The sequence below is a fragment of the Corynebacterium sp. KPL2838 genome (assembly GCF_040225455.1).
Lineage (GTDB): Bacteria > Actinomycetota > Actinomycetes > Mycobacteriales > Mycobacteriaceae > Corynebacterium > Corynebacterium rhinophilum.
This window is the reverse complement of record NZ_JBEHFT010000015.1, coordinates 1-54,850: the sequence shown is the minus strand read 5'-3', so window position 1 is coordinate 54,850 and position 54,850 is coordinate 1. Positions and strand designations below refer to the sequence as shown.

The window sequence follows — 54,850 nt, the reverse complement described above, 5'->3', positions numbered from 1 at the left end:
GCGGATGTAGCGCAGTTGGTAGCGCATCACCTTGCCAAGGTGAGGGTCGCGAGTTCGAGTCTCGTCATCCGCTCCACTCAAGCCGCCTTGTCACCAAGGCGGCTTTTTTGTATCCGCCACACCCCACACTTTTGAAGTGATGGAGATCGCAGACTTTTTCGCTTCGATGCGGAACTATGAAGATACGGTTACCGACTATTGATAGAGATACCTTGATGACCACGAATGTCACCAAGACGTTCGTTGGGATTAGGATGTCTTTGCATGCACACGCAAAATTCAGAACTGAAGGAGCTGAAAATGAGCCATCGCGTACCTTGGTTGCGTCGCACGGCAGTGGCGGTAGGAGCTACCGCACTTATCGCGGGCGGATCCGCACCTGTAGCACTGGCGCACGATTCCGTCGTAGGCGGAACCGTAAAGGAGGGCGACCAGCTCGAGGAGTTTCCTGAGGAAATCACCCTGGAGTTTTCCGGCATCCCAAAGGATCAGTTCAACACCTTTGCGGTGACCAATAAGGACACTGGCGAACAGATCTTTAGCCAGGAGCCGGAGCTAGATGACCGCGATCTCACGATCACGACTCCAGATGATGTCGATCCCGGGCCAGGAAACTACCAGGTGGGCTACAACATCACCTCCTCGGATGGACACGCCACGCGCGGTGGGGTCTCATTTACGGTGAAAGGTGAGGATAGCGATGATGCTTCTTCCACCGACGCTGCAGATGCAGATGGAGCTGCAGATTCTTCGAGCGATATGCCCACCTCGGTGAAAATCATCCTGGGCGTGGGCGGTGTGCTGGCCATAGCGGCCGTTCTGGCTTTGTTGATCGCTAAAACTCGTCGAAACGACTCGAAAGGTCACAAATAATGACTAAGAAAATTTCCCGCCTGATTGCCAGCGTTTCCCTCAGCGCCCTGGTTCTTGCTGGTTGCTCTCCGGATAATGAGAGCGATTCCAATAACTCAGAGTCGACTTCGGCTGCTTCTTCCACTGCAAAAACCAGCGAATCCACCGCGGCAGCGGATAAGGACCTGACCTTCGAGGATGCTGTTGTACGCGCGAGCGAAGACAAGGATATGACCGCCATCTTCGGCACCTTGGTCAACCACTCGGATGAAGACATCGAGATAACTGGGTTCTCCACGAACCTGGACGCAGAGATGAACCAGATTCACGAGACCGTCGATGGCCAGATGCGCGAAAAGTCCAGTCCCTTGGTCATCAAGGCTGGCGATAGCCACGAGCTTGCGCCAGGTGGCGATCACTTCATGTTGATGGGCATGAAGGAAGGAATCATGCCTGGCGATTCCCTCGAGCTCACGGTGACCTTGTCTGGCGGCGATGAGCTTGACCTGGGCACCATCCAGGCCCGCACCATGGGCGCTGGCGACGAGGACTACGGCGACATGGAAGGCATGGATCACGACCACGCGGGCCACGATCACTCCGATCATGCAGGCCACGAGCACTCCGGCAAGGACGACGAGAAAGAAAATCACAAGCACTAGTCATGACGGGATTCAGCAGAAGGGGATTTCTCACTGGCGCTGCAGTGTCTACCAGTGCCTTTGCGCTGGTGGGGTGCAACTCGGATAGATCAACACCAAACGCTGAAGCGGAGGAGAACACTCCGCTTGCCGATGCCACCGTAGCTTTCGACGGCCCACACCAGGCCGGCATTGACACGCCGGAGCAAGCACACCTGAACTTGGTGGGCTTTGATCTCAAAGGGGACATCGGCAAGCAGGGCTTTGCCCGCCTGATGAAGTTGTGGACCGAGGATGCGCGGGCGCTGTGTACGGGCCAGCCCCCGTTGGGGACTTTGGAGCCGGAAATGGTGCGCCAGCCGGCGAACCTCACCATCACGTGTGGGCTGGGTGAGAGCATTTTCTCGCTGCTGGGCGTGGATAAACCGGAGTGGCTTGGCGATGTCCGCGCCTATTCCCGCGACCAATTAGAAGAAAAGTGGGGCCAGACTGACATCGTCCTGCAAATCTGCAGCGATGACCCGCTGATGAATACCTACGCCCTGCGGCACATGGTGCGCTCAGGCGAGCATTATGCCGAAGTTAGCTGGCTGCAGCAGGGCTTTATCAACGCCTACGGCAGCCACGAAAAGGGCGAAACCGCGCGCAATATGTTTGGCCAAAAAGATGGCACCGTTAACCCGCACGGCGATGAAGAATTCGCCGACCAGGTCTGGATCGAGGACGGACCAAAGTGGCAGCAGGGTGGTACGGCCATGGTGGTGCGCCGCATCCGCATGAACCTCGACACCTGGGAAAAGCTGGATCGGCCTTCCCGCGAAAATGCGGTGGGCCGCAAACTGGAAAATGGGGCACCGCTTACGGGTGATACGGAATTCGATGAGGCGGACTTTAAGGCCACGGATGAGTATGGCTTGCCCGTCATTGATAAAAATTCCCACATGGCGCGCGCCACCGCGCCGAAGGACCACCCAGAGCAAAAGATTTTGCGCCGCCCCTATAACTACGAGCTGCCGCCGGATGGCAAAGATGGCCAACTATCCAATATTGGTCAAATCTTTATTTGCTACCAACAGGATCCCACCAAGCAATTCGAGCCCATCCAGGCGCGCCTTGATGAGGCGGACCTGCTGAATGAGTGGCTGACCCACATTGGTTCGGCGATGTATTTCTGCCCGCCGGGAACCAAAGGCGGCGATGGTAAAGAAACGTGGTGGGCGGAATCGCTTTGCACGCATGCAGGCCTGTAGAATGACTATCCGTAAATTTAACTAGTGGATGCGGCCAGGTATGCCGTATCTGCGCGAGCGCAAAAAGGAGCGCGAATATGGCGGAACTTATTCCCGCGGCACCGGTAAATTACGAATCCTTCACCGTGCCGGCCGGACAAGCGGTTGGCGCGGTCCTCCGCGAGCTGGACCTGCCCAATAAGGGCCCAGAGGCAGTCGTGGTAGTCCGCGGCGTGGACGGTACTCTTTTTGACCTCTCGCACACCCCGGATGAGGAATCGACGTTTGTTCCGGTAGCCGCCTGTGAGGAAGATGGCCGCGCCGTCATTCGCCACTCCTGCGCCCACGTCATGGCCCAGGCCGTGCAAGCCGAGTTCCCCGGCACCAAGCTGGGCATTGGCCCATCCATTGAAAACGGCTTCTACTTCGATTTCCAGACCGCTGAGCCCTTCACCCCGGAGGATCTCAAGGCCCTGGAAAAGCGGATGAAGAAGATCATCAAGGGTGGCCAGCGCTTCGAGCGCCACACCTACGTGTCCACGGCTGAGGCAGAGCAGGCCTTGCAGGATGAGCCCTTCAAGCTGAAACTTATCCAGGACAAGGGCAATGTGGACCCAGACTCCGATGAGGCCGCCGAGGTCGGTGCCGGTGACTTGACGCACTATGACAACGTGAACCCGCGCACCAATGAGGTGGAATGGTTCGACCTGTGCCGCGGCCCGCACGTTCCCACCACAAAATATATCCCAGCCTTTGCCCTGACTCGTTCGTCCGCCGCCTACTGGCGCGGCGACCAGGCTAACGCTGGCCTGCAGCGCATCTACGGCACCGCCTTTGAGTCCAAGGACGCATTGGCCGCCTACCAGACCATGGTGGAAGAGGCAGAAAAGCGCGATCATCGCCGCTTGGGCCAAGAACTAGACCTGTTTTCCTTCCCGGATGAAATCGGTTCCGGTTTCCCGGTATTCCACCCCAATGGCGCGACCGTGCGCATGGAGATGGAAAACCACTCCCGCAGCCGCCACGTGCAGGCGGGTTACTCCTTTGTCAATACCCCGCACATCACCAAGGGCGACCTCTTCCGTAAATCAGGCCACCTTGATTTCTACTCAGATGGTATGTTCCCGCCGATGCAGCTCGATGGCGAGTATGACGCCGAGGGAAATACGGTCAAGGAGCCGCAGGACTACTACGCCAAGCCGATGAACTGCCCGATGCACAACCTGATCTTTGCATCCCGCGGCCGTTCCTATCGTGAGCTTCCACTGCGCCTTTTTGAATTCGGTACGGTCTACCGCTACGAAAAGTCCGGCGTGGTGCATGGCCTGACCCGTGCGCGCGGCTTTACCCAGGACGATGCCCACATTTACTGCACCGAAGAGCAGCTGGAAGAAGAGCTTACCCAGGTTCTGGACTTCATCATTTCGCTGCTTGAGGATTACGGCCTTTCCGATTTCTACTTGGAGCTTTCCACCAAGGACCCCAATAAGTTTGTCGGCTCCGATGAGATTTGGGAGCGCTCGACCACGATCTTGCAGTCTGTGGCGGAAAAATCCGGCCTCGAGCTCGTTCCTGACCCTGAGGGCGCCGCGTTCTACGGGCCGAAGATCTCCGTCCAAGCCCGCGATGCCATTGGACGTACCTGGCAGATGTCCACGGTGCAGCTGGACTTCAACCTGCCCGAGCGTTTTGAGCTGGAGTACACCGCCTCCGATGGCACGAAGAAGCGCCCGATCATGATTCACCGGGCCCTCTTCGGCTCCATCGAGCGCTTCTTCGGTGTGCTCCTTGAGCACTACGCGGGCGCCTTCCCGACGTGGTTGGCACCGCACCAGGTCATGGGCATTCCCGTTGCGGATGACTTCGTCCCGCATCTGGAAGACGTCGCCGCCAAGCTGCGCGTCAAGGGCATTCGCGCGGACGTGGATACCTCCGATGACCGGATGCAGAAAAAGATCCGCAACCACACGACAGGTAAGGTGCCCTTCATGCTGGTCGCCGGTGCCCGCGATGTGGAAGCCGGTGCGGTGTCCTTCCGCTTCTTGGATGGCACGCAGGTCAATGGAGTGCCCGTCGAGGAAGCCGTTGAGCTCATCTCCACGTGGGTGGCAGAGCGCACCAACGAGCAGCCGACAGAAGAGCTCATTCGTGCCCGGCGCTAACCCGCAGAAGGGACATAGCGAGGAGACAATCGTCGATACCGGTGCCGGTGAGCCGGACCGGTTGGAGCGACTGTGGGCGCCGTACCGGATGGCCTATATCGCGCAGCGGTCCGAGGATCCCTTCGTGGAAGCACCCAAGGGCAGTGATGAGGATGGACTCATCATTGCGCGCGGTAAGTCGGTATATGCGCTGCTCAATCTGTTCCCCTATAACGCCGGCCACCTCATGGTGGTGCCGTACCGCAAGGAATCCGAGCTGGAAAACCTCACCGAGGAGGAATCCCACGAGCTTATGGCCTTTGCCCAAAAGGCTGTGCGGGTGCTCAAGCGCGTATCACAGCCAGAGGCCATTAATGTGGGCTTTAACCTGGGGCGCGCGTCCGGCGGCTCAGTGGGAGACCACCTGCATTTGCATGTGGTGCCAAGGTGGCCCGGGGATAGTAACTTTATGACTGTCCTCGATGGGACTAAGGTATTACCGCAACTACTGCAAGACACCCGTCGTGTCCTGGCAGAGGGTTGGCGTGACATGGAAGAGGAGGACTCGCGTGCTTAGCGTGCATGGGCGAAAGCCCGCCGCCGTGGTGGTGGAACCTATAGCCAAGACCTTTTTAAAGTTGGGATTGACACCCAACGTGGTCACGGTTGTAGGCACTATTGTGACTATCGCTATTTCGGTGATCCTCATTCCTACCGGCCACCTCTTTATCGCTGCAGTACTATCCGGCCTCTTTGCCGCCTTTGACATGCTCGATGGCACCATGGCCCGCCTGACCGGTAAATCGAGCGCTTTCGGCGCCACGCTGGATGCGAGCTGTGACCGCATTACCGATGGCGCATTATTCTGCGCTATCGCTTGGTGGCTGGTGTATACCGCAGACGCGTCCAAATGGACCGTGGCGGCCTGCCTCATTACCTTGGTATGCTCCCAGGTCATTTCCTATATCAAGGCTAGGGGAGAGGCCTCCGGTTTCACCATGGTGGGCGGACTGATTGAGCGCCCCGAGCGCCTCATCCTGGCTTTAGGCGGCATTGGCCTAGAGGGCTTGGGCGTAGAGTACGCCGCGGCGGTATCGTTGTGGATCTTGGCAGTAGGCTCTATATTTACCGTGTACCAGCGCATTGCCATTGCAGCGCGCCAAGACGCCTCGATGTAAATCAAGCGAACATGGGCGCAGCGGGGGCTATCGTTCCGGCTAGTTCGTGGTTTGCGCACAAACTTTTCTGGAGGATCCGGCACCATGTGGGATAAAGAAGATGTAGCAGCGGCCGGGTATTTGGCGGGCTGGAAGGTAGTTCGCCGGCTGCCCGAACCGGTAGCGCGCACCATCTTCCGGTGGGTGGCGGATTTCGCGAGTAACCACGGGCGCGGCATGGACGGCCTGCGACGTAACCTCACCCGCGTAGTGGGGGCAGAAAACGTCACCCGCCAGCTGGTGCGTGATTCCATGCGTTCATATATGCGCTATTGGATGGAGGCGTTCCGCCTGCCCGCGATTCACGCGGATCCCCAACTCCATGAGCGCCTCATGAGCGGCTTGGAAGGCCTCGAGCACTTTGATGCCTCCGCGCAGTCTGGCCGCGGCGTCATCTTGGCGCTGCCGCACTCCGGTAATTGGGATATGGCTGGGGTCTTCTTGGTGGGCCACTACGGGCAATTTACCACCGTGGCGGAGCGCTTAAAGCCGGAGGTGTTATTTGATGCCTTCGTGGATTACCGCGAGGAACTGGGTTTTGAGGTCCTGCCGCTTACCGGTGGCGCGGCCCCTCCCTTTGCACGCCTGAAGGATGCCCTGCAGGAAGGCGGGGTAGTGTGCCTATTGGCAGAACGCGATATTACCCGCCGCGGTATCACGGTAGATTTCATGGGTGAGGAAGCCAATATGGCGGCCGGTCCCGCGCAGCTAGCCATTGAAACCGGTGCGGCGCTCCACGTGGTGCACTCGTGGTTTGAAGGCGATGGCTGGGGCTTGTCGGTGTCGCCAGAAGTTGAGGTTACCGATGTCCAAGAGACCACCCAGCGGATGGCGGATGGGTTTGCGGCTAATATCCAACGCCACCCCGCGGACTGGCACATGCTGCAGCCGCAATGGAATGAGGACGTGGAGCGGCGCCGGCAAGCGCGAAAGGAACGTTCCAGTTAATGCGCATCGGTATTATTTGCCCGTATTCTTTTGACGAACCTGGTGGCGTGCAGGCCCATATCCTTGATCTGGCCACCGTTTTTATAGAACAAGGCCACTTTGTCCAGGTCCTTGGTCCCGCCGCGGAAACCACACCACTGCCGGATTTTGTGGTCAAGGGTGGACCTGCCTTCCCGATTGCGTATAACGGCTCGGTCGCGCGCTTGTCGGTGGGGCCGAAGGTAACGCGCAAGGTCAAGCGCTTCATCCAGGACGGCGATTTTGATGTCCTGCATATCCACGAGCCCAATTCCCCGAGTTTTTCCATGACCGCCTTGGCCGTGGCGCACGGCCCCATGGTGGCGACGTACCACGCCTCGGCGGCCAATTCACTCATCCTCACCTTGGCAAAGCCGCTGCTCGTGCCCTTTTTGGAAAAGATTCGCGGCGGCATTGCGGTATCGGACATGGCGCGGCGCTGGCAGGTGGAGCAACTGGGCGGCGATCCCGTCCTGATCCCCAACGGCGTCGATACCTCCGTCTACGCGCTTGCGCGCAAGAAAAGCGAGCCCGCGCTTGCCGATGCTCCACTCGAGGTCGTCTTCCTCGGCCGCCTCGACGAGCCACGCAAGGGCCTGGACATCCTGTTAGCCGCATTGCGTCAGGTCAATAAGAATATTCGCGTCACCATTATGGGCGGCGGCCGCGCCCGCGAGGTCGAGGGCGTGGATTTTGTCGGGCGCGTTAGCGATGCAGAAAAGGCACAGATCTTAGGCCGGGCCGATGTTTACGTGGCGCCCAATACGGGCGGGGAAAGCTTTGGCATCGTGCTGGTAGAAGCAATGGCCGCCGGTGCGGCCGTCGTGGCTTCTGATTTAGAGGCCTTTCGTGCGGTCTGCAACGCAGAATCGGAAGAGCCTGCGGGAGCACTATTCCGCACTGGCGATGCCACCGATTTGGCACGCGTGCTCAACCAGGTCTTGGATGATGGTGACTACCGGCGGCGATTGGTGCGCAATGGCGTGCAACGCGCCCAGATGTATGACTGGGACCATGTTGCCGCGGCGGTCATGCAAGTTTATGAAACGGTGCAAGATGGCACGAAGGTGAGGGTGAAGCGATGATGGCGATAGAAATAACCATCGCGCTGCTTATGCTCATTCTTGTGGGATCGTGGGCCATTTTCACAGCGCAGCGACTAAATTTCCTGCACATCCGCACCGATGCTGCGCTGGCGCAGCTGCAGGCTGCGCTGGACCGGCGAGCGGCGGTAACGGCGGCGGTTGCCCCGGATCTTGCGGCCTTGGCACAAAAGGCCGAATCCACGGAGCTTTCGCAAGGGCATTTTCAAGCCCGCACCATGGTTGAACGCGAGCTTTCGGCCGCCATTGTGCGCGATTTTCCGGTAGGCCAGCGCCCGGCCGCCTTGGCGGATGCAGAAGGCCGCATCCAGTTAGCGCATCGCTTTTATAACGAGGCAGTCAGCGATACGCGTGCACTGCGCCTGCGCCCAGCAGTGCGTTTCTTCCGCCTCGGCGGAACCGCTAAATTACCTGAGTACTTCGACTACATGCTGGCGGATTAAAAACTTAGCCGCGCGTTACCTCCTTAGCGGCATCGGTGCTCGCTTCAGACGCGGCAGGGGTGTCAGAACCGGGCACATTAATTCGCCCCGTATTTGGCGAGGACGCGTTCTCTGCGCCGGCTTCCGGGCTTGTTTCCAAGCCGCCTGCTGCCACGATGGCTTTTTCTATGCGTCGCGACAAGCTCACCTCAAGGATGAACCATATAAGCGCAAAGAGCACCGCTACGAGGATGAGGACGTTGCGGGCGACGAGCACGTAGACCGGAGTCAGATTTTCGCCCACATACTTCCACACGTAGTCATAGTGGAAAGGGTAGATGTAGGTGCCAAGCGCGGCGGCTGCAACTGCGCATACAGCGAGGAGGCCCTGACAGATTTTGATGGGTACAAACCCGGCGGGGAGCTGTTGGCGTACGACCACAGCGAATAGGGGGCCTAGCCAAATGATGTACTGGGGCGAAAATACCTTATTGGTGGCTATGAGTAGTAGCACCATGAGGGTGAAGAAGGCGATGGTCGTTCGCGAGGTCCACCCTCCGGCGAAGAAACGGTATAGCGCCCAGCTCAGGGCAAATCCCAGCATCCCGGCCGTCGCGATAGTGCTCCACATGATGGCGGTATCGACTCCCGGGCCAGAAATCTCAAAGCTCTTGGAGGGCGCATAACCTAATCGCCATTTACCCGGGTTGAGATGTGCCTGCAATAGCAAGTATGTCGCCGGAACGGATTCGAGTTGGAGCCCGCGCACCCCCTGATAATTCAGTGGGGAAAGGAGTCGGTCCATACCGGAGGTAAAAACTGTGAACGCAGAAAGAGCAGCAACGGACCCAAAAAAGGACGTCAATCGCAGCCAGGAATTAGAGTTATTAAAACGCCCTACCAGTCCGGCCGCGAGGACGCCTGGCCAGAGCTTCATGGTGGTAGCGAAGCCCAATAGGACGGCGCCTGTCTTGGGATGAGAAATAAGAAGCGCTGCGGCACCGGCGACGGCGACGGCAGGAAAAATATCGAGGCGCCACACAAAGACGTGTCCTGCAGCCGTGCCAAAAAATACCCAGAACCAGCCGGCGAGAAAAACCCGCTTATTGCGTTCGTGGTGGCGCAGCAGGAGGGCGAGGAAGGTGGCATCGACAAGCAGCGTCATGATGGTAAAGCCGATATAGAATACGCCGCGGTCTCCACCGGTGAACCAGCTTAAGATGATGGTGGGCCACGTGCCCGCGTGGGGGTATTCGGTCATCTTCGTAGGATCGGTGCCAAAAAGGCCGGCGAAATAATAGGCAACATCGCCGCGTGCGCTTTGGTCGAGCTTCAAAAAATAGACCAAAACCAAGCGGGCGAGCACCCAGCCCACCCATACCGCAGGAACTGTCGCAAATCTTTTCACCCAAAAGATTCTAGGGAATAATTTGGTCGTTGAGTAGCTCGAATCAGATTTCTCGTCACCGGGGTTGGGCTGCCCCGGGGAGTAGGGTGGCAAGGCAGACGAAGACTTACGTGATGTAGCGCATAGTAGGCGCGCAAGAAAGGATGACTGTGGGCACCATTTCTGAGGTTTTGGCATTAGAAGGCACCCAAGACGCGGATGTCTTTTCTGGCCCGGCGATCCCCTCGCAGATTGAACGCACCTTTGGCGGGCAAGTTGCCGCGCAGGCCCTTGCCGCGGCGCAAAGGACGGTGGAGGGCAAGCAGGTGCATTCCCTCCATGGTTATTTCGTTGGCCCAGGTGATACGAAAAAGCCGCTGGAGTTGCAGGTAGAAAGGCTGCGTGATGGCCGTTCCTTTGCCAGCCGGCAGGTTCGGGTCATCCAAGGTGGCCGCCTCGTCTTTATTATGCTGGCTAGTTTCCACCGCGATGGTGATGCAGGTCCCGAACATCAGGATGTGGCACCGCAGGTATTAAGCCCCGATGAAGCCACTCGTCGTGGCGGCGGGGCGCCCTATTCCACCCGAATTATCTTGAAGGAGTGGACCGATTGGGATATCCGTTTAGTGCCCGATGAGGGCCGCGATGATGCCGCCGCGGAGGTGACAGGTGCCGGATATCGCCATATTTGGTTCCGCAATACCGGTGAGCTTGGGAGTGACCCCGCTTTCCACCGCGCTGCCCTGACGTATATGTCCGATATGACCCTAATTCGGGCGGCGCTCATTCCGCACCAAGGGGAAAAAGTGCAATTGGCAAGCCTTGACCATGCGGTGTGGTTTCTTCGCCCCTTTCGCGTGGATGAGTGGTTGCTCTATGAGCAGGTATCGCCCACAGCGGCTCAAGGAACGGCGATCGCGCGCGGTAAATTATTCAATGAGCAGGGCGAACTCGTTGCATTAGTCAACCAAGAAGGCTTAACTCGGTTCCTTGATGAGAACTTAGGTAGCGGTTCTGCGCACGGTAATTGGCATAACGTCTAGAAAAGCGTCTGTATCAAGGGGGCGCTTTTCCCAGTTCGTGCAGGGCACGTATAATTGTCAACAGATTTAGAACCCAATTAGAAAGGGACTTAATGTCAGGCCACTCAAAATGGGCAACTACCAAGCACAAGAAGGCTGCCAATGACGCCAAGCGCGGCAAGGAATTTGCCAAGCTCATTAAGAATATTGAAGTGGCGGCGCGAACCGGCGGTGGTGATCCTGCGGCCAACCCAACGCTCGATGACATGATTAAGAAGGCCAAAAAGGCCTCTGTCCCCAATGACAACATCGAGCGCGCCCGCAAGCGCGGCTCTGGTGAAGAAGCTGGTGGTGCCGACTGGGAGACCATCATGTACGAGGGCTATGGCCCCAATGGCGTCGCAATGCTGATTGAATGCTTGACCGATAACCGCAATCGCGCGGCTACCGATGTCCGCACAGCGATGAGCAAAAATGGCGGCAACCTGGGTGAATCCGGCTCGGTTGCTTATATGTTCTCCCGCACTGGTTATGTCTTGGTGGAAAAGGGTGAACTGAGTGAGGACGATGTCTTGATGGCAGTGCTCGATGCCGGCGCTGAAGAGGTCAAAGACCAGGGCGAGAAATTTGAGATCATCTGCGCTCCCACGGATGTGCAGGCTGTCAGGGAAGCCCTTAAGGAAGCAGATATCGAAGTCGATGACTCCGATAACGATTTCCGTGCCTCAGTTGAGGTTCCCCTCGAGGCCAATGACGCCAAGAAGATCTTCCGCCTCATCGATGTTTTGGAAGAATCCGACGACGTCCAGAACGTATATACCAATATGGATCTATCGGAAGAGGTTCTAGCGGAACTCAACGCAGAATAGGGTTCCTGCACTTATTGGGGCACTAGCTCGGTGGCGGGTCTTCGCGCATGCGGAGATTCCGGCGCCGAGCTTTGTTGTGTTTTTATTGGGGCAGTCTAAAATTCACGCCGTGTTGTAGAACATGTGTGTGTAAGACATAATGGGGAATTGAGACTAGAAACGACGAGGCCGCGGAACGGGGAGTGGGCGGGTGTGAATATCGAAGGCATGCGCGTGATGGGCATCGACCCTGGGCTTACTCGCTGTGGCCTGTCCGTGGTCCAAGCAGGCCGCGGGCGCGCAATTCTTCCCGTCTCCGTTGGCGTGGTGCGGACCCCGAGCGATAAAGATTTAACCGAGCGGCTCCTGCGGCTGTCCGTTGCGGCTAAGGAGTGGATGGACGATTATTCGCCGGATGTGGTTGCTATAGAGCGCGTCTTCGAACGCGGCCAGGTTTCGACCGTCATGCAGACTGCACACGTCGTAGGAGTCCTCGTGCTCGCGGCAGCCGAGCGGGATATTCCGGTGTATATGTACACCCCGTCCGAGGTAAAAAAGGCTATTTCTGGCAACGGGCGCGCCGATAAGAAACAAATGACGGCGATGATTACTCGTATCCTCGGGCTTACGGAGCCGCCCAAGCCGGCGGATGCAGCGGACGCATTGGCGCTGGCTGTCTGCCATTGCTGGCGGGCGCCAGCGATCGTCAGGATGGATAGTACCGGTTTAGGCCTTGGTGCAAAGACCAGTGGTGTCCGCGGGCGGGGGAAGAGCATCAAGCCCTAGTACACTGCTCACCCACTAAGTTTTATTAAATACAAGGTCATGGCGAACGCGCACACAGGTAGGAAGGCACGGTAGAAAATGATTGCGGCATTGCGGGGAGAAGTCCTCCACATTGGTTTAGATCACGGCGTTATTGATTGCGGAGGGGTGGGCTATAAGTTTTTGGCCACCGCAAAGACGTTGGGAACCCTGCGCCGTGGGGAAACTGCCTTTGTGCTCACTACCTTGGTGGTCAAGGAAGATGCATTGACCCTGTACGGTTTTACCAGCGATGACGATCGCGAAATGTTCCAGGTGCTGCAATCCGTGTCCGGCTTGGGCCCTAAACTCGCCTTGGCTGCATTATCCGTCATGGGAGCAGAAGAGCTGGCTGCAGCCATTGGCGGGGAGGATGTTAAGGCGCTGCAGTCTATTCCGGGCGTCGGCAAGCGGATGGCCCAACGCCTTACCTTGGAGCTTAAAGATAAGGTAAAGCGCTTTGCTGGAACTCCAACGGCTGATGCGGCGCCGGCGGCAACAAGCGGCGGTGGCCCAGTTGTCGATAGCGTTACTGAAGCCCTCTTGGGCCTAGGATTTACTGAGAAGGCGGCTCGTCCCGTGGTGGAGGCGGCATATGCCGAAGCCCCCGCGGCGGATACGTCGACCTTGCTGCGCGCGGCCCTAGCCCAGTTGGGTAAGCAGGGTTAAAAGAACACGACGTCAAGAAGACACGAAGGCTACAGCATGTCCGATATTGAGCGTACCGAGTTCAACCTCCCGGAGGGAATGAATGAGGCGCACGATTCACAGCACAATAGTGATGTGGAAGCCACCGCTCACGCCGAAGAACACGATATCGAGCGCTCCCTGCGCCCGAAATCCCTGACGGAATTTATTGGGCAGCCAAAGGTGAGGGAACAGCTGTCCCTCGTGCTGACTGGCGCGAAGAACCGCGGGGTCACCCCAGACCACGTCCTGCTATCGGGTCCGCCCGGCCTGGGTAAGACCACGATGGCCATGATCATTTCGCAGGAACTTGGGACGTCGCTGCGCATGACTTCGGGTCCAGCGCTGGAGCGGGCGGGAGATCTCGCGGCCATGCTTTCGAACCTCATGGAAGGCGACGTGCTCTTCATCGATGAGATCCACCGCATAGCCCGCCCCGCCGAAGAAATGCTCTATATGGCCATGGAGGATTTCCGCATCGATGTGATTGTGGGCAAGGGGCCGGGAGCTACCTCGATCCCCTTGGAGATCCCGCCGTTTACGTTGGTCGGAGCCACAACGCGAGCGGGAATGCTCACTGGTCCGCTGCGGGATCGCTTCGGCTTTACCGCCCAAATGGAGTACTACAGCACCGAGGATCTCACCCATGTGATAAAGCGTGCGGCACATATCTTGGACGTCGCCATCGACGATGATGCCGCCGTTGAAATCGGCTCGCGTTCGCGCGGCACTCCGCGCATCGCCAACCGCCTACTGCGCCGCGTGCGCGACTATGCGGAGGTCAATGGCACCGGGCGCATCGATCTTTCCGCCGCGCAGGGGGCGTTGGAGGTATTCGATGTTGATGAAATGGGGTTGGACCGGCTAGACCGCGCCGTTCTTAATGCCCTGATCAATGGTCATGGTGGTGGGCCGGTGGGTGTTAATACCTTGGCCATCGCCGTTGGTGAGGAACCCTCCACTGTGGAGGAGGTGTGCGAGCCGTACTTGGTTCGCGCGGGCATGATTTCGCGCACCGGGCGGGGCAGAGTAGCCACCGCAGCCGCCTGGCAGCACCTGGGCCTGACGCCTCCGGATGGGGCAATTGGGCTGTTTTAAGGGAGCATGAACACCTCGCTGATGGTGTCAGTGAGGCGGAACTAGCCCATGGTTTTTGTGAACCAAACAGTCTGGCATACTGGAAAGTTATGGAAATCATCTTTCTCATAATCATTGTCATTTTGTTCATCATTCCTTCCTTTATGGCGATGCGTAAGCAACGCCAGCGCCAAAACGACATGCAATCGCTGCAGAACTCCCTGCAGAATGGAGATCGCATCGTGACCGCTGGCGGTGTCCACGGCGTGGTGCGCGGAACCACCGATACCAGTGTGGACCTCGAGGTTTCCCCGGGGGTTACCCTTACCTTTGACAAGATGGCGGTGGTTCGCACCGAAAGCGAAGCTCAGAACCTCGCCCGCGGTGGTGCAGACAATGCTGGAGAGCCACAGCGCGACAACGGTGAGAACAATAATGATGACGGATTCAATGGTGGGGAAGGCGAGCAGCCCTCTAACCGCTAATTCCTCGTTATCGCCCGTGCTCTCAACGAAGGCAGACGCGGGCGCACCCTGTGCACACGGCTAGTGTTCTCTGAACCTGCAATTGGCTTAAGGGAAACGTAGAACCTGACACATTTTCGCTGAATCGCGGACCCCGTTAAGGAAAATGTTGTTCCATGACGTACGATTGTGCGTTGTTAACGTGCCCGTGCCGAATTGGGCGGGCCGTATTTAATGTTTAATCACCCTGGTTTGCAGTGCACAGGAGAATATCGTTGTCCGCATCATCTCGAGGCGCTATGAAAAATAGCAACCGCCAATGGCCTAAACGCGCCCTCGCGCTTTTTGGGCTTATCGTGGTCGTTATCTATGCGCTGGTCTTTTTCACCGGAAACCGCCAAGCCACCCCAAAGCTAGGCATTGACCTGCAGGGCGGCACGCGCGTTACCTTGGCACCACAAGGTGAAGACCCCACCCAGGACCAGCTACGGCAGGCGCGCAATATTTTGGAACAGCGCGTGAACGGTATGGGCGTTTCTGGTTCCGAGGTCGTCATCAACGGCAATACCCTCGTCATCACAGTACCGGGCGAGGACGCCTCGCAGGCCCAAGCAGTGGGGCAGACCTCTCAGTTGTACTTCCGCCCGGTGGCGCAACCCTCGGCGCCGGATTTGGACAAGCTCGACAAAGAGCTGGAGGATATGGCCAACCGCTGGGTCAAATACGGCGTCCTAGATAAGGACGAAGCTAACAAGAAGTTGGAAGACGTCACCAACGCCGTGGCCCAGCAAGAAGCGCAGGCTGAGGGCAAGGAAGCGAAGGACGTCAAGGCCCCGAAGGTTTCCGCTAAGCCTTTGGATGAGCCGTCCAACTCAATTGAGCAGACCGAGCGTCGCGATGAAATCACCGAGATGTTGTTGAAGGACCGTCAATCGGAGGATCCGACTACGCAGGCAGCGGCCTCTTCCCTTTTGACGTGCCAGGGAGCCGCTGACCCGCTGGCTGGCGCAGACGATCCGTCCAAGCCTTTTGTTACCTGTGATTACGACAGCGGCACTCCTTATGTCTTGGAGCCGGCCCCGTTGCTCAGCGGCATCGAGGATGAAGACGGTACCCGCTTGACGGGTAATGAGATTGATACCAATTCCCCGATCAACGGTGGCCTCAACCCGCAGTCCGGCCAGATGGAGATCAGCTTCTCCTTCAAGACCGGTAATGGCCCGAACGGTTCCCAGACCTGGGCGGACCTCACGCGGGAGCACCTGAACGATCAGATTGCCATCACCCTTGACTCGGCCGTGATTTCGGCGCCGGTTATCCAGGGAGCTACCCCGTACGGTTCCGCTACCTCCATTAACGGCGACTTCAGTCAAGAAGAGGCCAATAACCTAGCCAATAACCTGCGTTACGGCGCATTGCCGCTGTCCTTTGCCGGCGAAAACGGCGAGCCCGGTGGCACGGTGGAGTCCATTCCTCCGACACTGGGTAAGGCAGCGCTAGAAGCTGGTCTTTGGGCTGGCTTGGCAGGCTTGATTTTGGTCATCCTTTACTCGCTGTACTACTTCCGCGCGCTCAGTGGTGTGTCCGTTATCTTCTTGCTCGGCTCTGCCCTGCTGACCTACGGCGCTATTGTGCTGCTGGGGCGCTGGATTGGTTACTCGCTCGACCTTTCCGGTATCGCCGGTTTGGTCATCGGTGTCGGTGCGACAGCGGACTCGTTCGTGGTCTACTACGAGCGCATCAAGGATGAACTCTTAGAAGGTAGAACCTTTAGGTCAGCAACGCAGAAGGCCTGGGAGCGCTCGCGCAGCACCATCGTGACCGGTAATGCGGTGACACTCATCGGTTCTGTCATTGTCTACTTCCTCGCCATCGGTGAAGTGAAGGGCTTCGCGTTTACTTTGGGCCTGACCACGGTCTTCGACCTCGTCGTGTCCTTCTTGGTCATGGCACCGTTGATGCAGATTATTGGCCGCCGCCCTGCGGCAGCCAAGCCATCGATGAATGGTTTGGGTGGAATTTATGCGCTAATTGAAGAGCGGCGCGAGCGCGGCTACTACGGAGATTCCCGTTCTGCCGCTACTACGCCGCAGGAGCGCTCCACTGAAAATTCGGCATCCGTTGGCGCCGATTCGTCTGAGAGTTCTTCGCCCTCAGCAGCTGCGGAAGATGAGGAGAAATAATCATGGCCGTATCGACTAAAAATAAGATTTCGCGTTTAGATCGCCTCTATGAAGACGAGCGTGGCTATGACTTCATTGGCCATACCAAACGGTGGTACGGGATTACCGCCGCGCTCCTCGTCGGTGCCATCGTCGCTATCTTGATTCGTGGATTTACGCTTTCCCTCGACTTTGAGGGTGGCACCACCTTGTCCATGCCTGCTGGGGACTTGAAAGAAGACGAGGTAGCTACCGTCTTCGAGGACTCCACTGGCGTTGAACCGGAGCAAGTGCGCATCGTTGGTGCCGGTGATTCTGAGACGCTCGAAATCACCTCTGAGCGCTTGAGCCAAGAAGAGGTAGACAGCGCTCGGTCTGCCATCTACGAGGAATTCCAACCCAAGGATGAAAACGGGGAGGCCACCCCGGACGCCATCGGTTCTTCCACCGTGTCCGAATCGTGGGGCTCCTCGATTACGCAGCGCATGATCCTCGCCATGATCGTATTCCTCGTTGCAGCGACAATCTATGTGGCGGTACGCCTGCAAAAGATTATGGCTTTTGCCGCCATTTTGGCGCTAATTATTGATGGCATCGTCATCGCCGGTATCTACGCCCTCTTCGGGTTTGAAGTTTCTCCCGCCGTCATCATCGGTTTGCTCACCGTCCTGACCTTCTCCATCTATGACTCCGTCATCGTCTTTGACAAGGTCAATGAGAATACGGCCGGGCTGGAAGGCCAACGATCTAAGACCTATGGGGAACTCGCCAACTTGGCGATTAACCAGACGGTCATGCGTTCCATTTCCACCTCTATCATTTCCGCGCTGCCTATTATCGCGCTGTTCGTCATTGCCGTATGGCTTATGGGCATCGGTACGCTGCGCGATTTGGCGCTGATCCAGCTCATTGGCGTTATCGAGGGTATTTTCTCCTCGATTTTCTTGGCCACTCCGTTGGTGGTGACGTTTGCTAACTGGACTAAGCGCGTCAAGCAGCACACGCAGCGTGTGCTAGATTACCGCGCAGGTAAATCTGAGGAAGGTGAACCAGCGGATGCGGGTTCTGCAAAGCGCAAGGTGGTTACGCCTTCCGATGTCGGGGCCAAGACGCACAAGGAAGTGGCAGAAGAACAAACTGATCACGGCAGCAGTGCCTCCGGCCATACCGGTGCTACGTGGCGCCCGGGCCGCTAAGTGCCCTTGAACACGGCATAATCAGGCAGACTAAAGCTTGGTCTTTTTAGGAGAAAAGGGGTTGTGCGTACCGTGGAACGCAGATTAGGCACCACACGGTGGTGGGGGCGCCGTCCCAAAATCACGGCGGTTGCAGCGGGGCTTTCCGCCCTTGCGCTGGTAGCGGCCTCGTGCAGCAGTGAGGAATCCGAGAGCGGTGACCAGGCTACGCCCAGCGATCCGGAGTCCTACAACTACGCCGGATATATGGTTAACTCTCAGCTGACCACGACGAATGCCGGCACCGCCTTCGGCAGCACCACCTCAGCGGCCCAACTTTCGACGCGGCTTTATCCCGGCCTTTTTGTCCCGGGGCCCTCCGGGCAGCTTATTCCCAATGCGGATTTGGTAGAGACCGAAGAGCTTCCGCCGGCAGCTGATAGTGATCAGGAAAGCGTGCGTGTGACGCTTGCCGATGACGCCACATTCTCCGATGGTGCCCCCGTCACCTGCGATGATTACCTGCTTGCCTATACGGCTGGCACGCACCCGGTTGAATTTGCCTCGCATATGCCGCTGATGAATGACATCGCGGATATCGAGTGCGCACCGCAGAGCAAGGCCTTTACACTGACTTTTCAGAAAGACCAGGGACATCGGTGGCGCCAAATGTTTGGCCCTGGCACCGTCATGCCTGCGCACGCGCTTGCGCAGAAGACGGATTTGACCGTAGAGGAACTCAACGCGGCCTTGCACGCAGAAGACATGGCGACGTTGCAGCCAGTAGCGGAATTGTGGCGCTATGGGTTTTCTACAGCCAAGGATGACTTTGACCCAGAGCTACAGGTGTCCTACGGCCCATTTACCGCGGATAAGGTGGGCGATTCCGGCGAGGTTTTCTTAAAAGCCAATGAGCAGTATCGCGGCGACAAACCTGCCTTGGATCGCCTCGTTATTTGGCCAAGTACGGCGAACGCACAGGAACTTGCGGATAAGGGCGTTCTCAAGGTGGCAGACTCCGCCATCGCGGCGCCCGACTGGCTCTCAGGGAACGCGGGCAAGGACGCAGAATCCGAGGAAGGTAACGACGCCCCAGAATCCACAAATGGATCTGACTCGAATAAAGAACACGGCTCCGATGGGGAGGACTCCGCGGGCGCTGACAATACCGAGTTTGAAACAACCACCAAGGTGGGCCTGCAAACCGATACGTTGACGCTGTCGCAGGCTGGGATTTTTGCAGCGCCTTCTGCTAGGAAGGCATTTGCTGCCTGCGTCGACCAAGCGGCGTTAGCACAAAAGAGCTCCGAAATATCTGGTGTCGATGTTCCACCGGCTTATGTGCGTACCGTCTCTGTCCAAGATCCGGTAGCCCAAACGCTAGGCTCGGTGGCGAAGGACCACGAGGGAACGGACATGGCTGCGGCCGGCCAGTTGAATGGATCCACCATCAAGGTGGGCTACGTTGGCCCGGATAAGCGCTATCAGGCGATGGTCGATGCGCTGCGCGCCTCCTGCGAACCGGCGGGGATTACCATCGAGGATGCTGCGGAGGAGAACCTATCGCAGTTTTATCTCAACCCTGATCCGGAAACGGGGCAGCCAACCATCGATGCCTTCTTGGGCCCAGTCGATCCGCTGACCGAGTACTCCGCCGCTGATTCCAGCATCAAAAACTCCGTTCAGCTCAAGGAGCAGGAAGAGCAGCTGTGGGAGAGTGTTCCCTCCATTCCGGTCGCTGCGCAGCCGCGCGTGTTCATCGTTCATCGCGACGTGGAGGGTGTCCTGCCGTACACTGGCATCTCGGGCATCGGCTGGAATATGGACCGTTGGCACGTGTCGACACAAGAACCTGTGGAAAAGGCCTAGGCCTTGTTCGCTCCTAAATTAATTCTCGCTATTTAGTTCTCAAGGAAGATGATGACCTCTCACTACGAATCAGCAGCACAAGCATTGCGCGATAACGTGCGCCTTGTGCAGGACTTTCCAGAAGAAGGGATTCTTTTTGAAGACCTCACACCGGTATTAGCCGATCCTGAGGCATTTCAGGCCGTTGTTGATGGACTCGCGGCCGCGTGCGAGGAGCTGGGTGCGGATCTCATTGGCGGCTTGGATGCCCGCGGGTTCCTGCTTGGCTCTGCCGTGGCGTACAAACTGGGTTTGGGCATTTTGGCCATTCGTAAGAAGGGCAAGCTTCCGCCGCCGGTATATACCGAGGAATACGAACTGGAATATGGTTCGGCCGCGTTGGAGATCCCCGCCAGCGGCGTTGATGTGAAGGGCAAGCGCGTGGTGCTTGTCGATGACGTCCTAGCCACCGGTGGCACCCTCCACGGAGCCAAACTGTTGCTGGAGTCTGCAGGTGCCGAGGTCGCGGGCAATGTAGTGGTGCTAGAAGTTAAGGGTCTTAATGGTCGTGAACGCTTATCGGGCCCGCCGCTCATTGTGCTGGATGACGCTGACTAAGATGGTGTGTCTAAGCTAGATCACACGATCTGGAAAGGCGCTGCAGCCAGCAATAAAGGCTGCGGCATTGTGAAGGGCGGTAGAGATGGCCACGGATAAGTCAGCAAAACGCCAGGCTAATAACGGGATGCGGAGCATGTCTGCTCGGCTTGCCCGGTCACTGACCGGCGGGCGGGTCAAGATTAACCCCGTGCTCGATCCCCTCATGTCTATCCACCGGAAATTCCATCCCAAGGCGGATGCGGAACTACTCAACGCTGCCTATAACACCGCGGAAAGGTTGCATGAGGGAGTATTCCGCAAGTCGGGTGAGCCGTATATTACCCACCCTCTGGCCGTAGCTACGATTGCCGCGGAAATCGGTATGGATACCACCACCATTGTTGCAGCGCTCCTGCACGATACGGTGGAGGATACCGATTACACGCTGGAGGATCTGACCCGAGACTTCGGGCCCGAAGTTGCCCGGCTCGTTGATGGCGTGACCAAGCTGGACAAGGTGGCCTTGGGTGCTGCGGCCGAGGCTGAGACGATCCGCAAGATGATCGTCGCCATGGCCAACGATCCGCGCGTCCTTGTCATCAAGGTCAGCGACCGGCTGCACAATATGCGCACCATGCGCTTTTTGCCTCCAGAAAAGCAGGCCAAAAAGGCGCGCCAAACGCTAGAAGTCATTGCCCCCTTGGCCCACCGGTTGGGCATGGCGAGCGTGAAATGGGAACTAGAGGATTTGTCTTTTGCCATCCTCTATCCCAAAAAGTACGACGAAATCGTGCGCATGGTGGCAGAGCGCGCGCCCTCGCGCGACCGCGCCCTGAAGGAAATCATCAACCAAGTGAGTGCCGCCTTAAAGGAAAATGGCATCGAGGCCGAAGTAATGGGCCGGCCGAAGCATTACTGGTCTATCTATCAAAAGATGGTCGTCCGCGGCCGCGAGTTCGCGGAGATCTTCGACTTGGTGGGCATTCGCGTGCTGGTGGATGACAGCAATAGCTGTTACGCCGCCATTGGCGTCGTGCACTCCATCTACCAGGCTCTGCCGGGGCGTTTTAAGGATTATATTTCCTCCCCGCGCTTCGGCGTCTACCAGTCTTTGCATACGACGGTGCTCGCGGACGGCGGAGCGACCCTGGAAGTGCAGGTTCGCACGCACGAGATGCACTACAACGCCGAATTCGGCGTCGCCGCGCACTGGCGCTATAAGGAAACGAAGGGAAAGAATTCTGGGCACCAAGAAGAGGTGGACCAGATGGCTTGGATGCGCCAGCTGCTGGACTGGCAGAAAGAAGCGGCTGACCCCAATGAGTTTCTCGATTCCCTGCGCTATGACCTGACGGCGCGCCAGATCTTCGCCTTTACCCCGAAGGGCGATGTGGTGGATCTGCCGGCGGGTTCCACTCCGGTGGATTTTGCCTATGCCGTGCATACGGAGGTCGGGCACCGCTGCATTGGTGCCAAGGTCAACGGCAAATTGGTGGCGCTAGAATCGCCGCTGAAATCTGGCGACAAGGTAGAAATCTTTACCTCCAAGGATCCTAACGCCGGCCCGTCGCGCGATTGGCAGGAATTCTTGGTCTCCCCGCGTGCCAAGGCAAAGGTCCGCCAGTGGTTTGCCAAGGAAAGGCGGGAGGAGCACCTTGAAGCCGGGCGCGATGCCTTGGCCACTGAGGTGCAGCGCGGCGGCTTGCCGATGCACCGCCTGTTTACCGCCAGCTCCATGAAGCAGGTGGCAGAACAGCTGCACTATTCTGATGTCGATGCCCTGTATACTGCCATCGGCGCAGGACATGTTTCCGCACAACACGTGGCCAACCAATTGGTCGCCATGTTCGGCGATCGCGATGATGCCGTGGATGCGCTGGCTTCTCGAACCCCGCTGTCGGAGCTCGAGCATTCTCGCGCGCAGCATACTAAGGACTCCGCCTCCGGCACGGGCATCTTGGTGGAGGGAAGCCCCGATGTCATGGCCAAGCTTGCGAAGTGCTGCCAGCCGGTGCCCGGGGACGCTATTTTCGGTTTCGTCACCCGCGGTGGGGGAGTATCCGTGCACCGTGCGGACTGCGCCAACGCGGAAAAGCTCAAATCCGAACCGGAACGCATGTTGAAGGTCGAATGGTCCTCTGGTACCTCTTCTACCGGCGCCTTTTCTGCCACGCTGCAGCTTGAGGCATTGGACCGTCAGGGCTTGCTGTCTGAGCTAACGCGGGTACTCAGTGACCAGAACATTAATGTGTTGACCATGAATTCGAACCGCGGCGAGGACCAAATTGCCACGATGCGATTCACCTTTTCAGTCTCGGATACCAAACAGCTGGGTTCGTTGATGACGACGCTGCGCAATACCGAGGGCGTCTTTGACGTCTACCGCGTGACCGCGTAACCGTTTGACTGCCTGGCTACCTCCCTGCGCGGTTGCTTGGTAGAGCAACGCGCGGGCTACGGGCAGGTGACGATTGTGTGAATTCTGGGCGGAGGAGAGGTAAAAGACCAGTTCACGGGTGGTGTGCTTTCTGCGAGTTGGTTAAGAAAGCGATATAAATTATCTGAATACTTTCTACGACACAGGAGTAATTATGCAGTTCCGCCGCATCGGCCAGTTGGTGGCCGCCACCACCGTCACCGCCGTCGCTCTCTTCGGCACGCAGGCCCTAGCGCAGGAGAACATGACCACCATCTCGGTTACCAATATCACTGACTTGCACGGTCACCTGGAAGATGGTCTGAGCGACCCTGCTAAGGCGGGCGATGAGATTGGCGTGGCTCGCCTGCAATCGCTTATCAAGCAGGTCAACGAAGGCCAGGAGTTCAACCTCACCTCTTCGGGCGATAACGTGGGCGGTTCTGCATTCGTCTCGGCCATCTCGGATGACAAGTACACCTTAGAGGCCCTCAATGCCATGGGTATGAAGGTCACCGCGGTGGGCAACCACGAATTCGACAAGGGCACCGAGGACCTAACGGATCGTATCCAGCCCGCTTCTGACTATCCCATCCTCGGCGCCAATGTATTAAAAGACGGCAAGCCGCTTTTGGATGCCTCTCATGTGGAAGAAATCGATGGCGTGAAGGTCGGCTACGTCGGCACCGTCACCCAAAACACCAAGTTCAAGGTATCCGCGGCAAAGATTCCGGGCGTTACCTTTACCGATCCTGTCGAGGCAACGAACAAAGAAGCCACTCGCTTGAAGGAAAGCGGCGAGGCAGATGTCGTGGTTTCCCTTTTCCACGAGGATGCGGAAGAATACGCAAAGGGCTTTAATAAGGACGTCGATATCCTCTTTGGCGGCGATACCCACCAGACCACCCAGGGAACGGTTGAACGCGACGGCGCGCTGCCACTGCAGTGGGCGCAAGGCTACGAGTATGGCAAGCTGCTTAACGATGCCGATATTACCTACGACAAGGCCGCGGGCAAGGTAAAAAGCATTGAGCTCAAGCAGTACGACGCGACTGCTGCGGCGCAGGTAGAGCCGGATGCTGAGATTGCGGGCATCGTTAAGAAGGCAAAGGATGAAGCCGAGGTAGAAGGCTCGAAGAGCGCTGGCACAGTCGAAACCGACTTGTTCCGCGGTTCCGATGAGGGGCAAAAGCCAGGCTCCAACCGCGGTGTCGAGTCCACCCTGAATAACTTCATCGCGGAAGGGCAGCGTTATGCCATGAGCAAGCAGGTGGGTGAGGACATCGACCTTGGCGTAATGAATGCCGGTGGAGTGCGCGCCGATTTGCAGGGTGGCGATGTAACGTACAAGGACATCTTTGAGGTCCAGCCGTTTGGTAACTCTGTTATTACCGCGAAGGTCTCCGGCAAGGACTTCATCACCGCACTAGAAAACCAGTGGCAGGAGGGTAGTAGGCCGCGTCTAGCCATGGGGCTGTCCAATAATGTCCAGGTGGTCTATGACCAAAAAGCATCTCACGGCCAGCGCGTCAAGGCGGTGACTGTTAATGGCGAGCCCCTCGATCCGAATAAGGACTATTCCATCGCGCTTTCTTCCTTCCTTGCTTCCAGCGACAGCGAAAAGGGCGGCGATGGTTACTTTGAAGCAGGCTCCATCAAGGACAAGAACGATGTGGGATACATGGACGCCCAAGCCATGATCGACTACATTGCGTCCGGTGAGTCCGAGGTCCGCAAGGGACAGGGCCAAATTGGCGCCCACATCGATGGCGCTATTGTCCCGGGCAAAGAAATCACCGTCGAACTGTCCAGCTTGAATTACACCAGTGAGGGCGAGCCAATGGCTAAGACCGTCACGGTGAAGTTGGGGGATGAGGAAGTATCTGCCGATATCGACAACTCCAAGCAGGAAGGCGATGACCAATTTGGCGAGCGCGGACGTGCGCAAGTGACGCTTACCGTTCCAGAAGGCCTAACTGGCTCTCAGAACCTAGAAATCACCACCGATGCTGGCACGCAAGCAATCCTGCCCGTGGAATTGGGTGACGCCAATGGTGCCCCGAAGATACCGCAAGGCTCTTCCTTTGGCGGCGCAGCCCTTGCCATCGTGGCGGCACTAGCGGCAGGAATCGCCTTTATTGGTTTAAATCCCCAGGTGCTGCCGGCACCACTGCGGGCCATCTTTGATGACCTGCGCAAGACTTTTCACATCTAATTAGGGATCCAATTCCTGCGGATACGCGAAAAGCGCTTTTCCTCGCTTAAAGGGGGAAAAGCGCTTATTTTTCTGTGCTGTGTCTTGCATCCTAGTAACCTCAAAAGCCGTGGATATCTTTGAACGGTTTTTACGCGAGGCTACTTTTCAACTAGGAATCGAGCTACATCGAGTTCCTGTTGTCATGTTGTCTACATTAGGCATCTATCTTGCCTTTATGGTCTTGGTAAAGCTTTTTGGTTCTCGCGTGTTGACCTCTATGACGGCCTCTGACGCGATCATCATCATTATGTTCGGTGCCGTTGCCGGGCGAGTGATCATTGGTGTTCCACCCACATTAGCGGCGGGTGTTATCGGGCTGACCACGCTGATGGCCCTGGAAGCTGCATTCGGCACCATCCGCAAGGTGGTGAAGTGGACGCGATTTTTGGATCGCCGCCCTGTTCTCATCGTCTTTCAGGGCGAGATGATTGACGATAATCTCACCGTGTCTCACATCACTCGCTCTGACGTGTATTCCGCTGTGCGAAAGGCTGGTTTAGCCCGCATGGAAGACGTTCAGATTATGGTTTTAGAGCCCACCGGGCACATATCTGTCATCAAGAATGGTCAGGACATAGACCCAGATATCTTTAATGACCTCGTTGGCTCTGGGTATATCAAACAGGCCAAAGAGTCTTAAAGATTTGATAGAGGGGGGAGAACTTCAGAACTACCTTTCGTAGAACCGCCGTGCAGTTCAATAAGAGCACGGCGGTTAAGCACTTTCAAGGCGCGTTAGCGTTTAGAAAGGAAGTTTGAAGTTCTTTAGAAGGTCATCGATGTTGATGTACTTATTGGCGAAAGCGAAGAGAGTACCCAGTGCACTGACAGCAGCAGTAATAACTTCGATCCAGGCCTTGACGGACTCAGGATTCGCGTCCTTGGAAGACAAGTCTTGCGTTTTCTTGGCGTCGTTTTGCTTGTTTGCATCCGAATCAATCTTCTGGCTAGGAGTGCCGGTGGAGGTGGCAGATGAGACCTGAGCGGCGGTATCCGCATTCTCTGCGGCAGTGGCCACGGTGGTGCCAGCGAGAGTAACGGATAGGGCGGTTGCGCCGGCGAGGAAGGCCTCGCGGGAGATAAGCTTCATTGTGTTTCCTATCAAGCTTGTGGTGTTCAAATGTTTAGATATTAGACGGCTTCGTAGCTGTCCGAATTACCCCAAGCTGATTTTAATAAAAAACATTATCAATAAGGAATGGGGGTGTTTTGAGGGGGTGATTAATGCAGATGGTGTGAATGGGAAGGATGTGCTTTCTGGAGTTACGTGCAGGTAGGAGGTTGGTCAAGGCAAAGCATCGGATATGAAAATGCCCCAGCGCCACGCCACGATTTAGTTCGTGCATTGCGCTGGGGTGAGGCAAATGTAGGGGGAATGGGGGAGGCGTCGGCAAGCGCCGGTGCCGCAGACTAGGCCTTTACCGTAGCCTTTTTGATCTTTACCTCTTCTGCAGGCTTGCCGTCTTCTTGGCCGCCTGGGAGACCGCCCTGCTCGCCGGTGTCTACGCCGGCCTCGGCAATCTTGTCTAGGGTCTTGAGGCCATCTTCGGTGATGGTGCCAAAGTAGGTGTAGTTAGGAGGCAACTCCGAGTCATCGTAGTTAAGGAAGAACTGGGAGCCGTTGGTGTCCGGGCCGCTATTGGCCATAGCGACGGAACCGCGGGGGTAGACAACTGGGTTCTGCAAGTCCTCGTCATCAGTTTCATCGGTGGGGTACTCATTCGCAAAGCTGAAGCCTGGGCCGCCGGTACCGGAACCGGTGGGATCGCCGCACTGGAGCACATTCAAGCCACCAGAGGTCATGCGGTGGCAGACGGTGTCATCGTAGAAGCCGGAGTCAGCCAGTTCCGAAATGGCGTGGGTGGTACAAGGCGCGGTGGCACGGTCTAGGTTCATCTCGATCGGGCCCTGGGTGGTATCGAAGGACACGGTGACAGTGCCCTCGGTGGAAATATCCTTGCCGTCGGGCTTCTTGGCACCGTGGCCATCCTGCCCATTGTCCTTGTACTCGCACTGGACGGTTGCCGGCAGGGCTTCCGCGCGCTTGCCGCTCAAGGGCTCTGCCTTGGGGGCTTCCTGCGTGGTCTGTGCTTCCGAGGTATCTTCCGCCTGGATTTCGCCCTCAGAGCCATCGCGGGTGGAGAGGAAGTAAATTCCTCCGGCAATGCCGAGGATGACGACGAGCGAGGCTACGGCGACACCAAAAGGACGAGTCTTTTGTTTGCGGTCACGGGACTTTAGCTCGCGGTCGAGCTTGTGCATCGCGTCTTCTCCGCGCTTTTTATTATCTGGCACCGTGGGACAACCTTTCTAGCGATTATCGGTGACGTATCTCAACTAGGACGATTTTAGCGGCTTTGCGGACGTGGGGCTGACTTGGCTCGGGGATTGGCATCAGCAAAAAGCGGTGAGCTATAGCGGGGAAGCAAAAGTATCAGTACGCTCGGGGCCATGGCTGAAGTTAAATTTTCTGACGAACCTACCCAAACCGCTGGTGAACTTCCCGCAGTAGGGGAGTCCATCCCAGAGTTCACCCTCGTTGGCACCGACCTTTCTGAGGTCACCAATAAGGATTTCGAGGGCAAGCGCCTCGTTATCTCGATTTTCCCTTCCATCGATACCGGCGTGTGCCAGCAGCAGCTGCGCACCTTTAACGAGAAGGCCGCGGGCCTAGACAACACCGTTGTCTTGTCTGTCTCCCGCGACCTTCCCTTCGCGCTGGATCGTTTCTGCGCCGCAGAGGGCATTGAAAATGTGGACACCGCTTCCGATTTCCGCTCCGATTTTGGCGAGAAGTTCGGCGTGACCTTGCAAGGCTCCCCACTCAAGGGCCTATTGGCACGCTCCGTTGTAGTCACCGACGCTGACCACAAGGTCATTTACAACGAGTTGGTGCCGGAGGTAACCACTGAGCCGGACTACGACAAGGCTCTTGCAGCCCTGCAATAAAGCTTTAAGCTGGCAGGATCTTTAAATCCAGCACCCAGCCTTTCCCCATAACCCACCGTGGTTGAGGGCACGAAGGCTGGGTGCTTTTTGCATGCTTGCGCGGCCTTGGATCAAGAAGGCTGATGCGTGCGGGGTGCTCAAGGGTCGGTTCTCGTTAGACTTGAGCCATGGACGTTCAAGGATTTACTGCAGGCACATTTCGCACAAATACCTATATCGTGGCGGAGGGAAAGCGCGCTTTCATCGTGGATCCGGGCATGGATTCCATGTCACAGGTTCTATCTTACGACTATGACTATGAAGCCATCGTGCTCACGCACGGGCACATTGACCACACCCGCGAGGCTGGGGACTTGGCACAAAAGCTCGATATCCCCGTTTATATTCATCCCGCAGATAGGTTCATGTTGGATTCTGGGGAGGGCGTCTCTGCCCAGGTGCAGGAGCTATTCCAAGCCTCGAGCATGGTACCCATTGCCGATCTCCGCGAACTCCACGGTGGGGAAGAACTGGAGCTAATCGGGAATACATTTACCCTCCAACACGCCCCTGGGCATTCGCCGGGGTGCGTATTGATCATTTCGGATACTTTTGCCCTTACCGGTGATGTACTTTTTGCCGGGGGAATGGGGCGCGTCGATCTTCCGGATTCTAATCCACAGGCCATGCTTGATTCATTGGCGGGCCCGGTGTGGGATTTAGACGATGAGCTGGACATTCTTCCCGGCCACGGCCCAACCTCGACCATGCGTCAGGAGAGGGCGACCAACCCATTCCTGCGAAAATCCCATGGGGTACTCTAGTGACCATGAGTGAAGAGAAGCGGTTCCAGGCACTGTCCGCACCGAAGGGTGTGCCAGATTATTACCCACCAGAGTCTGCGACTTTTTATAAGGTCCGCCAGACCATGGTGGAACAGGCGCATCTTTCCGGCTTTCAGCACATTGAATTGCCCATTTTTGAAGATACCGCGCTTTTTGCCCGCGGCGTGGGCGAATCTACCGACGTGGTCTCCAAAGAGATGTACACCTTTGCAGATCGCGGCGATCGCTCTGTGACCTTGCGCCCGGAGGGAACTGCGGGCGTTATGCGCTCGGTCATCCAACATAATTTGGATCGCGGTCAGCTGCCGGTAAAGCTGAACTACAGTGGGCCGTTCTTCCGCTATGAGCGCCCGCAGGCGGGGCGCTACCGCCAGCTTCAGCAGGTTGGCGTGGAAGCCATTGGCGTTGACGATCCAGCACTTGATGCTGAGGTCATCGCCCTGGCGGATCGTTCCTACAGGGCCTTAGGGCTTAGCGGCTTCCGCTTGGAATTGACCAGCTTGGGTGACCGGAATTGTCGGCCCGCCTACCGCGAAAAGCTGCAGGAATTCCTGTTCAAGCTGGACCTTGATGAGGAGACCCGCCGCCGCGCGGAGATCAATCCTTTGCGCGTTTTGGACGATAAGCGCCCGGATATGCAGGAGCAGCTTGCCGATGCCCCCTTGATGCTCGATTACCTCGATGCCGAGTGCCGCGAGCACTTTGAGACCGTAACCGGCATGCTGGAGGATATGGGCGTGGCATACGAAATCAACCCCCGTATGGTGCGCGGCTTGGACTACTACACCAAGACTTGCTTTGAATTCGTCCACGATGGCCTGGGTGCGCAATCCGGTATTGGCGGCGGCGGCCGCTACGACGGCCTGATGGCGCAGCTTGGCGGGCAAGATCTCTCGGGCATCGGCTATGGCCTCGGCGTTGACCGCGCCATCCTCGCCCTAGAAGCGGAGGGAATCACCTTAGAAGGCAGTGATTCCCGCGTGGATGTCTATGGCATTGCCTTGGGTACAGCGGCCAAGCGCCGCATGACTGGCATCATCAATGACCTGCGCAAGGCGAGAATCGCGGCGGATATGTCCTTTGGTGATCGCGGCCTCAAGGGCGCGATGAAGGGCGCTGACCGCGCGGGCGCGCGCTTTGCTCTGGTCCTGGGAGATCAAGAACTAGAAAACGGTACCGTTGCGGTGAAGGACTTGGCGGCCCACGAGCAACGCGATGTTGAGCTATCGCAGCTGGTTGCCATTTTAGGACGGGATCTAGAAAGCTAAACGCAGGAGTAAAAAAGGGGGGCACCGAGTAAATTCGGTGCCCCCCTTTTGTGTGTTTTTAACTGATTAGCACTCCACCTGGGAAACGCTAAAGCCCATCGTCTTAGCCAAGCCGCCGAGGGAGGTCTCCTTGTACTTGGAGAGCATATCGCGGCCCGTATCTGCCATGGTTTGCACGGCGTTATCCAGGGTGACGTGGTGGGTGCCTTCGCCCATCATAGCCATGCGGGCGGCGTTAATGGATTTCACTGCGCCGATGGCATTGCGCTCAATACAGGGGATTTGCACTAAGCCGCCGACCGGGTCACAGGTAAGGCCGAGGTTGTGCTCAAGGGCGATCTCTGCCGCATTTTCTACCTGGGCTGGGGTCGCGCCGAGGAGCGCTGCCATTCCCGCAGCGGACATGGATGAGGCGGAGCCGACTTCGCCCTGGCATCCCACTTCGGCGCCGGAAATGGAGGCGTTCTGTTTGATGATCATGCCGATTGCGCCTGCGGTGAGCAGGTAACGGCGTGCGGATTCGCGGCAGAAGCCACCATGGAAGTCGCGCGCATAGTGCAAGACTGCGGGAATGATGCCGCAGGCGCCGTTGGTGGGCGCGGTAATAACGCGGCCGCCCGCGGCGTTTTGCTCGTTGACCGCTAAGGCGAAGAGATTGACCCATTCCATGGCGGAAAAGCCAGAGTGTGGGTCATTTTTCTGCTCGAGCAGCTGCGCATACATCTTGGGGGCGCGCCGCGGTACCCGGAGGCCACCGGGCAAGATGCCCTTGGTGGAAATACCATCGGTCACGCATTCGCGCATGATGTCCCATACGAGGTCCAAATGGCGCAGGACAAAATCCGCGCCGCCTTCGTCCTTGTGAAGTACTTCCTCATTGGCGAGGACAATTTCCCAAATATCTTTGTCGTTGGCCTCGCAGAGGTTGAGCAGTTCTTCGCCGGTGGTGAACTCATATGGCACGGTGTCTTCTACGGTTGCTGCGGCAACGCCGGCGGGCACTTCGTGGCTATCGGCGACCTCTGCATCGAGCTCTTTGCGGGAGAGGATGAAGCCGCCGCCGACGGAGAAGTACTGTTCATCTTCAGCAAGGATATTGCCATCTGCATCCCAGGCCTGGAAGATCATGCCATTGGGGTGCTGGGGCAGTGGCTCGTTGTCAAAGGTGATTTCGTAGTCGACGCTGCCAGAAGGGCCAGAAATGGTGCCTTCGCTGGGGATTGTGCCGCCGGCTTGCGGCTCGGCATCGATAGGAACGGTCAGCGGCTCCCAGCCGGCGAGTCCTAGGATGACGGCGCGGTCAGAGGCGTGGCCGCGTCCGGTGGCGGACAGCGAACCGCGCAGTTCCGCAGATACGCGGGCGGGGTGGGTATCGAGGGATTCTAGAAATTGCTTCGCGGCGCGCATCGGTCCAACCGTGTGCGAAGAGGATGGACCGATGCCGATGGCGAAAATGTCAGTAACGCTAATAGTCATGGTGAAAGCCTTAAGAAACCTTTCTTCGTTGCAAGAGAGTTAACAGTCCAAGAGCATGAAAAAGAGATTTTCTCAGGCGCGGGGATCCGAGTCGAACATTCTAAAATTCAAGCGTAGAGAAATATGTGACATGTATCAATTTTAGAATATGCGATAGGTATTGCGGCGCTAGTGCTTTCCGTCGTATTGGGACAAAATCTGTTCAAACGGCAGGAATTCCTCGTCCGCTCCGATTCCAGTAGGGCGGGAATGGGGACCAGGTTTGGGGGCATCGGCAAGCCCGGCAACCCGATCCGTGGGCCGGATCATCTGATCCGCAAGCTGCGTGGCGGCGCGCTCGATGCGGCTGCGAATGCGCGCGCCCTCGGCGGTGCCCAGATCTTCTGTTGCCTGGAAAATTCCGGTTGGAACGACGTGGGCGTGCAGGTAATTCAATAGGGGGCGCAGCGCATAGTCCAAGATGAGCGCGTGGCGCGGTGAACCGCCCGTAGCGGCCACGATAGTGGGCAGCTCCTCCAAGGCGTGCGCATCCAAGACATCAAAAAACATCTTGAACAGCCCGGAGTAGCTGCCTTGGAAGGCAGGCGTGACGGCAATAAAGCCATCGGCCGTAGAAAGCATCTCTTTTGCTTCATCTAATTGGGGCGTCGGGGCCGCCCAATTGGTCATGGCCGTGGCCAACTCAGAAGCAAGGGTGCGCACCTCAATGATGTGGGTGGTCACGCCTTCACCGCGTGCGGAAATCTTCGCTTCGGTGGCTTCTGCAATAGTCTCAGCTAATTGCCGGGTAGACGAAGGCTCCGAGAGCCCGGCCGTGAGGACAACCAAAGATCGCATTGTTTAGTCCTCCTTTCCAGGGCTTACGCGAAAGTGTGGGGAATCTGGGTGCTGCTTGAGCGTGGCATGCGTCGGTGGATCTGAGGGTACATGGTCTGGTCGTCGCTGCTCAAAGCGCCGACGGAGTTCCGGGACGACTTGCGTGCCAAGAATTTCTATCTGCTTGAGCACCACTTCTTGCGGCAGCCCCGCGTGATCAACGAGGAAAAGCTGGCGTTGGTAATCGCCTACATAGTCCGCAAATTTCAGGGTGCGCTCAATAACCTGTTCCGCAGTGCCCACAGTCAGCGGAGTGTAGTCAGTAAATTCTTCTAGGCTCGGACCGTGCCCGTACACGGGTGCGTTATCGAAGTACGGGCGGAAAAACTTCTTTGCTTCCTCTTCAGTATCACCAATGAATACCTGGCCGCCGAGCCCCACGATGGCTTGGTCGGCCTGGCCGTGGCCATAAGAGGCAAAGCGGCGCCGATACATGCTGACCATCTTGGCCGTGTGTTCTTGATTCCAGAAAATATTATTGTGGAAGAATCCGTCGCCGTAATAGGCGGCTTGTTCTGCAATCTGCGTCGAGCGAATGGAGCCGTGCCATACAAACGGCGGGACGCCATCAAGGGGAGCCGGGGTAGAGGTAAACGCCTGCAATGGGGTGCGGAATTTGCCCTCCCAGTTGACGCTATTCTCCCGCCACAGGCGGCGCAGCAAGTGGTAATTTTCCACGGCCAACGGGATGCCTTGGCGGATATCTTTGCCAAACCACGGGTAGACGGGGCCAGTGTTGCCGCGTCCCATCATCAGGTCCACGCGGCCGCCAGAGAGGTGCTGCAAAAAGGCGTAATCTTCCGCGATCTTTACCGGGTCATTGGTGGTAATTAGCGTCGTGGAGGTAGAAAGCTGCAAGCGCTCGGTCTGCGCTGCGATGTAGGCTAGGTGGGTCGTCGGAGAAGACGGAACGAAGGGCGGATTGTGGTGCTCGCCGGTGGCGAAGACATCGAGACCCACTTCTTCTGCCTTGAGCGCGATTTGCGTAATATTGCGGATTCGCTCCGCCTCAGACGGGGTTTCGCCCGTCGTTGGATCGGTGGTTACGTCTCCGACCGTAAAGATGCCGAATTGCATGATATCCCTTTCTACCCTTAATTCCTGCTTATAATCATTGTACGTGACATGTCAACAACGCAGGAGGGGAGATTGTTCCCAATTGGGTAAAGCGGAAAAGGGGAATTAGCGGTAGACCCCGCGCCCCAAGGTGTCACACTCAGCCATCCGGCCAGAATTATAACCAGCAAGGAACGCCTGCTGGCGTTGCTCAGAAGACCCGTGCGTCCACGCATCGGGCTGGACCTGCCCGGTGGAACGGCGCTGGATATTATCGTCACCCACAGCCTGCGCCGCAGTGACCGCATCCGCAACTTGCTGTTGGGAAATCGGCTCAAGCAGAGCATCCTCGCCCTTATCCGCGTGAGAAGCCCAAATACCTGCGTAGCAATCTGCCTGGAGCTCGATCTTTACCGCATTGGAATCCGCGCCGGGGTCGTTATAGTCAGAAAGCTGCAGCGTGCCCTCAAGCTGCTGAATGTGGTGGCCAAACTCGTGGGCGACAATGTACATTTGCGCGAACGGGGCATTGTGTGCACCGTAGTTGCTCAGCGAATCAAAAAACGTGGTGTCGAAGTATGCCGATTGATCGGCGGGGCAATAAAACGGCCCGGTGGCTGAAGATGCGGTGCCGCAACCGGAATTGGTGGAGCCATTAAAAATCACCCGGCCAGGGTTGGTGTATTCAATGCCGGCTTGCTCTGGCAGCTCGGCGGTCCACACGTTATCCACGCTCATGGCGGTAAACATCACCCGGCAGTCATCGTATTTATTGCCGTCCTCTGCCGTTTGGCAGTGATCGAAGGCAGAATCATCGGTGCCAGATTGGGTGCTGGATTGTGACTGTTCATTGCCCAGGAGCGCGCCAATATCGGAGGGATTTCCTCCCAATAAGAGGTAGAGCCCTACCAGTACGACGGAGCCGACGCCGCCGCTTATTGCGAGGCCACCGCCACCGCCGGAGGTTGCGCGCTGGCCATCAAAATCGGCACCAGATTTAAATGTCATGACTAAATAGTGCCACACCTTTTCAGCGTCGTCAGTGCGCAGCGGGCACTCCCTTTCCGGGGGCGGGCAGTGGCACTGGGCTCGTGACCGTGTGCTGTGGATTAATTGGGCTTAATAGGAGCGGAAGTAGCGGTGGGATGTAGAATTGGCCAAGTTCCTAGTCTTGTGCTTGGTTGGGCGCGCGCTGTTTACGCGTGGCTGGACCCGCAAGTAACTCCATTTTAGAAGGGATTGAATTATAGTGCTGCGTACCCATTTGGCCGGTGAGCTCCGCAAAGAACTGGCAAAAGAGACCGTAACCCTAACCGGTTGGGTGTCTCGTCGCCGTGACCACGGCGGCGTCATCTTCATTGACCTGCGCGATCGTTCCGGTATTGCCCAGGTAGTCTTCCGCGAATCCGATGTCGCAGAGCGCGCCCACGACCTGCGTTCGGAATACTGTGTCAAGGTAACCGGCGTGGTGGAGCCGCGCCCAGAAGGCTCCGAAAACCCGAACCTGCCTTCCGGAGAGATCGAGGTCAACGTGACCGACCTGGAGGTGCTCAACAAATCCGCAGCGCTGCCCTTCCAGGTAGATGATCCCTCCGCCTCTGGCGAGGTAGGCGAGGAGACCCGCCTGAAGTACCGCTACTTGGATCTGCGCCGCGAGCGCCAGGCAAAGGCATTGCGCCTGCGCTCTGCTGCCAACCGCGCGGCCCGGAACGTGCTGGATAAGCACGACTTCGCTGAAATCGAAACCCCTACCTTGACCCGCTCCACCCCAGAGGGTGCGCGCGACTTTTTGGTCCCTGCCCGCCTGAAGCCGGGTTCTTGGTACGCGCTGCCGCAGTCGCCGCAGCTATTCAAGCAGCTGCTGATGGTGGCCGGCATGGAGCGCTACTACCAGATTGCACGGTGCTACCGCGATGAGGACTTCCGCGCAGACCGCCAGCCGGAATTTACCCAGCTGGACGTGGAGATGTCCTTCGTGGATCAAGACGATGTCATCGCGCTTGGTGAGGAGATCGTCAAAGAGCTGTGGAAGCTCATCGGCTACGACATTCCGACCCCAATCCCGCGCATGACCTATGCCGATGCCATGAAGTACTACGGCTCCGATAAACCGGACCTGCGCTTTGATATCAAGATCGTCGAGTGCACGGAGTTCTTCAAGGACACCACCTTCCGCGTCTTCCAGAACGAATACGTCGGTGCCGTAGTCATGGACGGCGGTGCTTCGCAGCCGCGCCGCCAGTTCGATGCATGGCAGGATTGGGCTAAGCAGCGCGGCGCCAAGGGTCTCGCCTACATCACCGTCGCAGAGGACGGCACCCTGGGTGGGCCAGTGGCCAAGAACATTACCGACGCGGAGCGCGAGGGCATCGCCGAGCACGTGGGCGCAAAGCCCGGTGACGCTATTTTCTTCGCCGCCGGCGACACCAAGTCTTCCCGCGCGCTGTTGGGTGCAGCCCGCGGTGAAATTGCCAAGAAGCTCGACCTCATCAAGGAAGGCGACTGGGCCTTTACTTGGGTCGTTGACGCCCCGCTTTTCGAGCCTTCTGCCGATGCCACCGCTTCCGGCGACGTGGCTTTGGGCCACTCCAAGTGGACCGCGGTGCACCACGCCTTCACCTCGCCGAAGCCGGAGTGGATCGATTCCTTCGATGAGAACCCGGGCGAGGCCACGGCGTACGCCTACGACATCGTCTGCAACGGCAACGAGATCGGCGGCGGTTCCATCCGTATCCACCAAGAAGATGTGCAAAAGCGCGTCTTCGAGGTCATGGGCATTGGAGATGAGGAAGCACAAGAGAAGTTCGGCTTCTTGCTCGATGCCTTCTCCTACGGCGCACCGCCACACGGCGGCATCGCCTTTGGCTGGGACCGCATCGTATCCCTCTTGGGCGGCTTTGACTCCATCCGTGACGTCATTGCCTTCCCGAAGTCCGGTGGCGGCGTGGATCCGCTTACCGATGCCCCCGCACCCATCCCTGCCGCACAGCGCAAGGAAACCGGCGTGGACTTCAAGCCGGAGAAGAAAAAGAACGGCGAAGAGGCTAAGGCCGCGAAATCAGAGCAGGAGAACTAGTTCTTAGGCTCGCTTTCACGACACCATTTTTAGGTCAAGCGGGGCGCGCGCCCTCGCCGCATGAGAGATTTGTGCGGTGAGGGTGTGGCCCCCGCTTTGTGGTGGAGGGCATACTGGATAGAACTATGGTTGATACACAGACAGTGCTTTCGGCCGATGAGGTCATCAGTGCCGCATCGGAAATGTTGTCGCGCCGCTTTGGTGGCACGCCAGAAATGTCGGATATTGAGGATTTAGGCGGATCCGGCAATGCCTTAGTGCTGCGCGCGAAAGTTGCCCCTAGCGCCTTTTTGCCGCATCGCTCTGTGGTTATCAAATACAATCCAGTAACCGGCTATGGTGTTGATGACGCAGCGATGCTGCGCGAGGTCGTGGCCTACCAATTTACCACCGCTTTAGCAGAAGACGTGCGCCCAGGGCCGGTGCTGCTCGCGCACGATTTAGACCGTCGCATCATCGTATTGACGGATTTGGGCGAGGCCGAAACGCTCGCGGACGTGCTTTTGGAATCTTCCGATGAGGATCGCATTCGGATCCTGCGTTCATTGGGCACAGCATTGGGGCATATTCACGTAGGAACCGCAGATCATGAGCAGGATTTTGAAACCTTGCTGAATCGCACCTTGCGGCATAACCCGGAATACGCCGATCACCAATCCGTGCGCGATCAGTCCTTGTATCGCTCCATTGGTATCGGGCTGAACCTGCTTGATGAGGCAGGGCTCAAGGCCCCAGAGAGTTTTCGCAGCTTGGCCGATCAAGCCGCCGAATCCCTCGCCTCCGGCAAGGATAGGGCCTTTACTCCCTTCGATCTCTCGCCGGATAACATCATCGTTTCTAAGCGCCTGCACTTCTTGGACTATGAATGGGCGGGGTTTAGGAACGTGGGCTTTGACGTCGCCTGCGTTATCGCGGGCTTCCCACAGTTCCTATTCTCTAAACCAATCACGGATAAGGAAGCGGATACATTCCTCGCGGCATGGTCGCGCGAAGTATCTGAGGTATGGCCGCGCTTTGCCGATGAAGAAGAGCTACACGGCCTTATCGTCGCCTCCCTCATTGGTTGGGCCCTGTCTAGCGTGACTACCATGCACGCTGGGGGAATTGAGGGATTGGTTGCCCTTGCTAGCGGGGACGCAGAGATTGTTCACGACCCGCAGCGCTCGATCTTGCGCCCGCCAGATAGCGGACCTTTTAACGAGGACGAGCTATTGGTACGCCAAGACCTCTATGAAACCTTTGACGCGCTCGCGCGCTACGCCGCCCAGTGCGGAACCGCACCGTGTACGGCTATCGCGGAGTTTGGCAACCTTGTTGCCCGCCGCGTCCACGACGAATAATCACTACACCTTTCTGGGGAGCTAAAACCACATGAGCCAGGATTCTCTCTTCGGCGCCTCTCCCAATGCCGGTGGCAGTATGGGAGGCGATGGCTCGTCATCGTCTTTTCCCACGGCCAATCTCTTTGCCACGCATTCCGGCTCGCCCTTGGCCGCCCGCATGCGCCCACAGACCCTAGAAGAGGTTGTGGGGCAAGCCCACCTCCTTGCCCCGGGCAAGCCGCTGCGCCGCCTAGTTGAAGGCTCCGGTGAGGCCTCGGTCATTTTGTATGGTCCGCCCGGGACCGGCAAGACGACGATTGCTTCGCTCATCGCGAGCCAGATGGGCCAAAACTTTGTTGGTCTCTCCGCCCTTGATTCAGGGGTGAAGCAGGTGCGCGAAGTCATTACCCATGCCCGGCAGGAACTCATTCACGGCCGGAGGACGGTGCTTTTTATCGATGAGGTTCACCGCTTCTCCAAAACTCAGCAGGACGCCTTGCTGGCAGCGGTGGAAAACCGGACGGTCCTGCTCGTTGCAGCGACGACCGAAAACCCATCCTTCTCGGTCGTCTCGCCGTTGCTGTCCCGCTCGCTCCTCCTGCAGCTGCACTCGCTGAGCGAGGAGGATCTCAAGGGCGTAGCGCGCCGCGCGCTAGACAGCGACCGGGGGCTAGGGGAGCGCGACTTGACCATTACTGATGAGGCCTTAAACCAGCTCGTCGTGCTCTCTGGGGGCGACGCTCGGCGCAGTCTGACCTACCTCGAAGCGGCCGCGGAAGCGGTTGATGATGGCGGCGAGATCACCGCGGCCACGATTACGGATAACGTGAATCGGGCGGTGGTGCGCTATGACCGCGACGGCGATCAGCACTACGACGTGACATCCGCTTTCATCAAGTCCATCCGCGGCTCTGATGTCGATGCCGCGCTGCACTATTTAGCGCGCATGGTTGAGGCTGGCGAGGATCCGCGGTTTATTGCCCGCCGTCTGATGGTTCACGCCTCAGAGGATATTGGCATGGCTGATCCCACGGCCTTGCAAGTCGCAGTCGCGGCCGCAGAGGCGGCACAACTAATCGGCTTGCCTGAAGCGCGCATCCCGCTGGCGCAGGCAACGATTCACTTGGCGACGGCGCCGAAATCGCCGTCCGTAATCGCTGCCATTACTAAGGCACAAGCCGATGTCGCCGCCGGCAAGGTCGGCCACGTGCCGCCGCACCTGCGCGATGGGCACTATGAGGGCGCAAAACGGCTGGGAAATGCGACGGGGTATTCCTATCCCCACGATGATCCGCGCGGGGTAGTGGAGCAACAATACCTGCCCGATGAGCTCGAGGGCACCGTATATTATGAGCCCACCGAGCACGGCGCTGAAAAACGAATCTTTGACTATATTGGCCGTTTGCGCAGGATACTTCGCGGCAAGCGCCGCTGAGTGCGAGCCTGCTCGGCTGGTTTTGGCCCCACCGATGGGCAAGGCCTGCCCACCAGTAGGTAAAGTTGGATGGGTTAGAAAGCTTCTTGATGGAAGATAAAAGCTTAGACAGTTAGGATTATTGCTCGTGAAGACTCATGAGATCCGGGAACGGTTTACCCAGCACTTCGTCAATTCTGGTCACGAGGTTGTCCCCAGCGCCTCTTTGATCCTGGATGACCCTAACCTGCTTTTCGTTAACGCGGGCATGGTGCCCTTCAAGCCTTATTTCTTGGGCCAGCAGACCCCACCATTTTCTCAAGGGCTTGCCACCTCTATCCAAAAGTGCGTGCGCACCTTGGATATTGAGGAAGTTGGCATTACCACCCGCCACAACACCTTCTTCCAAATGGCGGGTAACTTCTCCTTTGGCCAGTACTTCAAGGAAGGCGCCATTTCCAATGCATGGAACCTGTTGACCAAAGACGTAGCCGACGGCGGGTTTGGCCTTGACCCGGAGCGCCTGTGGGTCACCGTGTACCTCGATGACGATGAGGCAGCGGAAATCTGGCGCGATAAGATCGGCGTGCCAGAAGAGCGCATCCAGCGCCTTGGCATGGAAGATAACTACTGGTCCATGGGCGTGCCGGGTCCGTGTGGGCCCTGCTCGGAAATCTATTACGATCGCGGGCCCGAATACGGCAAGGACGGCGGCCCGATTGCGGACGATAACCGCTATATGGAGATCTGGAACCTCGTGTTCATGCAAAATGAGCGCGGCGAGGGAACCGGAAAGGGCGATTTTGAGATCGTCGGCGAACTGCCGAAGAAAAACATCGATACCGGCTTGGGCATCGAGCGCGTCGCTTGCCTGTTGCAGGGAGTAGACAACGTCTACGAAACCGACCTTCTCCGCCCGGTTATTGACGTTGCTGAGGAGCTTACCGGCGCCACCTACGGCGAGAAGGCAACGCAGCAGGATAATATCCGCTTCCGCGTGGTGGCTGACCACTCGCGCACCGGCATGATGCTCATCTTGGATGGCGTTACCCCAGGTAATGAGGGCAGGGGCTATATCTTGCGCCGCCTGTTGCGCCGCATCATTCGCTCCGCAAAGCTGCTCGGCGCCGAGGGCGCCACCATGGAGCGCTTCATGAATACGGTCATGGATACCATGACCCCGTCTTATCCTGAGATTGCGGATAACCGCGAGCGCATCCTCCGCGTGGCCATCAATGAGGAAAAGGCGTTTTTGAAGACGCTGGAATCTGGCACCAAGCTTTTCGATGAAGCCGTGGATGACCTGCGCACTACCCACCGCGCGAAGACCCAAAAGGTGCTTTCCGGTGATAAGGCTTTTGAGCTGCACGATACCTATGGGTTCCCCATTGACCTCACCCTGGAAATGGCGCAGGAAGCCGGCCTTGACGTGGACATGGAAGGCTTTAATGCCGCCATGGGCGAGCAGCGCCGCCGCGCCAAGGCCGATAACCAAGCCAAGAAGCACGGCCACACCGACCTCTCCTTGTACCGCGACTGGGTGGATAATAATCCCACCGTATTCACCGGTTATGAGGAACTGGTCTCGGGGGCGAACGTCATCGGCCTGGTCAAAGATGGCCAGAAGGTCAACGAGGTGCACGAGGGCGATGAGGTTGAGGTTATTTTGGACCACTCGCCGCTCTACGCTGAGTCCGGCGGACAGATGGCTGACCGCGGCCGCATTTCTGCGGGCGAATCCCTTCTGGAGGTCAATGACGTCCAGAAGATTGGCAAGAAGCTGTGGGTACACAAGGCTTCCGTTACCGCCGGTGGGCTCGATCTTGGCATGTCTGTTGAGGCTTCCGTAGATGAGAAGTGGCGCCACGGTGCGACCCAGGCGCACTCGGCCACCCACCTCATTCACGCAGCCCTGCGGCAGGTGCTGGGACCCACTGCCGTGCAGGCAGGCTCCCTTAACCGTCCGGGCTACCTGCGCTTCGACTTTAACTACACCGAGCAGTTGAGCAAAGAGCAAATGGAAGAAATCGCCCTGATTACTAACCAGGCGATCGACTCCAATATGGCCGTCAACACCATCGAGACCTCACTGGAAGAAGCTAAGGCGATGGGTGCTATGGCCCTGTTCGGTGAAAACTACGGAAACCAGGTTCGCGTGGTGGAAATCGGCGGACCATTTTCCATCGAGCTCTGCGGCGGCACCCACGTTGGTTCCTCGGCAGAGATCGGTCCCGTTTCCGTGCTCGGTGAGTCCTCGGTTGGCTCCGGTGCCCGCCGCATTGAGGCTTACTCCGGCATGGATGCCTTCCGGTACTACTCCAAGGAAACTGCGCTGGTAGAAGGCGTTTCTCGCGAGCTGAAGGTGCAGTCGGAGGAGCTCCCAGAGCGCATTTCGCAGCTTTCGGAGAGGCTCAAGGCCGCTGAGAAGGAAATCGAGGTCCTGCGCAAGGCGCAACTGACCGCGCGCGCCTCTGAATTCATCGACTCGGCTACCGAGGTCAATGGGATCAAGACCATTGCGCTGCAGCTTCCCGATGGCACCTCGGGCGGCGACCTGCGCACCGTGGCCACCGATATCCGCAACCGCATGAAGGATACGGCCGCTGTCATCGTGCTCGGTGCAGCGGACAAGGGTAAGTTCCCGTTCATTGCGGCCGCTACGGCCAAGGCGGTGGACGAGGGCGTGAAAGCTGGGGACATCGTCAAGCGTCTCGGCGAATACGTCAACGGTCGCGGCGGCGGCAAGCCGGACATGGCGCAGGGCTCCGGCACCGCGCCGGAAGGTGCGCAGCGGGGCTTCGAGGCCGTCAAGGATCTTTTGCAGTCGCGCTAAGGGCTTATTATGGCAAAAGTTGAACCAGATTCCCCGGGTGTCAATGACCCAGGCGAGGGCCGCCGGCTAGCACTCGACGTAGGCACAGTGCGAATTGGCGTTGCGGCATCCAACCGTGAGGCCACCCTCGCTACCCCTGTGGAAACCGTTCCCAGGAAGACCGGTTTCAAAGACCGCGATCAAGAAGACATTGATCGAATTCTGGAGCTTATTGAGGCATATTCCGCGGTAGAAGTCATTGTTGGTTTGCCGCGTGATTTACAGGGAAATGGCTCAAAAAGTGTAAAACACGCGAAAGAAATTGCGTTTCGGATTCGACGCCGCTTGAATCAAGATGAAAATATAGATAAAGTTCCACCACCAGTACGCTTGGCTGATGAACGTTTGACGACGGTAGCGGCAACCACCGCGCTGCGCGCGTCCGGCGTGTCCGAAAAGAAGGGCAGAAAAATCATTGACCAAGCTGCAGCGGTGGAAATACTACAGTCCTGGCTGGATGGGCGTGCTAACGCGCTCCGCTCGGATGATGCAGTAGCCCAGCCTTCAAACTCAGGAGACTAAACACGTGAGCCGTAACCAACAACGCCTCGGGCGATCGATGGATGATAAGTACGTCAAGCGGCGCCAGCGCGGCATCGCCGTGGTGGTCGCATCCGTCATCGTCATTTTAGGAGCTCTGATCTACATCGGAGTACGCATCGGCACTTCTTCGGCCGACTACGAAGGGGCCGGTAACGGCACCACGCAATTGGTGGAGGTCCCCGAAGGGTCGTCCATGTCCGAGCTGGGCCCCACGCTCGTGGATAAGAATGTGGTCAAGACCCAAGAGGCATTCGACTCCGCGGCGTCGATGAACCACAGCGCCAGCCAGATTCAGCCTGGCTTCTACCGCCTGCAGGAAGAAATGAGCGCGGCGAATGCGGTAGAGGCATTGCTCGATGAAAACAACCGTGTGGACATGCTTGAGGTCCAAGGCGGTGCCACCCTGGAGGACGTGAAGGTCGTCGGCGGTGACGTGCGCTTTGGTATCTACTCTTTGATCTCCCAGGTCAGCTGCGATGACGGCAATTGCCTGGACAAGGAAGAACTGGAAAAGGCGGCGGCAGAAACTGATCCTAAGGAGCTCGGCGCACCCGAATGGGCACTTGACGCGATTAAAAAGCGCGGCAATGACCCGAAGCGTATTGAGGGCCTGATTGCCCCTGGTCAGTACGTGCTCGACCCGAATATGAGCGCCGAAGATATCCTGAAGGACCTCATTACCCGCTCTGCCAAGCGCTATGAGGAAACCGATATCGAAAATCGTGCCAAGGCCATCGGTCTGTCGCCGTACGAGCTTTTGACCTCTGCGTCCTTGGTTGAGCGTGAGGCGCCTGCCGGCGAATTCGACAAGGTCGCTCGCGTCATCCTGAACCGCCTTGACGAGCCCATGCGCCTAGAGTTCGACTCCACTGTGAACTACGGGCTGGAAGACGTTGAGCTTGCCACCACCGATGAGGCTCGTGCGGAAAAGACTCCGTGGAATACCTACGCCAAGGAAGGCCTGCCGGATACGCCGATTTCCTCGCCTTCTGATGAGGCAATTCGCGCCATGGAAGAACCGGCCGATGGTAGCTGGAAGTTCTTCGTAACCGTGGATAAGGACGGCACCACCGTGTTCTCTGATACCTACGATGAGCACCTGGACCGCGTGGATGATGCCATCCGCTCCGGCGTCCTCGACTCGCAGCGCGAGGGCGAAGGAGCAGGTGCCGGCAACGGCGATGCCGCCTCGGAGCAACCGGCTGAATAGGCCGTAGGCCGCAGTCAGAAAGGTAGAGACGAACCCATGCCGCGCGCCGCAGTACTCGGTAGTCCCATCGCTCACTCCTTATCGCCTATCCTGCACAACGCAGGGTATGGCGCAGTCGGGCTTAAGGACTGGTCCTATACCCGCTTTGAGGTTACGGACGATACCCTCGCCCCATTTTTGGAAGATTGTGGTCCCGAGTACCGCGGCTTTTCCGTGACCATGCCCGGTAAGTTCGCCGCGCTCGAGGTTGCGGAAGAACAAAGCGAGCGTGCACAGCTCATCGGTTCTGCTAATACCTTGGTTCGCACCCAGCACGGTTGGCGCGCGGACAACACAGATACTGAGGGCGTGCGCGGCGCGCTGCAAGAACTCATCGGGCTCCGGCCCGTGTCTCAGGCCCTTATCATTGGCGCGGGTGGAACCTCCCGTCCGGCGCTGTGGGCTTTAGCAGAACGCGGAATCGACCAGGTAACCATCTTGAACCGCTCGAACCGCCAAGCAGAGCTCCAGCCTTTGGCGGACCGGCTGGGACTCAATCTGCAGTACGCTACTTTTGACGATGACCTCGAGGACCTTTCCCGGTCAGCGGATTTGATTATTTCCACCGTGCCTTCGGCCGCCTTAGAGGACTATCGCTTCCGGCTTGCGCATGCGCCCGTACTCGATGTGATTTATCATCCGTGGCCCACGACGCTCGCCGCCTGCGCCGCTGCGAATGGCTATTTCACCGTGGGTGGGCACGTCATGCTGGCACATCAAGCATTTAGTCAATTCGAGCAATTCACCGGTCTTACCGCACCACGCGAAGAGATGGTTGCGGCACTGCAGGAAGAGCTTCGCCTTCGCAATCTCTAATCATTCTGGGAATACGCCCATGTGCGCCGCCATGCCATGAAGAGTGGCAGGGCGGCGCTTAGCCTTATGTCATGGGGATTTTCGGGGGAATAGTTTATGGCCTGTGGGCGTCTGCGTTGTCCTGGTGGGATATCGGCGAGCGGCGTTTGCCGGATGTGCTGACCATCCCGGCTGGGCTTTTATCTGTCACTTTTTTCAATTGGGGCGGTTTATTGTGGCCAGTACTGTACCTCCTAGTGGCTCTGCGGGGTGCTGGCATCGGCGGGGGAGATATTAAATTGGCCCTGCCACTGGGGATGCTCGTTGGTGCCACAGCAGGACCATTGGCCGTCCTCATGGCCTGTGGTGGCGCAGCTGTACTCACATTGCTGGCAAGCGGTATCGTGAACGTCAAGGGCGGCGTGCCTCACGGTCCCTCGATGGTGGTATCCGCTGGGCTGGCTATGGTGGTTTATCCCCTCATTGAGGGGGAGGCGAATATATTGGGGTGCCTAGTTGCTCCTTGTGGATAGGGGCCGTGCGATAATACCCGCATGCTTCGTTGGACTACCGCTGGTGAATCCCACGGCCAGGCACTGATCTCCATGCTGGAGCACATGCCGGCCGGAGTGCCCATTACCCGTGCTGATATTTCCTATCAGCTTGCACGGCGCCGCCTAGGATATGGCCGCGGCGCGCGCATGAAGTTCGAAGCCGATGAGGTAACGCTGCTCGGCGGCGTCCGCCATGGGCTGACGATTGGTAGCCCCATTGCCATCATGATCGGCAATACTGAATGGCCGAAGTGGACCACCGTCATGTCTGCAGATCCCATCGATATGGAGGATGAGGACGTAGCGAAGGCGATGAATTCGGGCCGGGGTGCACCCTTGCAGCGCCCGCGCCCAGGCCACGCTGATTTCGCGGGCATGGTGAAATATAACCACAGCGAGGCCCGCCCCATCTTGGAGCGCTCTTCTGCTCGGGAAACCGCCGCACGTGTTGCCGCCGCGACGGTAGCGCGGAACTTCCTACGGGAAACGTTGGGAGTTGAGGTCTTCTCCCACGTGATTTCTATCGGCGCATCGCAGCCCTATACCGGAGCTTCCCCGAGCTTTGCGGATATCGAGGATATTGATAATTCTCCGGTGCGCGCCTTTGACAAAGACGCCGAATCGGCGATGATTTCAGAGATTGAAACCGCAAAGAAGCAGGGCGATACCTTAGGCGGAATCGTAGAGGTGATCGTCGATGGTCTACCTATTGGCCTCGGCTCACATATCTCCGGCGATGACCGCTTGGATGCGCAGCTTGCCGGAGCCTTGATGGGTATTCAGGCCATCAAGGGCGTAGAAATCGGCGATGGCTTCGAAGAGGCACGTCGACGCGGTTCCGAAGCCCACGATGAGATGGTCCGCACCGAGGATGGTGTCACAAGGCTCAGCAACCGGGCCGGAGGCTTGGAAGGCGGCATGACCAACGGGCAGCAATTGCGTGTCCGGGCCGCCATGAAACCGATTTCCACGGTGCCGCGCGCCTTGCACACGATTGACATGGAAACAGGTGCGGATGCCACTGCAATTCACCAGCGTTCAGATGTCTGCGCCGTGCCGGCAGCAGGAGTGGTGGCTGAAGCCATGGTCTCACTCGTGCTAGCGCGCGCAGTTTTAGATAAATTTGGCGGGGATAGCTTGAGCGAAACCTCCCGCGCCATTGCTGCATATGAAGAATACGTATCGCAGCGTCTCGCCTTTAACCAGGAGTAAATGATGACAACGCCAACCGATGTAACGGGACAGCCACATCCTTGCGTCGTTTTGATTGGCCCGCCAGGTGCGGGAAAATCCACGATTGGCCGCCGGCTTTCGCATGCGCTGAATTGCGACCTGGTGGACTCGGATCACCTGATTGAAATGGCCGAGGGAAAACCCTGCGGCGAGGTCTTTAGTGAGAAAGGCGAACCAGCGTTTCGCGAGCTCGAGGCCGAACATGTCGCTGCGGCCTTGCAGAAGGGTGGAGTAGTAAGCCTTGGTGGGGGCGCGGTGATGACGGCCTCCACGCGTGAGCTTTTGGAGCGCCACACCGTCGTATTCCTCGATATTTCCGCAGAAGAAGGCGCGCGCCGCACGGCCGGCGATCGCAATCGTCCGGTGCTAGCAGCGGATAATCCAGTTGAACATTATCGCTCTATCGTGGAAACGCGCAGGCCCTTCTACTTGGAGGTAGCCGATTTCCGCGTGCGCACGGATACTCGCTCCCCGCAGCAGGTGGTGGGGGATATCCTGGGCTTTTTAGAAACCCTCTAGGCGGGGAGTTACACCTACCCGCGCAATCCTGCAGGCTATCGCTCCGTAGAAAGGACACCATCATGCCCACCATCGCCGTTAACGGGCCGAGCCCTTATGAGGTCCGCATAGGAGCTGGACTCAGCGAAGATATCGCACGGCGCTGCGCGGACACAGGCGCTGATAAGGCAGCAATCATCTTTCAGCCGGCCCTGCGCACCGCAGCAGAAGAGCTCGCAGCATCCGTTGAAGCACACGGCGTCATCCCAGTCTTGTGCGAGGTGCCGGATGCCGAGGCGGCGAAGCAACTTAGCGTGGTGGGAAACGTGTGGGACCGCCTTGGTGAGGCGGGCTTTAGCCGCAGCGATGTCGTCATCGGCGTCGGCGGCGGGGCAACCACGGACATGGCAGGTTTTGTCGCTGCCGGGTGGATGCGCGGAATCAAAGTGATTCAGGTCCCTACGACCCTTCTCGCCATGGTTGATGCCGCAGTGGGCGGGAAAACTGGAATTAATACGAAGGCCGGGAAGAATCTCGTCGGCGCCTTCCACGAGCCGGACTCTGTATTCGTCGATCTGGAGCGCCTAGAGACCCTCCCACAGGCGGAGATCGTGGCTGGTTCTGCTGAGATCATTAAGACTGGGTTCATTCATGATCCGGTCATTGTGCAGCACTACGTGGAAAATCCAGATGCTTGCCTTGACCCACGCGGTGTTCTGCCCGAATTGATTGAGCGATCCATCGCGGTAAAGGCTGCGGTGGTGGGAGAAGATCTCAAGGAAGCCGGGTTGCGCGAGACCCTCAATTATGGGCATACCTTTGGCCACGCCGTGGAAAGGCAGGAAAAGTATGTGTGGCGCCACGGCAACGCGGTAGCCGTAGGAATGATGTTCATTGCCCATCTTTCCCACCACCGGGGCCTCATAGATGCAGAACTGGTGGATATGCACCGCAGCATCTTGAGCAATATCGGGCTGCCTACGACGTATGAACCGGGCAAATTCGCGGAATTATATGAGGCAATGACCCACGATAAGAAAAACCGCGATGGGAAGATACGTTTCGTGGCGCTCACCGGTATCGGCGCGACGACGCGGATAGAGGGTCCGACGCGCGAAGAGCTAGAAGCGGCATATACCGCCATCACGGAGTAGATATGAAAATCGTTGTTCTCAATGGTCCGAACCTAAATAGGTTGGGCAAGCGCCAACCGGACGTATACGGTTCCACGACGCTAAGCGATGTTGAAAAGCTCGTGTCCGAGCGTGCGGCGAAGCACGGGGCAGACATCGAGTTTTTCCAGTCTAATTTTGAAGGCGAGCTCATCGAGAAAGTCCATGCGGCCGCCGATGCTGGTAGTGCGGTCATCATTAACCCAGGTGGTCTGACGCATACCTCCGTTGCTTTGCGCGATGCCTTGGCAGAAATCGCCGATGGCGCAGGCTTCGTCGAGGTGCATATCTCCAACGTGCATGCCCGCGAAGAATTTCGCCATCATTCTTATTTGAGCCCCATTGCCCGCGGCGTCATCGCCGGCCTGGGGGTCTTTGGGTACTGCGCCGCGGTGGATTATTTGTGCCAATAATTGCCGGCCCGAGTCGCGCCTTTTCGGGGGCAGGCGGTAAGTAGGTACTGAACCTAGCCATCATCGCCGCGGAAATAGATATAGTGGAAGAATAAATTTTTACACTTCAATACGATTCCCGCAAAGGATGATTCTATGGCACTTGCAGATACCCGGTTCAGCGATCGCCGCCGGAAGTTAGCCGCCGAATTAGCTGGTCAGCGCATTGATGCGGTATTGGTAACCCACTTAATCCACGTCCGCTACTTGTCCGGGTTCTCCGGTTCCAACGGTGGGCTTTTGCTGCGCAAGGATCTCTCCGCGCTCATGGCTACCGATGGCCGCTATACCACCCAGATTGCCCAGGAAGTTCCGGATCTAGAAGCTGTAGAGGGCCGTGCTGTAGGCAAGGTGCTCTTGCAGCAGTTCGATGATGCTCAGTCGCCGGTTCGCGTCGGTTTTGAGGCTGACTACATGTCTGTATCGGAATTGGAAGAGCTGAAGGATTCTGCACCGGATGGGGTCACCTTGGTACCCATTTCTGGAATCATCGAAGATATCCGCATCACGAAGGATCCCGTAGAGCTGGAAAAGCTGGAGGAGATCGCGGCGCTTGCTAATCAGGCGTTGGAAGACCTCATTTCCGCCGGCGAGCTGCGGGCGGGCCGCACGGAGCGCGAAGTTGCTGCTGACCTAGAATTTCGCATGCGCATCCTGGGATCGGAGCGGGTGAGCTTCGATACCATCGTGGCCTCTGGTCCGAACTCTGCGATGCCGCACCACGGCGCGGACGATCGCGTGATTGAAGATGGAGACTTGGTCACCATCGACTTCGGCGCTCACCTGCGCGGATTTAACTCTGACTGCACCCGCACCTACGTCGTGGGTACGGCAAATGACTTTGCCAAGGAGATCTACGATGTGGTGCTGCGCGCCCAGCAGGCCGGTGTCGAGGCTGCGGTTGCGGGCACGTCGCTTTCCGATGTCGACGCCGCCTGCCGCACCATCATCGCCGATGCCGGATACGGCGACTACTTCGTGCACTCCACTGGGCACGGCGTGGGTTTGGACGTGCACGAGGCCCCCTTTGCCGCCACGACCGGTAAGGGAGAACTGGCCCCGGGAATGACACTCACCATCGAACCGGGCGTATATGTGCCAGGCAAGGGTGGCGTACGCATCGAAGATACGCTCATCATCACCAATGGAGCCCCAAAGATCATTACCGCCGCTTCCAAGGACTTTACGGAGCTGCCGGCATAGGTAGGCTTGGTCCCGTAACTCCTCCCTCCTAAGGGCGGAGATTTTAGGGGGTACCGGTGGATCAGAGGGTGCGGGCTATCCGGTAGGCTTATACTTTGCTTTCAACCTTTCAACCACAATATTCGGGAGTTTAACCGCAATGGCTGATACTACTGATTTCAAGAACGGACTCGTTCTCAAGATTGACAACAAGCTGATGCAGATCACCGAGTTTCAGCATGTGAAGCCGGGCAAGGGCCCAGCGTTTGTGCGCACCAAGCTCAAGGACGTTGTCTCCGGAAAGACCGTGGACAAGACCTGGAACTCGGGCGTCAAGGTAGAAACCGCCACGGTGGACCGTCGCGATATGACCTACCTGTACAACGACGGCACCAGCTACGTCGTCATGGATGAAAAGACCTTCGAGCAGTTTGAGCTTTCGCCAGATAAGTTTGGCGATGCCGCACGTTTCCTGCTGGAAAACATGCGCGTGCAGGTCTCCTTCTACGAGGATGAGGCATTGTTCGCGGAACTTCCTATCTCCGTCGACCTCAAGGTAGAGCACACCGAGCCAGGCCTGCAGGGTGACCGTTCCTCCGGCGGCACCAAGCCCGCCACGCTGGAGACCGGCGCCGAGATCCAGGTGCCGCTGTTCATTGAAATCGGCAATGTACTAAAGATCGATACCCGCACCGGCGAGTACCTGTCCCGCGTCAACAACTAGGGCCTTATCTTGTCTGATAACACTGCTAAGCGGGATATCAATCATAAACGGCATACCGCGCGCTACCGGGCGCGCCGGCGCGCAGCGGATATCCTCTATGAAGCGGAGAACAGGGACGTTGATCCCGTTGCCATCGTTGAGGACCGCGTTGCCTTGGCGCGCGAGGATCGCCACGCGGTAGCGCCGATCGCGGATTACACCAAGGTCATCGTCCAAGGTGTCGCAGAAGAGCTAGACGCTATCGATGACACGATCTCGCGGTACCTTTCCCAGAACTGGGAGCTGCACCGGATCCCCGCCGTCGATCGCGCAATCTTGCGCCTTTCGGTCTGGGAGCTGTTGTTTAATCCGGACGTTCCCACCGCGACGGCCGTCGTCGAAGGCGTGGAGCTGGCCTCGCAGTATTCCCACGATCAAGCCGCACCGTATATCCACGCGGTCTTGGATGACGTCGCGCAATCTCGTTCCGAGCTGAGCCCGATGAATAACGTCGGTCAAGAGGAAGAAAGCGACGACGCGGAAGCCGAGGATTCCCAAGAGGACTCTGCGGACTCGACGCACGCAGAGGCGCCAGGGGAGCCCAAGGAGCAAGGAGAGTCAGCCCCGGCTGCGGAAGCGGAAGCGGAAGCAGACGCGGAAGAGGAAAACTCCTAAATCAAACCGTTCCCCCGTCTCCCGCTGCGCTATGCCGCGGGAGACAACCGGTTCACTCGGTCCACACCCTGGCGTTTGTACACTGTTTGTCATGGGTAAATTTAAGATCAAAGATGCGCTCGATCTCCGCGCCGGAAAAACCTTCAAGCTTGCCGATGTCGATCCCACGGCGACTCCAGGTTTCGATGGCTCAAAGTCTGACTTAGAAGACCGCTTCAAACGCTATGACAATGAGCTCTATGATTTGCAGGAGCGCCTTTTTGCCAATGGTAGGGCGCATGCCGATGATGCGCCCTCGTTATTAGTGGTCCTGCAAGGCATGGATACCTCCGGCAAAGGTGGGGCCATTCGCCATGTCTTTTCCGTCTTTGATCCGCAGGGCACGAAGACCGTCGGTTTTGGCAAGCCCACGGAAGAGGAAATGCAACACGATTTCCTGTGGCGCATCCGCAAACACGATCCGGTTCCTGGCCAAGTTGTGGCCTTCGACCGTTCCCACTACGAAGACGTCTTGATTCAGCGCGTGCACGAGTGGGTGGATGAGGAAGAGATCGACCGCCGCTTCGAGGCGATTCGTGAATATGAGCAAGAGCTCGCCGGAAAGAGGGTAAAGATCTTGAAGGTCTTTTTGCACATCTCGCCGGAGTTCCAAAAGGAAAACCTCATCGAGCGCACCGAGCGCGAGGATAAGTTCTGGAAGTACGATCCTTCAGATCTTGAAGAGCGCGGCTATTGGGATAAATACATGGCGGCTTATGAGGATGCCATCCGCCGGACTGATGAGCTTTGGGCACCATGGTTTGTCATTCCTACGGATAATAAGAAGTACGCGCGCATGGCCTTGAAATATCTCATCGTCGATGCGCTGCGGCACCTTAACCTGTCGTGGCCCGCGCCCGAATTCGATCCGGAGGCAGAAAAGCAGCGCATCCTCGATGCGGACTAGGCACTAGCCGCCCAAAATCCCCGCACCGTCGCCGCGGCATAGCACGCGAGTGTGCGAGGCGGGCGAGACAAGTGCGGGGATGCGCTTAGAGAAATGGCAGACTAGGCGTTTCCAGACGGCGCCGAGTTTTCCTCGCTGCCGTTTCCGGCCTTCGCGGCGGTTTCAGATCCGAGCTTGGCCATTTCCTCGGCGGCAGACACCATGGCGTCCTGGCCGTTGATGACGGCGTCGACGGCCTTCTTCAAAGCGGTGGTGAGCTGCTCATCGGTCATTCCGGCGGCGGCGGGAATATCGCGCTCGGTGCGGACGACGAGCATGTCATCGTGCTCAGAAATAACGGCTCGCGCGCCAAATGCGACAGAGTTGATCTGGTTGGCGGCGAGGAAGAGCCCGGCATCGGTCTTGGAAAATGAGGCATCGGTTGGCACATCGCAGCGCACGATGACAACGGAATCCAGGACAGCAAACATGGTGGACAGGCCATTGAGGTTGGCGGTGGCGGCGTCAATTTCGCCTTCCACCTTGGTCAGCTCAATATCGAAGGTGCCCATGGCGGCAACGACGCGGTCCAGATCGACCTCGGGCAAGTTGTTTTCGGTGGATGCGGTGGATGCATTAGTCATGGTTATGCTCCTCCCAGGTGACAAGCTGTGGGTAGTGCTCTTCAACAAAAGCCATGGACTGCAGCATGGAGTCCAAGGTGGACATTACGAAGGCACCGATCTGGTTGCGGGACAGGCCATGGGAAATGTTGATTTCGCGCACGCCGGAGACGGCCAGATTATTTTCGGACGATTCAAAAAAGCGCAGGGTGGGCGCGAAGTGCTGTTGGTTCCACTTGTTGAGAACCATGAGCAGTTGTGGGCCCTCCGAGGCTGGGGCATTACCGCGCCAGACGGAGTCCGCCACGAGGACATCGTCACGCACCTGCAGGGCAATAGCGATATTGGAAAAGCCGGTGCGCAGGATCTTTACCGTTCCACCTTCGCCGACGGTCTGTTCTTCTACGCGGTACTCGAGCTTTTCGGAGTCAAAAATCTCACCGATGCGCTCGAGGGTGACATCCTCAATGGGCGTATCGGGATACAGGGTTGGTTCTTCAGACACGTAAGTAGTCTCAATCCATGTACTAATCGGGGATAATGGTCAACCCTTTCTAGTTTACCTAACTACACCGGCGCTTTCTGGCAAGTGAGTATTGTGGCAGGTCTTGTTCACAGTCCGGCACGCGGACCGAAGTACGTGACGGATCAACATGGTTTGCCGCAGATTTCCTCAACCGGACTTGACCAGCCGGCGTGCACAACCTGCTGCCCGTGGCCACGATTTTGAGCTCTGGATCAGCACGTACTCGGTTACGCATAGCCCGAATTTATGGTCCGTATAATCCACGTCCGAGCCCACCCCTGGCTGCTACTTTGGAGTCCATGAGTCTTCCCGATTTCTCCCAGCTCGCTCCCGGTGTGACCATCGAGTGCCGCGATGAGCATTGGCTGGTCAGCAACGTCACCCGCACCACTGATGGGTTCCGCATTCGTGCGCGTGGTGTCAGTGATTACGTGCGGGATACCACCGCGACCTTCTTCACCGCGCTTGATGACATCACGGTCTTTGACCCAGCCAATGTCGCGGTGACCCCGGATGAGTCTTCGCACTTTCGGCATACTCGCTTGTGGTTGGAGTCGACGCTGCGCCGCACGCCGGTGCCGCTGTACCAAAAGCGGTTGGAGGTGGCCACGCAGATGCTGGCGGATCCGCTGGATTATCAGCTCTCCGCGGTGAAGTCGGCGCTTTCTGATGAGCGCCTGTAGAGACAGGAACAGGATGCCGGCACCCAATGCCATCCGAAACAGCGCGAGCACCCAACTCTAGGCAGTACCTTCGGACTTGGTGGCTGCACTGCTTGTCGACGCCGCCCCGGCAGCACTATCGCCGGTGTCATCTGCGTGGGGCTTGGAAGTAGTCATCAACTCTATTTTCTAACACTACACCTCGTCGCGGAAATCGAGCGGGTCATACAGTGGACGCAGTCGCGGCCGCGACCAAGCTCGTCCGAGCCAATCGCTACTATTCCTATGACTGCGGTTCTCAATTTCTTAGTGAGGCTTGGTGGTGCAGTTCGGCGACGAGCTCCTAAAGGTGCCTCTTAGATTCATCAACTCACAGGATATCGTCGAAAAGGAGCTCTCTAGGGTTGCTCGATAAAGCCCGCTCAGGGCGCGCTCGGCACACGCACCATCGCCTAGCGGAGCTTGCCGACGCCCCATCCCTCCACCACTGCGACCACTCTGACAGTGGCGGACATCGCGGCCCGCTAGCGAGCTGGGTGCACAACTTGGGGCGGGATGGTGTCTCTGCGCGAATTTTAGGGGTCGGGGTGGGGGAGGTACGGCGTGC

50 protein-coding genes, 1 tRNA gene and 1 pseudogene are annotated in these 54,850 nt (G+C 57.8%); 43 read left to right on the top strand and 9 right to left on the bottom strand.

Annotated features, from left to right (window positions below; all coding sequences use genetic code 11):
- The 10 genes from ABRP98_RS06830 (at position 1) to ABRP98_RS06785 (ending at position 8,592) form a co-directional block, all read left to right on the top strand.
- A tRNA-Gly gene (locus ABRP98_RS06830) sits at positions 1-76 on the top strand.
- A gap of 188 nt (positions 77-264) precedes the next feature.
- Entirely contained in the window at positions 265-873 is a 609-nt protein-coding gene (locus ABRP98_RS06825; protein WP_410757085.1) for a copper resistance CopC family protein, read from the top strand.
- Positions 873-1,514: a copper chaperone PCu(A)C gene (locus tag ABRP98_RS06820; RefSeq protein WP_349858243.1), complete on the top strand. Its 642-nt coding sequence runs from the start codon at positions 873-875 to the stop codon at positions 1,512-1,514. Before ABRP98_RS06825 ends, ABRP98_RS06820 begins: the two co-directional genes overlap by 1 nt.
- A 2-nt stretch (positions 1,515-1,516) precedes the next feature.
- Entirely contained in the window at positions 1,517-2,743 is a 1,227-nt protein-coding gene (locus tag ABRP98_RS06815; RefSeq protein ID WP_349858240.1) for a Dyp-type peroxidase, read from the top strand.
- A 77-nt stretch (positions 2,744-2,820) separates the two neighbouring features.
- Positions 2,821-4,884: a threonine--tRNA ligase gene (gene thrS, locus ABRP98_RS06810; RefSeq protein ID WP_349858238.1), complete on the top strand. Its 2,064-nt coding sequence runs from the start codon at positions 2,821-2,823 to the stop codon at positions 4,882-4,884.
- Positions 4,871-5,440 carry an HIT family protein gene (locus ABRP98_RS06805; protein ID WP_284864366.1) on the top strand — a complete coding sequence of 190 codons (570 nt, stop codon included), beginning with the start codon at positions 4,871-4,873 and terminating at the stop codon, positions 5,438-5,440. Before thrS ends, ABRP98_RS06805 begins: the two co-directional genes overlap by 14 nt.
- A complete protein-coding gene (pgsA, locus tag ABRP98_RS06800) occupies positions 5,433-6,041 on the top strand; it encodes a phosphatidylinositol phosphate synthase (protein WP_284796067.1) in 609 nt (202 codons plus the stop codon). Before ABRP98_RS06805 ends, pgsA begins: the two co-directional genes overlap by 8 nt.
- 84 nt (positions 6,042-6,125) lie before the next feature.
- Positions 6,126-7,028 carry a phosphatidylinositol mannoside acyltransferase gene (locus tag ABRP98_RS06795; RefSeq protein ID WP_349858234.1) on the top strand — a complete coding sequence of 301 codons (903 nt, stop codon included), beginning with the start codon at positions 6,126-6,128 and terminating at the stop codon, positions 7,026-7,028.
- On the top strand, positions 7,028-8,131 hold the full coding sequence (locus tag ABRP98_RS06790) for a glycosyltransferase family 4 protein (RefSeq protein WP_284796070.1): 1,104 nt from the start codon (positions 7,028-7,030) through the stop codon (positions 8,129-8,131). Before ABRP98_RS06795 ends, ABRP98_RS06790 begins: the two co-directional genes overlap by 1 nt.
- Positions 8,131-8,592 carry a hypothetical protein gene (locus tag ABRP98_RS06785; RefSeq protein WP_284782247.1) on the top strand — a complete coding sequence of 154 codons (462 nt, stop codon included), beginning with the start codon at positions 8,131-8,133 and terminating at the stop codon, positions 8,590-8,592. The genes ABRP98_RS06790 and ABRP98_RS06785 overlap by 1 nt, the downstream gene beginning before the upstream one ends.
- Positions 8,593-8,596: 4 nt before the next feature.
- On the opposite strand, the gene ABRP98_RS06780 is transcribed toward ABRP98_RS06785, so the two are convergent.
- Complete coding sequence (locus tag ABRP98_RS06780) at positions 8,597-9,979, bottom strand: DUF2029 domain-containing protein (protein ID WP_349858233.1); 1,383 nt, start codon at positions 9,977-9,979, stop codon at positions 8,597-8,599.
- Between the two features lie 143 nt (positions 9,980-10,122).
- Here ABRP98_RS06780 and ABRP98_RS06775 point away from each other — a divergent pair, with 143 nt between their 5' ends.
- The 13 genes from ABRP98_RS06775 to ABRP98_RS06715 all read left to right on the top strand — a co-directional run bounded on the left by ABRP98_RS06775 (position 10,123) and on the right by ABRP98_RS06715 (position 25,958).
- The gene (locus tag ABRP98_RS06775) at positions 10,123-11,001 is read left to right on the top strand and encodes an acyl-CoA thioesterase (RefSeq protein ID WP_349858230.1); all 879 of its coding nucleotides are present in this window, start codon (positions 10,123-10,125) and stop codon (positions 10,999-11,001) included.
- Positions 11,002-11,093: 92 nt separating this feature from the next.
- Positions 11,094-11,849: a YebC/PmpR family DNA-binding transcriptional regulator gene (locus ABRP98_RS06770; RefSeq protein ID WP_284769704.1), complete on the top strand. Its 756-nt coding sequence runs from the start codon at positions 11,094-11,096 to the stop codon at positions 11,847-11,849.
- Positions 11,850-12,041: 192 nt separating this feature from the next.
- Positions 12,042-12,614 carry a crossover junction endodeoxyribonuclease RuvC gene (gene ruvC / locus ABRP98_RS06765; protein WP_284769705.1) on the top strand — a complete coding sequence of 191 codons (573 nt, stop codon included), beginning with the start codon at positions 12,042-12,044 and terminating at the stop codon, positions 12,612-12,614.
- Between the two features lie 78 nt (positions 12,615-12,692).
- Positions 12,693-13,301 (top strand): Holliday junction branch migration protein RuvA, encoded by a 609-nt coding sequence (gene ruvA / locus ABRP98_RS06760; RefSeq protein ID WP_284784230.1) that lies wholly within the window; start codon positions 12,693-12,695, stop codon positions 13,299-13,301.
- Between the two features lie 36 nt (positions 13,302-13,337).
- Positions 13,338-14,417, top strand: coding sequence for a Holliday junction branch migration DNA helicase RuvB (gene ruvB, locus ABRP98_RS06755; RefSeq protein WP_284784229.1), 1,080 nt, complete (start codon positions 13,338-13,340; stop codon positions 14,415-14,417).
- A gap of 89 nt (positions 14,418-14,506) precedes the next feature.
- The gene (gene yajC / locus ABRP98_RS06750; RefSeq protein ID WP_284769708.1) at positions 14,507-14,881 is read left to right on the top strand and encodes a preprotein translocase subunit YajC; all 375 of its coding nucleotides are present in this window, start codon (positions 14,507-14,509) and stop codon (positions 14,879-14,881) included.
- Positions 14,882-15,159: 278 nt separating this feature from the next.
- Positions 15,160-17,043, top strand: a complete 1,884-nt coding sequence (gene secD, locus ABRP98_RS06745; RefSeq protein WP_284769709.1) for a protein translocase subunit SecD — start codon at positions 15,160-15,162, stop codon at positions 17,041-17,043.
- A gap of 2 nt (positions 17,044-17,045) precedes the next feature.
- Positions 17,046-18,218 (top strand): protein translocase subunit SecF, encoded by a 1,173-nt coding sequence (secF, locus tag ABRP98_RS06740; RefSeq protein WP_284784224.1) that lies wholly within the window; start codon positions 17,046-17,048, stop codon positions 18,216-18,218.
- Between the two features lie 72 nt (positions 18,219-18,290).
- Entirely contained in the window at positions 18,291-20,066 is a 1,776-nt protein-coding gene (locus ABRP98_RS06735; protein ID WP_284784223.1) for an ABC transporter substrate-binding protein, read from the top strand.
- Between the two features lie 51 nt (positions 20,067-20,117).
- Entirely contained in the window at positions 20,118-20,663 is a 546-nt protein-coding gene (locus ABRP98_RS06730; RefSeq protein ID WP_284782245.1) for an adenine phosphoribosyltransferase, read from the top strand.
- Between the two features lie 85 nt (positions 20,664-20,748).
- Positions 20,749-23,043 (top strand): RelA/SpoT family protein, encoded by a 2,295-nt coding sequence (locus ABRP98_RS06725; protein WP_284769712.1) that lies wholly within the window; start codon positions 20,749-20,751, stop codon positions 23,041-23,043.
- A 193-nt stretch (positions 23,044-23,236) separates the two neighbouring features.
- Positions 23,237-25,276, top strand: a complete 2,040-nt coding sequence (locus ABRP98_RS06720; protein WP_349858225.1) for a bifunctional metallophosphatase/5'-nucleotidase — start codon at positions 23,237-23,239, stop codon at positions 25,274-25,276.
- Positions 25,277-25,385: 109 nt separating this feature from the next.
- Entirely contained in the window at positions 25,386-25,958 is a 573-nt protein-coding gene (locus tag ABRP98_RS06715; protein ID WP_410755690.1) for a DUF421 domain-containing protein, read from the top strand.
- A 102-nt stretch (positions 25,959-26,060) separates the two neighbouring features.
- On the opposite strand, the gene ABRP98_RS06710 is transcribed toward ABRP98_RS06715, so the two are convergent.
- Both ABRP98_RS06710 and ABRP98_RS06705 read right to left on the bottom strand, forming a co-directional pair.
- A complete protein-coding gene (locus tag ABRP98_RS06710; protein ID WP_349858223.1) occupies positions 26,061-26,408 on the bottom strand; it encodes a hypothetical protein in 348 nt (115 codons plus the stop codon).
- A gap of 320 nt (positions 26,409-26,728) precedes the next feature.
- Positions 26,729-27,613: a peptidylprolyl isomerase gene (locus tag ABRP98_RS06705; RefSeq protein WP_284769715.1), complete on the bottom strand. Its 885-nt coding sequence runs from the start codon at positions 27,611-27,613 to the stop codon at positions 26,729-26,731.
- Between the two features lie 156 nt (positions 27,614-27,769).
- Between ABRP98_RS06705 and tpx the strand changes: the two genes are divergently transcribed.
- The 3 genes from tpx (at position 27,770) to hisS (ending at position 30,359) form a co-directional block, all read left to right on the top strand.
- Complete coding sequence (gene tpx, locus ABRP98_RS06700) at positions 27,770-28,267, top strand: thiol peroxidase (protein WP_284769716.1); 498 nt, start codon at positions 27,770-27,772, stop codon at positions 28,265-28,267.
- Positions 28,268-28,434: 167 nt separating this feature from the next.
- Positions 28,435-29,070, top strand: a complete 636-nt coding sequence (locus tag ABRP98_RS06695; protein WP_349858220.1) for an MBL fold metallo-hydrolase — start codon at positions 28,435-28,437, stop codon at positions 29,068-29,070.
- A 5-nt stretch (positions 29,071-29,075) separates the two neighbouring features.
- The gene (gene hisS, locus ABRP98_RS06690) at positions 29,076-30,359 is read left to right on the top strand and encodes a histidine--tRNA ligase (protein ID WP_349858218.1); all 1,284 of its coding nucleotides are present in this window, start codon (positions 29,076-29,078) and stop codon (positions 30,357-30,359) included.
- A 66-nt stretch (positions 30,360-30,425) separates the two neighbouring features.
- On the opposite strand, the gene ABRP98_RS06685 is transcribed toward hisS, so the two are convergent.
- The 4 genes from ABRP98_RS06685 to ypfJ all read right to left on the bottom strand — a co-directional run bounded on the left by ABRP98_RS06685 (position 30,426) and on the right by ypfJ (position 34,775).
- Positions 30,426-31,835 (bottom strand): L-serine ammonia-lyase, encoded by a 1,410-nt coding sequence (locus ABRP98_RS06685; RefSeq protein WP_284784204.1) that lies wholly within the window; start codon positions 31,833-31,835, stop codon positions 30,426-30,428.
- Positions 31,836-32,003: 168 nt separating this feature from the next.
- Entirely contained in the window at positions 32,004-32,672 is a 669-nt protein-coding gene (locus ABRP98_RS06680; RefSeq protein ID WP_349858216.1) for an FMN reductase, read from the bottom strand.
- 3 nt (positions 32,673-32,675) lie between these two features.
- A complete protein-coding gene (locus tag ABRP98_RS06675) occupies positions 32,676-33,788 on the bottom strand; it encodes an LLM class flavin-dependent oxidoreductase (protein ID WP_349858213.1) in 1,113 nt (370 codons plus the stop codon).
- Between the two features lie 105 nt (positions 33,789-33,893).
- Positions 33,894-34,775 carry a KPN_02809 family neutral zinc metallopeptidase gene (ypfJ, locus tag ABRP98_RS06670; RefSeq protein WP_349858212.1) on the bottom strand — a complete coding sequence of 294 codons (882 nt, stop codon included), beginning with the start codon at positions 34,773-34,775 and terminating at the stop codon, positions 33,894-33,896.
- Positions 34,776-35,016: 241 nt separating this feature from the next.
- Here ypfJ and aspS point away from each other — a divergent pair, with 241 nt between their 5' ends.
- From aspS to ABRP98_RS06590, 16 genes are all read left to right on the top strand, one after another.
- On the top strand, positions 35,017-36,843 hold the full coding sequence (gene aspS / locus ABRP98_RS06665) for an aspartate--tRNA ligase (protein WP_349858209.1): 1,827 nt from the start codon (positions 35,017-35,019) through the stop codon (positions 36,841-36,843).
- A 125-nt stretch (positions 36,844-36,968) separates the two neighbouring features.
- On the top strand, positions 36,969-38,183 hold the full coding sequence (locus ABRP98_RS06660; RefSeq protein ID WP_284769724.1) for a phosphotransferase family protein: 1,215 nt from the start codon (positions 36,969-36,971) through the stop codon (positions 38,181-38,183).
- A 31-nt stretch (positions 38,184-38,214) separates the two neighbouring features.
- Positions 38,215-39,600: a replication-associated recombination protein A gene (locus ABRP98_RS06655; protein WP_349858205.1), complete on the top strand. Its 1,386-nt coding sequence runs from the start codon at positions 38,215-38,217 to the stop codon at positions 39,598-39,600.
- Between the two features lie 127 nt (positions 39,601-39,727).
- Positions 39,728-42,412, top strand: a complete 2,685-nt coding sequence (gene alaS, locus ABRP98_RS06650) for an alanine--tRNA ligase (protein ID WP_349858203.1) — start codon at positions 39,728-39,730, stop codon at positions 42,410-42,412.
- 9 nt (positions 42,413-42,421) lie between these two features.
- Positions 42,422-42,973: a Holliday junction resolvase RuvX gene (gene ruvX, locus ABRP98_RS06645; protein WP_349858202.1), complete on the top strand. Its 552-nt coding sequence runs from the start codon at positions 42,422-42,424 to the stop codon at positions 42,971-42,973.
- 37 nt (positions 42,974-43,010) lie between these two features.
- Complete coding sequence (gene mltG / locus ABRP98_RS06640; RefSeq protein WP_284782243.1) at positions 43,011-44,204, top strand: endolytic transglycosylase MltG; 1,194 nt, start codon at positions 43,011-43,013, stop codon at positions 44,202-44,204.
- A gap of 36 nt (positions 44,205-44,240) precedes the next feature.
- Entirely contained in the window at positions 44,241-45,059 is an 819-nt protein-coding gene (locus ABRP98_RS06635; RefSeq protein ID WP_284769728.1) for a shikimate dehydrogenase, read from the top strand.
- Between the two features lie 71 nt (positions 45,060-45,130).
- Positions 45,131-45,571: a prepilin peptidase gene (locus tag ABRP98_RS06630; protein WP_296088045.1), complete on the top strand. Its 441-nt coding sequence runs from the start codon at positions 45,131-45,133 to the stop codon at positions 45,569-45,571.
- Between the two features lie 21 nt (positions 45,572-45,592).
- Positions 45,593-46,804, top strand: a complete 1,212-nt coding sequence (gene aroC / locus ABRP98_RS06625) for a chorismate synthase (RefSeq protein ID WP_349858201.1) — start codon at positions 45,593-45,595, stop codon at positions 46,802-46,804.
- Positions 46,805-47,344, top strand: a complete 540-nt coding sequence (locus tag ABRP98_RS06620) for a shikimate kinase (RefSeq protein ID WP_349858197.1) — start codon at positions 46,805-46,807, stop codon at positions 47,342-47,344.
- A gap of 62 nt (positions 47,345-47,406) precedes the next feature.
- Positions 47,407-48,477, top strand: a complete 1,071-nt coding sequence (gene aroB / locus ABRP98_RS06615; RefSeq protein ID WP_349858194.1) for a 3-dehydroquinate synthase — start codon at positions 47,407-47,409, stop codon at positions 48,475-48,477.
- A gap of 2 nt (positions 48,478-48,479) precedes the next feature.
- Positions 48,480-48,908 carry a type II 3-dehydroquinate dehydratase gene (gene aroQ, locus ABRP98_RS06610; protein WP_284784178.1) on the top strand — a complete coding sequence of 143 codons (429 nt, stop codon included), beginning with the start codon at positions 48,480-48,482 and terminating at the stop codon, positions 48,906-48,908.
- 135 nt (positions 48,909-49,043) lie between these two features.
- Positions 49,044-50,150 (top strand): aminopeptidase P family protein, encoded by a 1,107-nt coding sequence (locus ABRP98_RS06605; RefSeq protein ID WP_284864356.1) that lies wholly within the window; start codon positions 49,044-49,046, stop codon positions 50,148-50,150.
- Between the two features lie 139 nt (positions 50,151-50,289).
- A complete protein-coding gene (gene efp, locus ABRP98_RS06600; protein ID WP_023017433.1) occupies positions 50,290-50,853 on the top strand; it encodes an elongation factor P in 564 nt (187 codons plus the stop codon).
- Positions 50,854-50,862: 9 nt separating this feature from the next.
- Positions 50,863-51,507: a transcription antitermination factor NusB gene (gene nusB, locus ABRP98_RS06595; protein WP_349858191.1), complete on the top strand. Its 645-nt coding sequence runs from the start codon at positions 50,863-50,865 to the stop codon at positions 51,505-51,507.
- Between the two features lie 91 nt (positions 51,508-51,598).
- Positions 51,599-52,453, top strand: coding sequence for a PPK2 family polyphosphate kinase (locus ABRP98_RS06590; RefSeq protein ID WP_284622932.1), 855 nt, complete (start codon positions 51,599-51,601; stop codon positions 52,451-52,453).
- A gap of 101 nt (positions 52,454-52,554) precedes the next feature.
- Here ABRP98_RS06590 and ABRP98_RS06585 read toward each other — a convergent pair whose 3' ends face one another.
- Positions 52,555-53,076 carry a YbjN domain-containing protein gene (locus ABRP98_RS06585; protein WP_349858189.1) on the bottom strand — a complete coding sequence of 174 codons (522 nt, stop codon included), beginning with the start codon at positions 53,074-53,076 and terminating at the stop codon, positions 52,555-52,557.
- Positions 53,069-53,560, bottom strand: a complete 492-nt coding sequence (locus tag ABRP98_RS06580; protein WP_284622930.1) for a YbjN domain-containing protein — start codon at positions 53,558-53,560, stop codon at positions 53,069-53,071. The genes ABRP98_RS06585 and ABRP98_RS06580 overlap by 8 nt, the downstream gene beginning before the upstream one ends.
- A 320-nt stretch (positions 53,561-53,880) precedes the next feature.
- Here ABRP98_RS06580 and ABRP98_RS06575 point away from each other — a divergent pair.
- Positions 53,881-54,261: pseudogene (locus ABRP98_RS06575) on the top strand (helicase); the annotation flags it as partial.
- Positions 54,262-54,850 lie beyond the last annotated feature (589 nt).

Coding starts and splice junctions, on each gene's coding strand:
- ABRP98_RS06695 (WP_349858220.1), top strand. CDS start 28,435: ATGGACGTTCAAGGATTTACTGCAGGCACATTTCGCACAAATACCTAT.
- yajC (WP_284769708.1), top strand. CDS start 14,507: ATGGAAATCATCTTTCTCATAATCATTGTCATTTTGTTCATCATTCCT.
- efp (WP_023017433.1), top strand. CDS start 50,290: ATGGCTGATACTACTGATTTCAAGAACGGACTCGTTCTCAAGATTGAC.
- ABRP98_RS06680 (WP_349858216.1), bottom strand. CDS start 32,672: ATGCGATCTTTGGTTGTCCTCACGGCCGGGCTCTCGGAGCCTTCGTCT.
- ruvB (WP_284784229.1), top strand. CDS start 13,338: ATGTCCGATATTGAGCGTACCGAGTTCAACCTCCCGGAGGGAATGAAT.
- ABRP98_RS06710 (WP_349858223.1), bottom strand. CDS start 26,408: ATGAAGCTTATCTCCCGCGAGGCCTTCCTCGCCGGCGCAACCGCCCTA.
- thrS (WP_349858238.1), top strand. CDS start 2,821: ATGGCGGAACTTATTCCCGCGGCACCGGTAAATTACGAATCCTTCACC.
- ABRP98_RS06660 (WP_284769724.1), top strand. CDS start 36,969: ATGGTTGATACACAGACAGTGCTTTCGGCCGATGAGGTCATCAGTGCC.
- ABRP98_RS06720 (WP_349858225.1), top strand. CDS start 23,237: ATGCAGTTCCGCCGCATCGGCCAGTTGGTGGCCGCCACCACCGTCACC.
- ABRP98_RS06635 (WP_284769728.1), top strand. CDS start 44,241: ATGCCGCGCGCCGCAGTACTCGGTAGTCCCATCGCTCACTCCTTATCG.
- ABRP98_RS06790 (WP_284796070.1), top strand. CDS start 7,028: ATGCGCATCGGTATTATTTGCCCGTATTCTTTTGACGAACCTGGTGGC.
- ruvA (WP_284784230.1), top strand. CDS start 12,693: ATGATTGCGGCATTGCGGGGAGAAGTCCTCCACATTGGTTTAGATCAC.
- ABRP98_RS06730 (WP_284782245.1), top strand. CDS start 20,118: ATGACCTCTCACTACGAATCAGCAGCACAAGCATTGCGCGATAACGTG.
- tpx (WP_284769716.1), top strand. CDS start 27,770: ATGGCTGAAGTTAAATTTTCTGACGAACCTACCCAAACCGCTGGTGAA.
- aroB (WP_349858194.1), top strand. CDS start 47,407: ATGCCCACCATCGCCGTTAACGGGCCGAGCCCTTATGAGGTCCGCATA.
- ABRP98_RS06620 (WP_349858197.1), top strand. CDS start 46,805: ATGATGACAACGCCAACCGATGTAACGGGACAGCCACATCCTTGCGTC.
- ABRP98_RS06820 (WP_349858243.1), top strand. CDS start 873: ATGACTAAGAAAATTTCCCGCCTGATTGCCAGCGTTTCCCTCAGCGCC.
- ABRP98_RS06770 (WP_284769704.1), top strand. CDS start 11,094: ATGTCAGGCCACTCAAAATGGGCAACTACCAAGCACAAGAAGGCTGCC.
- mltG (WP_284782243.1), top strand. CDS start 43,011: ATGGATGATAAGTACGTCAAGCGGCGCCAGCGCGGCATCGCCGTGGTG.
- ABRP98_RS06815 (WP_349858240.1), top strand. CDS start 1,517: ATGACGGGATTCAGCAGAAGGGGATTTCTCACTGGCGCTGCAGTGTCT.
- ABRP98_RS06795 (WP_349858234.1), top strand. CDS start 6,126: ATGTGGGATAAAGAAGATGTAGCAGCGGCCGGGTATTTGGCGGGCTGG.
- aroQ (WP_284784178.1), top strand. CDS start 48,480: ATGAAAATCGTTGTTCTCAATGGTCCGAACCTAAATAGGTTGGGCAAG.
- ABRP98_RS06785 (WP_284782247.1), top strand. CDS start 8,131: ATGGCGATAGAAATAACCATCGCGCTGCTTATGCTCATTCTTGTGGGA.
- ABRP98_RS06685 (WP_284784204.1), bottom strand. CDS start 31,835: ATGACTATTAGCGTTACTGACATTTTCGCCATCGGCATCGGTCCATCC.
- ABRP98_RS06725 (WP_284769712.1), top strand. CDS start 20,749: ATGGCCACGGATAAGTCAGCAAAACGCCAGGCTAATAACGGGATGCGG.
- ABRP98_RS06825 (WP_410757085.1), top strand. CDS start 265: ATGCACACGCAAAATTCAGAACTGAAGGAGCTGAAAATGAGCCATCGC.
- hisS (WP_349858218.1), top strand. CDS start 29,076: ATGAGTGAAGAGAAGCGGTTCCAGGCACTGTCCGCACCGAAGGGTGTG.
- ABRP98_RS06775 (WP_349858230.1), top strand. CDS start 10,123: ATGACTGTGGGCACCATTTCTGAGGTTTTGGCATTAGAAGGCACCCAA.
- ypfJ (WP_349858212.1), bottom strand. CDS start 34,775: ATGACATTTAAATCTGGTGCCGATTTTGATGGCCAGCGCGCAACCTCC.
- aroC (WP_349858201.1), top strand. CDS start 45,593: ATGCTTCGTTGGACTACCGCTGGTGAATCCCACGGCCAGGCACTGATC.
- ABRP98_RS06675 (WP_349858213.1), bottom strand. CDS start 33,788: ATGCAATTCGGCATCTTTACGGTCGGAGACGTAACCACCGATCCAACG.
- ABRP98_RS06590 (WP_284622932.1), top strand. CDS start 51,599: ATGGGTAAATTTAAGATCAAAGATGCGCTCGATCTCCGCGCCGGAAAA.
- ABRP98_RS06605 (WP_284864356.1), top strand. CDS start 49,044: ATGGCACTTGCAGATACCCGGTTCAGCGATCGCCGCCGGAAGTTAGCC.
- ABRP98_RS06630 (WP_296088045.1), top strand. CDS start 45,131: ATGGGGATTTTCGGGGGAATAGTTTATGGCCTGTGGGCGTCTGCGTTG.
- ABRP98_RS06655 (WP_349858205.1), top strand. CDS start 38,215: ATGAGCCAGGATTCTCTCTTCGGCGCCTCTCCCAATGCCGGTGGCAGT.
- secF (WP_284784224.1), top strand. CDS start 17,046: ATGGCCGTATCGACTAAAAATAAGATTTCGCGTTTAGATCGCCTCTAT.
- ABRP98_RS06585 (WP_349858189.1), bottom strand. CDS start 53,076: ATGACTAATGCATCCACCGCATCCACCGAAAACAACTTGCCCGAGGTC.
- secD (WP_284769709.1), top strand. CDS start 15,160: ATGAAAAATAGCAACCGCCAATGGCCTAAACGCGCCCTCGCGCTTTTT.
- ruvX (WP_349858202.1), top strand. CDS start 42,422: ATGGCAAAAGTTGAACCAGATTCCCCGGGTGTCAATGACCCAGGCGAG.